Genomic DNA, 57,671 nt, shown 5'->3' with positions numbered 1-57,671 from the left:
CTGCAGGTGTAAGTCAGCGATTGAGTGAGCCAAATAGTAAGATTGCACAAAGAAAACCTAGCATACCTCCTTGGAGTTATAAGCCTAATAAAATATTTATATTTAATGTTTTAGCAGGGTATGCCACAAAAAATATGGGGGATGTTTTTGGAGAGCGTTTTGATGTTTATATGGCTTCAGTGAGTACTCTAAAATATTTTAATGACATTAGTGCTTTAGGTTTTTCATTTGATTTTAGTTATGACGGTAGTCATGAAGCCAAGCAAGAACAAGTAGGGATAATTAATCCTAGTTTCATCACCATTATGCGACCTGGAATTGCACCAACTTATGAATTTAGAATGTCAAGATTGATTATTGGAGTAGGTGTTGGATTTTATTGGGGCGGAAGAGAAAAATCGGAGGGTGATATTTATGAATCTATGACATTAAAAGTTTTGGCCTATAAAAATACTTTTGTAACTGTTAATTTAAGAGCTCATGGGGCTCGTGCTGCATTTGTTTCTTATGGTCTAGGTTACCGTTTACAATACGATTGGGGGAAGAGATAATGGAAAAGAGAAACGCATTAAGATTTCTGAAATGGATTAATATTTTTACCTTTTTTATATTATTGTTAGGGTTGAATTCTTGTAAGAAAGGAGACCCCACTGATTGTTTTAAAAGTACAGGTTCAGATATTACTCAGGAGCGTCCAGCTACCACTTTTGATAAAATTGTTTTAAGTGATAATGTGAATTTGGTTCTTACCCAAGGAAACGACTATTCTATCTCTGTACACGGCGGGAAAAATGTGCTAAAGAAAGTTAGGACAGATATAGATGATAGGGTGTTGAAAATTGAAAACAGAAACTCTTGCAATTGGATGAGGAATTTCGATAGAGAGATTACTGTTTATGCCAATTTTGAAACCATTAATGAAATAGAATATCGAGGAAGTGGAGATATTAGTTGTACCAATACTATTGTTCAAGATTCTTTAACTTTAAATATTTGGGAAGGTGCAGGAAAAGTGGAAATGGATGTTGAAATGTATAGGAACTTCATCTATTTTCATATAGGAACTGCAGATGTGTATTATAAAGGTAATACACATTTAAGTTATGTTACTGGCTCTAGTTTTGGACCTATCTATGCACAGAATCTAAGATCTACTTTTACCTATATTGCCAATCATGGTTCTAATAACTGTTATGTTCAAGCAAATCTACGTATTGAAGCTACTATTTCTAGTCTTGGGAATATTTATTATTGGGGAGATGCTGAAGAATTGGTTGATAAAACTGGTAGTGGCATTTTAATCAAGATGGATTAAAGAATTTTCTATTTTTACATATGGGTTTGGTCAAAAAACATAGCACTTCATTTCTATTATTCATCATCAGTATTATTCTGGTCTTTTCTGCCGCTAATGTAAAGTGGGGAGGCGAAAGATGGCATTCTATTATTCGCGACGATGGAAAGGGATATTATGCATATTTACCTGCTATATTCATCTATCAGGATTTATCTTTTGGATTCTACGATAAAATTGAAAACGAGAAGTATTTTATTCCGCAATTGGTCTTCGATTATAGAAATGAATACCAAGGTAGTATAGTAAATAAATATTATGTAGGTACTGCCATAGCCGAACTGCCCTTTTTTTTGATGGCTCATGCTCTAAGTGAACCCATGGGATATGATAGCGATGGATATTCAAAGATTTATTATGTATTTGTCAATATCGCAGGATTGTTTTATATGGTGCTTGGTTTGTATTTATTATGGAAGATCCTCCTTTTGTATCAGATTAAAAAATCAAATATCAATATTGTTCTGCTCTCTATTGGATTAGGAACACATCTGTTTTATTACGCCGCTTTCGAGCCTTGTATGTCGCATGTGTATTCCTTTGCTGCTGTAAATGCTTTTGTATTATGGAGCAAGAAATGTTTTATTGAAGCTAAGAGCAAATATCTCATTATAGCTGCTCTTATGTTCGGGATGATAGTTCTGATTCGGCCTGTAAATGGTTTGGTTATATTGGCTTTACCATTTGTTTCTGGCTCTTTCCCTGTTTTTAAACAAAGACTTCAAGAACTATTCACAAAAAAATATCTTGCAACTATTGGAGCTCTTTTGAGTGTTTTTGGAGTGTTGTTTATTCAAGGCATAATATATTATCTACAAACTGGCCACTTTATTATTTATTCATATGGAACTGACCATTTTGATTTTCTTGATTCTCATATGATAGATATTTTATTCAGTTATAAAAAAGGACTATTTCTTTATACTCCGATATGCCTTTTGGCTTGCTTTGGAAGCTATTATTTATTTCTAAAGAATAAGTTTCATTTTTTTAGTTTACTCGCATTTTTTCTAGTTTTGACATACGTGCTAGCCAGTTGGTGGAGTTGGTGGTATGGTGGAAGTTTCTCATCAAGAGTCTATGTGGAGTATCTTTTTGTCTTTGCCATCCTCTTGGCTTTTGCTTTGGAACATATTACCATTAAAAAGTGGCGCAACTTATTTATGGCGAGTTTGTTCTTTTTAATATTATTTAATCAGAAACAGACCTATCTTTATCGTATTGGTCATATTCATTTTGTAGATATGGATAAGGAATGGTATTGGAACTCTATTATTGATCCTCTAAAGCTTAAATAGTACTCCCCAAAGTGCATAAGGTTTTTTATATCTTCATCATCGCTTGTTAATTAACTCATAAATACCCTGCATATATATCATTTGCTAATAATAAGATCGATTTTACAGTACTTTTGTATAGTGCAATAAAACAGGGTCGTAGCTATAGAGTCGGCAGATTTGAATCAAATACTTTTTTAAATGGTAGACAACTTAGTTTTTGACATCCTTGTCTTTTGCAAGGAAATGAAATCGTTTACGTCAAATAAGAAGAATAATAAAAAACAAAATATGAAACACTTATCATCAATGATGTTGTTTATTTTGGCAATAGCTATATCAGGCTTTGCACAAGAAAAGCAATCAGTAAAAGCTACCGAATTTGGAATGCTACCAACGCCAACAGTAGTTCCAAGTATTGCAAAACAAATTGCAAATGGAACCATTCAATTAGCGGATCCTAATATGGACCCATTACCAGGGCATCCTAAGAGAAGAGGAGTAAATAATGTGGTACCAGGAAAAGGATTACCAGTTAATGGTGATGCATTAGTTGCTAATCAGGAAAGAGCGGTTAAGAAACAAGGTAGAGAAGCTTTATTGGTTTTCGATGCCAATACTTCTCCATATACTCCTTCGGATCCAACTGGAGCAGTAGGTCCAAACCACTTTGTTGGTGCTTGGAATACTGGATTTAGAGTTTTTGATAAGGAAGGAAATCCATTGACTTCTGCAATGAGTTTATCTACACTATTTCCAGGGAATAATGCCGGAGACCCTATTGTTTTATACGATGTAGAAGCTGATAGGTTTGTAATCACAGAATTTGATCACAGCCCTAATGGTTTAAATATTGCTATTTGTCAAGGACCAGATCCTGTAAATGACGACTGGCATGTTTATACTTCAGGATTAGGAACAGGAGCATTCCCAGATTACCCTAAGTTCTCTATTTGGTCTGATGGTTACTATATCACTGCCAATATCAATAGTTCCAATAGAATCTTCATTATGGAAAGAGATAAGATGCTAGTTGGTGATGATGCGCAGTTCGTATTACTTCCAATGCCAGGTCTTGCAAAAAATGGATTCTATAGTCCACAGTTTTTCAATACCACCGATGGCAATTTACCTCCAGTTGGAGAACCTGCTTATGTGGTATATATGCAAGATGATGCTTGGTCTGGAGTTTCTGAAGATCATTTAAAAATATGGAGTGTTACAGCCGATTGGGAAGATATTTCAAATAGTGAAATCTCTACCGCCGTTCAAATTCCAACAACTCCATTTGTATCTGTTTTTGATGGCGGGTCATTCTCAAATAGACCACAACCATCAGGGCCACAACAAGATGTATTGCAGGCAACAGTAATGAACCAAGCACAATACCGTAGATTCGCTGACCACAATTCAGCTATCTTTAATTTTGTTGTAGATGTCGAATCCTCAGGAGAAAAAGCTGGTATTCGTTGGTACGAGATGCGCCAAACTGCTGATGGAGAACCATGGGAGATTTATCAAGAAGGTACTTTCGTAAGTCCTAATAATAATAAAGATGCTTTCTCGGGGAGTATGGCTATGGATGGTCAAGGTAATATTGGAATGGGATATACAACAGTGAGTTCTACTGAAAAGATTGCCATTTATTTTACAGGACGTTATGCTTCTGATCCAGTTGGACAAATGACCATTGATGAAAGCTTAATTGCACAAAGTACAGCAAATAATCCTTCCAATAGATTAGCGGATTATGTACACTTAACTTTAGATCCTAGTGATGATAAGACTTTCTGGCATATTGCAGAGTATTTTAATGGTGGTAGAAAAGATGTGGTAGGAGCTTTCAAAATCGCCCCTGATTTTCAGAATGATATAGGAGTGGCTTCAGTCGATCAACCTGAGGATGGTTTGTTAACAGATTCTGAGTTGATTACCATAACTGTTTTTAATGCAGGAGAGGCAGAGCAAGCGAATTTTGAAGTGAATTATCAAATAGATGGTGGCGATATTATAACAGAAATATTTACTGCTACTATTGCGCCTCAGGGATACGAGAGTTTTACTTTTGCTCAAACAACAGATATGAGTACAATTGGTCAAACCTATGAAATCATGGCTTTTACAAGCCTAGCAGACGATGAGGATCCTAGTAATGATGCTGTAATTAAAGAGGTAACGCATTATGGTCCTACCGATTTAGGAGTTACAATGATAAATACACCAATGACTGGTGAGAACTTAAGCTCAGACGAACAAGTAAGTATCTCTATTAAAAACTTTGGTACTGAAGAACAAAGTGATTTTGATGTGTCTTATGATGCCGATGGTATGGTAGTATCGGAAGTGGTTAGTGGTCCTTTGGCTTTTGGTGAAACCCTAGATTATACTTTTACCTCCCCTGCTGATTTATCAGATTTAGGGATGCATTATATGAAAGCTTATACCTCATTAAGTGGTGATACAGATATGAATAATGATACTACACATAAATTAGTTGTGAATAGTAATTGTATTCCAATGGCCAATTGTGCCAATGATCATGAAATTGCTAGAATTCAATTGGGAACCATTGATAACGAAAGTGGTTGCTCTGAGAATGGATATGGTGACTTTGTAAATCAAATGACTGATTTGGTAAGAAACACAAGTCATGAACTCATTATGTCTGCCTCTTATGGAGATCAGTTCGTAAAAGTTTGGATAGATTTTAATGATGATTTTGTTTATGATGCTGATGAAGTAGTTGCTGCTTTTGAAATGGCAGATGGACAAGGTTCTGGTGACTATACACAAACTGAAGAATTAATTATTCCACAAAATGCTAACTTAGGTGAGCATTTAATGAGAGTTAAGTTAAGTTGGATTGTTCCCATTGGTGATGACCAAGCTTGTAATGATATTCCTGAAGGTGGTGAAACTGAAGATTATATGGTTAATGTTTTGTCTTATGTTGGAATTGAATCCATGCCTCTTCAAGAAGCGGAGATGATTGTGGCCAATATGGGTAATAATCAGTTTAGAGTTTCTATGAACTCTGCTGAAACTACTGAGCCGTTGAGAATCGATGTTCATAATACTATGGGTCAATGTTTATTGCATAATAGAGTCATTAAGACTAACGATCGCTATACTTACGATATTGATATGTCTTATGCAAAGCCTGGATTATATATCATTAGATTTGGAACTGATGAATATGGTAAGGTGAGAAAGATTTTGGTAAAATAAACCCAATACCATGAAACAAAAAAAGCGGAACCAATAGTTCCGCTTTTTTTGTTTTCAGAGCTTTTTATGCAAAAACAATATCTTTAATCACTTCTTTTCCAACGGCATAATTGAGGGCTTTCTTTAACTCGTCGCGGCGATAGCTTAGCTCGTGGCGTAACGCTGCAGAATCTAAATGAACGTAGAGAATCGACTGAGAAACTCGTTTACTTATAGTATGGTTGCAGATATGCTTTCCCATGATGTTTTCCCACTCTTGAAGGAGTCTGGTTTCGTCAACACCCTCCTCTAAATCATTTTCTTGGAGTACTTTTTTTAAAACATCTCCGATACTCATTTCTTTTCTTCCACTAAACATATCTTATGAATTTAAAGGGCTAATAACTTGATTTTCGATACTAAAGATTTTATGATCCATAGAATTATGTTCGAAAATATGCTCGATTCTTTCTTTCTGGGTATCAGTAATAAATACTTGCCCAAACTCTTCCTCATTAACTAATTTAATGATTTGCTCTACTCTTTGGCTGTCTAATTTATCGAAGATATCATCGAGTAAAAGAATGGGTTTTTGCTTTTTAATTTGGCGCATATATTCAAACTGAGCCAATTTGATGGCTATCACATATGACTTTTGTTGGCCTTGTGAACCATATTTTTTAATAGGGTAGGAGGAAATGGTAAATTCTAAATCATCTTTATGAATTCCAACAGATGTATATCGAATGGCTTGGTCTTTTCTCAAATTTTCTTTGAGTAAGAGGGAGAGTTCATTTTGATGAAGCTGTGAATTATATTTAATGCCCACCTCTTCCTTTCCATCGCTTATAAAACTAAAATATTTCTGAAATATAGGGCGAAAATCTTCAATAAATTGAGCTCTGACTTCAAAAATTTGACTCCCCAAATCGTTTAATTTATGATCCCACATTTCTAATAGATCGGCATCAAAACTTCTGTTCTCGGCAAAGCTTTTGAGCAATGCATTTCTTTGTTGTAAGGCCTTATTATAATTGAGGAGGTTGGTGAGGTAGAGTCCGTTAAATTGTGATATCACACCATCTAAATACTTTCTTCTCACATCGCTATGGTTGTTGATGAGGTCTCTATCGTAAGGTGAGATCATGACGAGTGGTAAGAGTCCGATATGGTCGGCCAAGCGATCATATTCTTTGTCATTGAGTTTGAACTGCTTTTTCTTATTGGGTTTAAGTACGCATTGTACCTTATCGTTAGAGCCATTTTGCTGTTCATAATATCCATGTATGGCAAAGAAATCCTGAGTATGACGTATGTTTTGAGAATCTATAGGATTAAAATAGCTCTTGCAAAATGATAAATAATAGATAGCATCCAAAATATTGGTTTTGCCCACGCCATTATTCCCAATAAAGCAATTTATCTTAGGAGAAAAGGAGATATCTCCCTCCGTATAGTTTTTGAAGTTTGTGAATTTCAGTTGTTTAAGGTGCATGGTTAGGTTTCTTCTTTACCATTCAAAGATATGGAAAAATAGCAGCCTCAAGCAATAAAAAAATGAAATCAGAATTAGCTGATAATCAATTTATGAGTTTCTTGAAGACCTTCACTATTGCTAATTTGAATAAAGTATAATCCAGCAGGGTAGAAGAGGAATCTATAAAAAGCTTTTTACCAAGCGCAATTGATGTGAATACTCCCCAATGTCCTTATTAAATATACCTTGATGATCAAGGGTATCTATTCTTACTTGTCCACTCGCATGAATAATCTCGTTTGGCGAAATAATAATACCCACATGAATAATATTACCCTCCTCATTATCGAAGAAAGCCAAATCTCCAATTTTAGCCTCCTCTAAAAAATTGAGTACTTCTCCTTGGGTGGCTTGTTGAGCGGCATCTCTAAAGAGTTTAATCCCCGCCATTTTGTAAACCATTTGTGTTAAACCTGAGCAATCAATTCCGAATGGCGTTTTTCCGCCCCATAAATATGGAGCATTCAAATAAGTCATGGCCAGCTTTAAGATTTCTTCAGAATTGGGTTTTGTAATCTCTACTATATCTTCGGGGGCTTCAAAAACCATTGTATTAAGCTTCATTTCTTTTCCAGAAAAGCTACAAGCTGGAGGAATAATCTGTTGGCCAAAGGGACTAGTGATGTTTGTAATCTCTTTGTTTACAAAATTGTTTTCTTGAGAAGCTAAAAAATCTTCGCTATTCATTTCTAATTGCTGTTTAGGATCTATATATCCTTCGTAATTATCGTATGAATTGCGAATAAGAATCCAATTTTTGGTCGTTTTTTCAAGGACTTCAAAAACATCGCCAAATAATAATTGGGAAATCATTTCACTGGTATCTGATGGATCTTTCCTCATGGGAACTATCGAAAGGTGGCAAAAACCAAAGCTCATAAGTTTGTATTTATTGGAATACAAAAATATACATTTTTCGACCTTCGGCATTCTTTTTTTAAGCATAAGTTTCCAAGTTTTATTGCCTAGCATCTGTTTAGTGAAATTATTATCTTTACTTTGCACAAATAAGTTATTTGAAAAGGAGAATGAAGAAATTAATATATTTTCTAAGATACAGATATACAATTATCTATAAAGTAATTTTGTTTTTGGCAGCCATGATAATCATGGTTTATTTCTTTCCAAAAACAGCCCGCTTTAGTTATGATTATAGTCAGGGATACCCTTGGACTTCTCAAAGCTTGATAGCTCCTTTTGATTTTGCGGTATTGAAAACGCCTCAAGAAGTTGAAAAAGAAAAGGAATTGCTACTGATGGAGGTAATCCCCTATTACAGATATGATGAAAAGATTGGAGACTCTCTAAAGCCAATAATACAAAAGGAATTTGAAATGAAATGGGCAGAGCATTATGGCGCTGCCGAAAAACTAGCCAAGAAGAAAAGAACCTGGGAATTTATCCATCAGAAATTTTCTTTGCTTGTACAAAAAGGGGTAAGAAGTTCGGTTATTAATAGGAACTCCAATGGTCATGTGAGTCTTTTAAAAGGAAATCAAGCTACAGTTATTCCTTTGAGTTCGATTTATACACTCTCCACTGCTCAGTATATGCTGGAGCAGGAATTAATAAATGGAGGGAATATAGATCAAACCATTGCCAAAGAAATTATTGCGGCTCATTTATTCCAAAATGTTTCCTATGATGAATTAATGACCACCAAAGAGGAAGAGGCCTTATTATCCAACTTATCATTATCCTATGGTTTGATACAAAAAGGAGAATTAATAATTGCAGAAGGGGAGTTGGTGACTACGGAAAAGTATCAGATTCTGGAGTCCCTAAGAGCCGAGTTTGTGAAACAAGTGGGAGGATCTAAAGAGTATATATGGACCACTATTGGTTTGGGGATTCTTATCATCATTGTGTTTTTATCATTGGCCATCTACTTAAACTTATTCAGACCTTCTATTTTACGTCATTCGAGCCAAATACTCTTGATTTTGGTGAGTATGATGCTTTTTGTGATTCCAGAAAGCCTTCTCATACAAAATTACCCCGATTATATACTTCTGTTGCCACTCCCACTATTGGCTATTATTATTAGAAGTTTTTTCGATGTGAGAACAGCTATGTTTGTATATCTGCTCACAGTAATCATTATTTCATCTTTCATCCCAGATGGATATAATTTTATTTTCCTTCAATTAATTACAGGTATTATCACCATAGTTTCTATTCATCGATTAAATAAACGGCGACAGTTTTATCTAACAAGCTTATGGATTTTCCTCTCCTATTCTTTTATATATGTGGCCTTGCTCTTGGTAAGAGATGGGAGTTTAAATCACATTGAAATTGATACTTTTTACCTTTTAGCCATTAGTGCAGCTTTGTCCTTATTTAGTTATCCCATTATCTATTTATTTGAAAAACTGTTTGGGCAAATTACGGCACTTACCTTATTGGAGTTATCTGACACTAATAATAAGTTGCTTCGAGATTTGGCTCATAAAGCACCAGGTACTTTTCAGCACAGTCTTCAGGTAGGAAACCTTTGTGAGGCTGCTTTAATAGAAGTAGGAGGGAATGCACTATTAGTAAGGGCTGGAGCTCTTTATCATGATATTGGGAAAATGTATAATCCCATGTATTTTATCGAAAACCAAACCACTCAAGTAAATCCTCACGACGAGTTGAGCTATGAGGAGTCTGCAGAAATTATTATTAGTCATGTGAAATATGGGGTTAAGCTGGCAAAAAAGCATCGCCTTCCTGAAATGATTATAGATTTTATAAGAACGCATCATGGAAATAGAAAGGCAGAGTATTTTTATAGAATGGCAGTGAAAGAGGAGGGAGTGGAAGAAGTAGACGAGAGTATTTATACTTATCCTGGCCCTATTCCATTCAGTAAAGAAACAGCAGTTTTGATGATGGCTGATAGTATAGAAGCGGCAAGTAGGAGTATTCCTAAGCCAGATGAGAATATCTTGAGTAATCTAGTTGATCAAATTATCACCGGACAAATGCAATCAGGCCAATTTGATAATGCTGACATCACCTTAAAAGAAATCAATCAAATCAAGAAAATTTTCAAGAAAATGTTACTTACCATCTATCATATTCGTATTGAATACCCAGATTAGATTCTTTTTTATCATCATTTCCTTATGTTTTATTTTGGTAAGTAAGTGATACTGTTAGCCAGAAACCTTCTTCTCGCTTCTGTTTTCTAAGGCCACCTTGTTTTTCTTTTTAACATATTGATGTCTATAGGTATAGAAGTAATAATTTCTTTGTTTTTCTACCTATGGTCTACCTTAAATCTACCTGTTTATTTTGGCCATTGAAGTAATTGAGAGTTTATTTGTGACCTGAAAACAAATAAAATGATTGTCATGAAAAAATGGATTCTATTATTATTGATTACCCAGATGCTTTTTGGTGTTATTTCCTGTAAGAAAGAAGAAGAACAAGTAAAACCTGAAGTGGAAATTCCACAGGGAGAATCTCCGTTTGTTGCACCAAATGTTATGGATGAAAACACACGTGCTATCATTTCTGAGATTGATACCAGCGATTTTACTTTTGTATTTAAAGGAGAATCTGAAATAACAAAAACACTGGAAGTGGGAAGTATTTTAGTAGATAGTGCTTCTGAGATGGCTCCATATGGTTATCTAAGAAAAGTAAAAAGCATCAATAGTAAAGATGGAGAGTTAACTATTCAAACTGAGCAAGCCGTATTAACTGATATTGCAGAAGAAGCCAGCATCAGGTTTAGTACAGGTCAATTGAATAGGAGTCATATTCAAAAAGTAGTCTTTGCTGAAGGTGTTAACTGGTCTGAGCATAAGGACCCAAATTTTTCAGTTTTTTCATTTGATTACAGAAAATCCATTAGTGGAAGCAATGGTGAATTTGTAATGGAAGGACATACTTCTTTAGATATGGAATTCTTCTTTAATTTCGATTGGGAATGGGTATGGGAATTGGACTGGTCACTGGGCCATCCAGTGGTTAAATTATTTGAAAGTGGAGTTATTATTGACCAAGCAGCCTCTATTCAAACTCAAGCCACAGGAATTATGGAAATTGATAAGAAAAGGTATTCCCTTGCTAGTTTTTATTTCACACCATGGACTTTTATGGTAGGTCCTGTTCCTGTTGTCTTTTATCCTCGCATTGAATTGTTTTTGGAATTAGATGGCAGTGTAACTGCTGAATTTACAGCAGGGGCTAGCGAAGATTTTCATGCTGAGTTAGGGGTGAGATATACTTTGGAAGATGATTGGAGAGAAATTTCGAATTATACCTATACAACTGACTTCTCAGCGCCTAATATGAGTATGGATGTTAATTATACTGCTGATATAGGTCCAGAGATATCATTATTGCTTTACGGTGTAGCTGGACCATTTGCTAATGTTACAGCTTTTGGGCAATTGTCCTCTCATCTTGAAGGAGTGCATGGGTATTGGGATTTGGATTTTATAGTTGGTTCCAGGGCTGAGGTTGGTGTATTAATAGATGTATTGGGGTTTAGGGAGGATAAAGCTTTTCTTATTGATCTTTTTAGAGATACCTTATTACATTATGATAATGAACCATTTGGGAATGCTATTTATTTAGATAATCCAATTAATGGTAGTAATTATGCTTTAGGAAATAATATCATGCTAACGGCAAGCTATACAGGTTCTGTGCCCGATCAAGTGGTGTTTAATATCAATGATGATGTGGTTTTTCAAGATGATGATGCCCCGTTTGAGTATTTATGGGAGACAGAAGGATTGGAAGCTGGGGCTTATGAAATAAAAGTAAAAGAAATGCTTGGAGGCGTGAAAATATCTGAGGATGATGCAATGATTAGTCTGCAGCAGGTATTTTGGAGCGAGATTGATTTAAATGATTTGGGAATTGGTGATAACACACGGTGTACTGATTTTGTTTTCTTTGGGTCAAATGATGCTTGGATGACTACATCAGAACCAGGTGCCGGTAAGCTTTTAAAGACTGTGGATGGCGGTGATACTTGGCAAGTAATTACAGCGAGTAATTTGGGCATCGAAAAAATGAATATGTTTAATAGCAGTGGTCAAGGATTTTATCTAACCTCTAACCAAAAAGTATATCATACTGCGGATAATGGTTTAGGTTTTGAAGAGTTGGAATATGGAAATGAATTCTATACCCAGCCTACCTTTCAATGGAAAGATATATTTGGAATTGGAACTAATTTGGATGGAGAAATAATAGCTGTTGGAAAAGACACTGGTATACCCTATCAATTTGAAATATATCGTGCCAACTCGGCAAGTCATGAGCCCATAAGTGATTATGGAATTCCACATCCTAATGAATATGGTTACCCTCCTCAAATTTATACCAGAGGAAATACAGCTATAGTTTACGGTATACAAGATGAAAATGTAGCAGATAAGAGTTATTATTTAACCTCTAATGATGGTGGACTAAGTTGGATCGATCATGAATTTGGAGGAGTGACTCTTCAGGATATTTTAGAGGATGCCGCTATATTAAATGAAGACCAATGGTGGATTGTGGGACAGAATGAAAATGGAGCAGCTTTAGTTCTAATTACAGAAAATGCTGGGCAATCTTGGGAAGTATTAGAATTTGATGATATCGATGGTTTCCATTCGGTACATTTTGTAGATGCAAATGAGGGTTATGCAACCATAAATAAGTTGACTAGCAATAAAATGCCTAAGCTTTATCAAACTCTTGATGGAGGTCATTCTTGGGATCCTGTTTTTGGAGTAGAAAGCATTTATGGAATGGAAAAGGTAAGCTTTATCGGAAATGAACTTGGAGTTGTAATTGGTCAAGGTCCTATTATTTATAAATTTGGAATTGGCGATTAAAATTCATAGATAACAGAAAGTAAAGGCATTCTTCTGATGGAGGGTGCCTTTTTAGTTTTTCAGAATCAGCATTCCAACTTTACAATCTAGACATTTCTTAAAATCGCAATAATGGGTTTTAAGCTGTATCATGGCTTGTGATTCCAATGCGTTCTTTGGCTTTTTTCCAAGCTCAGCAAATTTCTTTGTGATTTGGTTCTTTTCTGCAATAATTTCACTTAAAAACCCTATGGCTCTATCTTCATATTTGCTTTCGCCTTTGTTTCTTCCATAAACAAATAGAAATGGAATTACAGCATTTATCATTAGGCCCATCCTACTTGCAGCTCCCAGCTTTTTAATTCTTGAGGAGGATGGGACATCAAATCTATAGTGGGTATCCCAAAAGGCTGAAGCATGAGATTCAAATAATTGGTGGAGTTGCTTGAGTTCCGAAGTTTCCAATATTTTACTAAATAAAAAGTCACTTCGGCTCATTAAAAAGGCTAATTGTGCAATTCTAATATCTGGAAAGGCTGCTGGTCGCAACCTCATATATTTCCACAAGTGCTTTGGCATGGGGACCAACTTGTACTTCTTGCTTAAAAACGCGTATTCTTGTTTTAACTTTTGGTGATATTCACCTTCTTTGACCTCCTCCAATAATCCTGCTTGCCCAAACAATAGGGCTTCAATTTGAAATAGTTGATCTTTATGTTTTGCCAGAATATTTGGTTGAGTAGAACGTGCTAATATTTGAAAAGGAAGTTGATTTATCTTTTGTCCAAAATATCCCGAAATGCTAATGAAAAAGGCCATTTCCCAATCCATTAAGGCGCTTTCTAATAATTCTGAAACCGATGCTGATTTGTTTTCTAATCGTTCTATCGCCAAGCGTTCCAGCCAGTTGCTCCATTCAAAATCGTTAATACCTTCCAATTGTTGAGCGCATGGAATCCAGTTTTTATTATGAAGTAGGTATTCATACTTTTCTAATGAATATGAATCAAATTTACCTTTAAGTTCCAAACATTTTAATTGCTGTTCATCTTGGGTTTTTACTATCTTATCACACTCATAAACCACATGAAGGATGGTGTTGTTATATGCTGGGTCTTTTTGATGTTGGTGTCTGTTCCAATCGGAAGATCGGACATGAATTTCTACATTTCCAACCCAAGTAGTTTCTCCAATATGGATTTTTGCATTAAAAAAATCAGGGCCAGAGTCAGTATTTAGAATACCAGGTTTTATGATATTTATATCTTCTCCATCGGTTGTAAATAAAGGAGTATGGAATAGTTGATACCTCCATAAATAGTAAAAAAAGGCTTCGGTCATGACACGTTTAAGTTTAGGGATGACCAAGGTACGAAATATTTTTATTTGATTTTAAGAGTTGAAAACGAATATTAGAGGCTTTTTTTGATAAAATAATAAGAAAAGAGGTTGACCATATTCAGCATTAGAATTCTTAATCACCTAATATAACTCTTGAACCTTAAATGATAAACCAGTAGACCCTATCATAAATCTTAAATCAAAAAAACCTATCATAAATCATAAATCATAATTCAAGATTCGTTAATCTACAATCCTAAATCTATCAGTCTACCTTAATAAGCTCACCTTCGGCGCATTGGTATTTAGTGGAGTCATATTTACCAAATAGGGAGTAGTCATGTGTAGCCATAAGAACCGCTCTATCTTCCCTACTGATTTGGAAAAGTAAGTCCATAATTTCCTGAGAGGAGATAGGATCTAGGTTTCCAGTGGGCTCATCTGCAAGTATAAGTAGTGGATCATTAACTAAGGCACGAGCAATACTTAAGCGTTGTTGCTCTCCACCTGAAAGCTGATAGGGCATATTCTTTCCTTTGTTTTTCAAACCTGTTTTGCTCAAAAGCTCCGCTACCTTGTCTTTCATATGATCTTTGTCTTTCCAACCTGTGGCCTTCATGACAAAAATCAGGTTTTCCTCTACATTTCTGTCAAATAACAGCTGGAAGTCTTGGAATACAATCCCCAATTTTCTTCTTAAAAATGGAATTTCTTTGTCTTTTATTTGAGGAAGATCCACATCTGTAACACTAGCTTTCCCTTTTAGAATTGGAACATCTGCATAAAGCGCACGTAATAAACTACTTTTTCCACTCCCCGTTTCGCCAATTAAATAATTGAATTCTCCAGTTTTAAGTTCGTAGTTCACATTCTTCATTACCAAGCTGTCACCCTGATAAATATCTACTCCTTCTAATCGAATGACGGTTTTTTGCTTCATGCTATTATTTTGCCGCTAAAATAATGTATTTTCATGAGCCAAATAAAAAATGGGTTCACAAATTACAAAGTGGAGCCATTATTATATTCTTTTAGCATAAAGATAAGTTTGGATAACTTCAAGCTCCATGCTTCAAACTCTTAATCCAAATCTTAAATCTTTTGAATTTACTTGCTGTATTTTTATGGCTTTGAATGATGTCAGGTTTTTTGAAGACATTATCTGCATTTTCTTCACCAGAAATCTCTTCTGCAAATGGTTTTATACCCTTGTTTTTATTTTTAGAGTATTTAGATTCTTGATATTTTAAACTGCAAAACAAACTATTCGACATATTTTTCTCAATATTGTATGCACAAAAATAAACTTTCGGAATGTTCAAAATGGAGCATTTCATTATAGGACCTATTAATTCAGGGATTTACGTAAGGAGTGTTTAAGATAGACAGTACGATAATCATGACAGAAGCTTTGTTATTTAAATCTAAAGTTAAATGGCTAAATCAATTAAGAACCATTCCGAATAATTACTATATTTGATCAAATTTTTTTCTTAATGCAATTATTCCACATCTTAAAAAAAATACCAAGTCAGATATATCTGTTTTCGGGCATATTATTATTTGTTTTTGTATTCCCTTTAATTGATAGAGTCACTATTTTTGATTTTGTTGGTCCGCTTGCCTATAGTATTATGACCATATCTATTTTGTCGGTAATAGAAAGAAAAAAGCAGAAGAAATTAAAGTACTTATTTATTCTAGTAGCCATCAGTATCATTTTCATTTGGGTAATGTATTTTAGTCCTCGAAGTTATTTGAGTTTGGTTTCGTTTGTGTTAAGTCTTTCTGTCTTTTTTACTACCATTGTTTTGCTGATTCAGCAGATTGTACAAAGCAAAGAGGTAAATACTAAGGTTATTTTAGAAGCAATTAGCGCTTACCTTTTGTTGGGAGTTATGTTTACTTTAACAAATTCATTAATTTGGACATTTGATCATGATAGTATCGGAATTACAAGTCCAGATATTGCAGATTTTGTGTATTATAGCTTCATAACCCTTACTACTATTGGTTATGGGGATATTTCACCAGTTAGTGATTTGGCAAAAATGACAAGTATCTTATTTGGATTATCGGGTCAATTATATTTAACCATTATTATGGCATTCATTATCGGAAAATTTTTAAATAGATAATAAACAAAACTAATTAATATGAAAACCATCAATTTACTGCGAGCGCTAATTCTGCTTTTAGTGTCCGTTTTTATTTTTAGCTCCTGCACAGAGCAGAAAAAACAACTACCACCAACCCAGGTTACTGTGGTTCAAGTTTTACAAAAGGATGTTCCCATCACTCATGAGTTTATTGGACAAACCTATGGTTTATACGATATTCCTATTCGAGCTCGAGTTCAAGGGTTTCTAGAGGGCATTCATTTTAAAGAAGGAACAGTAGTGAAAAAAGGCGATCATCTTTATTCAATTGATGCTCAGTCTTATAAAGCTGATGTAGCAGGCCAATTGAGTGATGTAGCTGGAGCAAAAACCGGTTTGGTGAAAGCGGAAAATGATTTAAACAGATATAAACCTCTTGCTGCAGCAAATGCTGTTAGTCAGTCGGATCTTGATAATGCTGTTGCTCAGTATGATGCAAGTGTAGCGCAAGTTGCAGCAGCCCAAGCAAATTATGAAATTGCTCAAATTGAATTAGGCTATACCGAAATCTATTCACCAATTGATGGAATTATTGGTAAAACCAACGCCAAAGTTGGTGAGTTTGTTGGGCAAGATCCAAATCCTGTTATTTTAAATACTGTTTCCGATGTGAGTTCTGTTAATGTAGAATTCTTTTTGCCTGAGGCTCAGTATTTGATGTTGGCCCGTGCATTTAAAGGATATCTCGAGAAATCGAAAAGTCCAACAGCTGATGATGATAAATATTTAGAATTGGCATTGTCGGATGGTAGCATATTTGAGCATCATGGTGATGTGGTATTTATTGATAGAGAAGTAAATCCAAGCACAGGTTCCATATTGGTTCAGGCGCGTTTCCCAAATCCAGAGGGTCTCTTACGTCCAGGTCAGTATGCTAAAGTTAGAGCTCATTTAAATGATATAAAGGATGCTTTGCTAGTGCCTCAATCTTGTGTGATTGAATTACAAGGTCAGTATTCAGTTTTTATTGTTGATGATAGCAGTCATGTTCAGACTGTTCAAGTAGAAATGGGACCTAAGTATAAAGATTACTGGGTAGTATCAAAGGGCTTAAAGTCTACCGATAAAGTGGTTTTTGATGGTGTTCAAAAAGTAGGAAATGGAATGAAAGTTATTGCCAAAGAGGTCACTTATAAATCCAAGGCCCTTAAACAATAAAATTGAGAAAAGATGGCAGAAGATAAAGGAAATTTTTTTGTGCACCGGCCTATTGTTGCAATGGTAATTGCTATTGTGATTGTGATTGTGGGTGCCGTGATGCTTTTAGGATTGCCAATTGAGCAATACCCTAATCTAACTCCACCTATTGTTCAGGTGAGAGGAACATACACAGGAGCCAATGCGCTCAACGTTGAAGAATCAATGGCTACGCCACTAGAGCAGTCGATTAATGGTGTTGACAATATGATTTACATGAAATCTACAAATGCCAATGATGGTAGCATGTCGATAGATATTTCATTTGATGTGGGGACTGATCCTGATATGAACACCGTATTGGCTCAGAACCGTGTTTCTGCTGCTACGGCAAAATTACCCGAAGCAGTTAAGAAATACGGTGTAACCACTGAAAAATCACTTCCGAATATTTTAATGCTGGTAACCTTGACTTCTGATGGTAGATATGATCAGGATTTCCTTGGTAATTATGCTTTAATAAATATTAAAGATCAGTTGGCCAGAATCAAAGGAGTCGGGCGTGTTAATGTTCTTGGAGCCTCAGATTATTCCATGAGAATTTGGATTAAACCTGATAGATTGACCCAGATGGGCTTAACTGTTCCCGAGATTCTTAATGCCATAAACGAACAAAACGTGGTAGTTCCTGGTGGTAAGTTTGGCGCCGAACCTGCTCCTGCAGGAACAGAGTTTACCTACACTGTAAGACTGCCAGAGCGGTTTAATTCACCGGAAGCTTTTGGAGAAATTGTAGTTAGAACCCAATCCGATGGTTCTCAAGTGAAATTGAGAGATGTAGCCTCCATAGATTTAGGAGTGGAAACTTATAATGCTTTTACTAGATTAAATGGCGAAACCTGTTCTATCATTGCTTTGTATCAAGCTCCGGGTTCCAATGCAGTTGAGTTAGCACAAAATGTAATTGCAGAAATGGATCTTCTTAAGACGAACTTTCCAGAGTCTGTAAAATATGATGTGTCTTTAGATTCTACGGCACCAATTACGGCTGGTATTAAAGATATTATAGTTACACTAATCATTGCTTTAATTTTAGTAATTTTAGTGGTATTCATCTTTATACAGGACTGGCGAGCAACCTTAATTCCAACTCTTGCTATACCAGTTTCTTTGGTAGGCGCATTTATATTCTTCCCATTATTAGGTTTCACTATTAATGTACTTTCACTATTAGGACTGGTATTAGCCATTGGTATTGTAGTGGATGATGCTATTGTCGTAGTAGAGGCTGTTCAGGTTAATATTAGCAAAGGCATGAAAGCCAAAGAAGCCACTTTAGATGCCATGCGTAAAGTAACTGCTCCTGTTATTGCAACAACCTTAGTATTGGTCGCAGTTTTTATTCCGGTAGCAGGGATGGCAGGTATTACCGGTTTGCTTTATCAGCAGTTTGCTATTACTATTGTGGTTTCTGTTCTCGTTTCTTCTGTGAACGCACTTACACTTAGTCCGGCTTTATGTTCTCTATTGTTGAAAGAGCCCAAGCCTTATAAAGGTCCTTTGGGATGGTTCTTTGCTAAGTTTAATAACGGAATGAACAAGACAACAGATGCATATATGAGCTTTACTTCAGTTGTAACTCGTAAATTGAAGCGTTCGGCTATATTTATTTTATTAATTTCTGTGGCTGCTGGTTTCTTCGGAAAACTAGTTCCTGGTGGATTTATTCCTGAAGAAGACATGGGATATTTCTTCGTGAATATCCAATTACCAGATGCTTCTTCATTACAAAGAACCGATGTGGTAGCCAAGAAAATTGAGCAGATATTAATGAAGCACCCAGAGGTTGAGTATATATCTACAGCTACGGGATTCTCCCTGTTAAGTGGTGCGATGTCTTCTAATACTGGTTTCCTTTTTGCCAGTTTGAAAGATTGGAGTACCAGAGAGAAAACAGCCAAAGATTTAATTCGTGAAATAAATGGTGAATTACATGTAGGTATAAAAGAGGCTCAGGCTTTTGCTTTTGGTCCTCCAGCTATTCCTGGTTTAGGCAGTGGTTCTGGATTTAGTATCATGTTGCAAGATAAGGGAGGAAATACCCCTCAATACTTATCTGAGAATATGATGAAGTTTATCAAAGAAGCCAATGCTAGACCTGAAGTAGGAAGTGCTTTTTCTACCTTTCAGGCGACTGTTCCGCAGCGTTATATGGATGTTGACAAGGAAAAGGCATTGAAAATGGGAATCAGCTTAAGCGATTTATACCAAACGGTTGGTGCTTTTATGGGTGGTGCTTATGTAAATGACTTTACTCGTTTTGGTCGTTTATATAAAACCTATATTCAAGCAGAACCCCAGTATAGAAACAAAGAATCTGACATCAGTAATTTCTTTATCAGAAATAATATAGGAGAAATGGTGCCATTAGCTACGATTGTTACCATTAAACCTATTGCTGGACCTGAATATACCAATCGATTTAACTTATTTAGAGCTGTTGAGGTTACAGGATCTCCAGCTACAGGATTTACCTCTGCACAAACAATGTCAGCTCTTGAGGAAGTCGCAGCCGATGTATTACCAAGTGACATGAGTTACGCATGGAACGCGATGTCTTATCAAGAAAAGAAAGCTTCAGGTTCCTTAGGTATTATCTTAACCTTTTCTTTAATATTTGTATTCCTTATATTATCAGCTCAATACGAAAGTTGGTCATTGCCATTAAGTATTTTGCTAGGAACTCCATTTGCCATTTTTGGTGCCTTATTTGCACTTTGGGTGGCTCGTTTGGGGAGTGAAACTTTTGAGAATAATATTTTTGCGCAAGTGTCATTTGTGATGCTTATAGGTATGGCAGCTAAAAATGCCATTTTGATTGTGGAGTTTGCAAAGGACGAGTTTGATAAGGGTATTTCTCTAGTTGAAGCGGCTTTAAGTGCGGCTCGTTCTCGTTTCCGACCAATTTTGATGACTGCCTTTAGTTTTATTTTAGGTGTATTTCCATTGGTTGTAGCAACAGGTTCTGGTGCTGAATCTAGAAAAGTGATGGGAATGGCTCTGTTAGGAGGTATGGGATTAGCAACACTTCTAGGAGTGTTTATGTATCCAATGCTTTTTGTAGCTATTGGTAAGTTGTTTGGTTACGAAAAACAACGTGATAGAAAATTAGCATTAGAGCAAGAAGCAATAAAAGCTGAATAGTAGATTTAAAATAAGACAAATGAAAATATTAAAATATATCATAGTTTTTGGTGTCCTTACAGCTTTTTTAAGCTCTTGTATGATGGGACCAAAATTTCAAAAGATAGAGGTGGAATCACCACAAGCCTACTTGGGAGCAAATATCACCACTGATTCTATTAATTTAAAATGGTGGGAGATTTTCGACGATCCTGTTCTCGATACTCTTGTCGTACATTCCTTAATTTATAATAAGGATGTCTTAATGGCAGCAAAGAGAATTGAACAAGCAAGAGCATATTATGGCATGACAAAAGCCGATATGCTTCCTGTTTTCGATATTTCGGCAGGTGCTTCCAGAGGAAATTTCTTAGGAGCTGGCAATAAAATGTCAGCTGCCGATAATTCGTTTTATGTGACACCTTCGCTTTCTTGGGAACTCGATTTCTGGGGGAAGTATAGGCGGTTAAGCGAAGCTGCTCAGGCAGATCTGTTAGCCTCTGAATATGGAATGAGAAGTATGCAGATTTCTTTAATCTCTGATCTAAGTACTTTGTATTTTGAGCTATTGGATTATAGAAAACGCCTCGAAATTTCTAAGATTACCGTTGAACTCAGAAAGAATTCCTTAGATATAATTCAAATGAGGTTTGATGAGGGAATTGTTCCTGAAATCGATGTGAACCAAGCTGAAGCTCAATGGGCTGTGGCCTCTGCAGCGGTTCCTTCCTACGAAAGAGCAGTTATTCAAACTCAGTACGCATTAAGTGTTTTGGCTGGTGAAAATCCACGATTATTAGTTCAGTATACTAATTTAGAAGATCAGGCTTTACCTATTGAAATACCAACAGGGTTGCCTTCAGAACTGCTAAGAAGACGCCCTGATATTGCACAAGCTGAGGCTCAATTTAAATCACAAAATGCTCAAATTGGTGCAGCTATTGCTGCTCGCTTTCCAAGTATTAGCATTACTGGTTTATTTGGCGCAGCTAGTAACGACTTAGCATCTCTCACTACCGGAGGAATGGCCTGGTCAGCAGGAGCCAGCCTTTTGAGTCCTCTTTTTAATTTTGGAAAAAATAAAAGGAGAGTAGAGGTAGAGAGATATAAAGCTGAAGAAATGATACTCAACTACGAAAATGTAGTATTGTACGCTTTTAAAGAAGTAGAGGACGCATTAATTAATATTTCAAGCTATACTGATGAATTGGAAGCTAGGGAAATTCATTTTAAAGCTACTGCTAACGCTGCTAAATTGAGTGCACTTCGTTATGACAAAGGTGTGACGAGTTATTTGGAAGTTTTAGAGAATGAAAGATCTGCTTTTGAAGCAGAACTTAAATTAACTGAGATTAATCAAGAGCTTTTAAATTCTTATGTTGCGCTGTATAAATCACTTGGTGGAGGTTGGTTAAATAGTGAAGAAGAACAGGCTTATCAAGCTGAACAAGCAAAATAGTAATAAGACTTAGGTTAAAAAAAACCGACATTTTTATGTCGGTTTTTTTATGATTAAAATCTTTTTTCTTTTAGTTTTCTGTGTATGTACAGATGCAATCAGCACTGTTACCTTCAGATTCAAATCTATAAGAAGTCCAAGTGATGATTGAGCCTGTAAGTTTTCCATTTCCACTCACAGAATATCCGCCTCCAATATCTTGGCTTTCAACATAGATAGAGTTTCCAGCTATAACTGCTTCTGCTGAGTATCCTAAATTGGCGAAATTTGAAATGATGACTTGGGTAGAATTGAATTCGTCAAGTACAATATTCACTCCATAAGTTTGCTTGGAACATTGATCGTTTGCTGTCCAATCTCCAACATATTCTTCTCTCACATCTCCGTCGCCAAAAAGATCATTTTCTTTGGTGCATGATTGGAAAATCCAGATCGCAGATATTAAAAGGCTTAAAATGATAATCCCTTTTTTCATGTATTTAAATTTTTACAAGCTTTTCGGAAGCAATGATTTGGCTTTTATGCCTTATCTGAATGAAATATAAGCCTTCCGAATAGGCTTCAAGGTTTAATTTAATGATTTGTTGATGCGAATCAAGATATATGGGGAAGGAATTTAAAATTTGGCCACTAATATTGAGTAATTCTATTTTGAAAGACCCTGAGAATTCTACCTCTAAATATAGATTTGTATGCTGATTCACAGGATTTGGGCTTATTTCTATCCTGTTTCTTTGGTTGTTTAATTCTGATGTTCCAACACTGCAGTCATACAATTCAGCTCCTAAGCTAAGTAAAAGTGAATTGAGAGAATCGCGAGTTGGAAAAGCATTGGGACCGTAAAATTGACCTGCAATTTCTCCATCGGGCATAATCACTAAACAAGTAATATGAGAAGCTATCTCATAAAGCTCATTTACTTCATTCCCTGTCCCCTGAGTTCCACTTGCACAAGGGTATCCAACGGCATGAGCTGAAATAAAATCAGTGACACCAATATTATTTGCTCCCCAGTTGATTCCAAGGAAAAAAACATCGCCTTGATTACAACCGAAATCTTGGTGAGATAATACTATTTCAGGAGTATAAATATTGCATGAGCCGCAGGTGGTGGTGAAAAATGGAAGAACTACAATTTTCCCTTGTTCCAAATAGGAACTTAGAAAATGCATTTCTCCCGTTACATCTTTCACCGAAAAATCTTCAGCTTCACTTAAGCCAGATTGAGCATTTAGCTGAGAAAAGCTAAAAACCAAAAAGAGGATGATATAGTTTTGAAGATTCTTCATTTGTTATCTTACTTGATTAAATCAAATACTTTATTGGCTAAACGAGAAGCTCCGATTCTGAATAAATGATTGTTTAACCAGTCTTCTCCAAGTATTTCTTTCACTAATACGTAATAGTCGATAGCCACTTCTGGTTCTGAAATACCACCAGCAGGTTTTATCCCAATTTTCTTGCCAGTTTTTTCATAATACTCTTTTATAGTGTCGAGCATTACCAACATAGCTTCTAAAGTGGCAGCTACTGGTATTTTTCCTGTGGAGGTTTTAATGAAGTCACCACCACCTAAAATACTCAATTCGCTCGCTTTTCTAATATTCTCAACGGACTTTAACTCGCCTGTTTCGAGAATTACTTTTAAATGGGCAGCACCACAAGCTTCTTTAATAGACTTTACTTCTTTTTGGACCTCCTCCAGCTTTCCTTCTAAGAATTTACCTCTTGAAAGCACCATGTCAATATCGTCAGCACCTTCTGTAACGGCATATTTAACCTCGGCTACTTTTATTTCGATTGGAGACATGCCGGCGGGAAAAGCACCTGCCACACTTGCTACGCCAATATTTTTATCTGTAAGGTTCTCTTTTACCACTTTCACTAAAGTAGGATATACACAAACTGCAGCCACATTGGGAATGTTCATTTCCGCATTGGCATAATTGCATGCCTGTTTGGCTAAATTGGCCGCCTTTTCGTTGGTGTCGGCGCCTTCTAAGGTAGTTAGGTCGATAAATGATAATATCTGACGATAGGCTTTTTGTTGATCAAAATCTTGTTTTCCTTTATTCAAGATGTTCTGAATTCTTTCTTGAATTTCTTCTGAAGTATATGAATAGGTATTGAACATGTGTTTCTTTTTTTTGCAAAAATACAATATTTCCTTAATACCGTGTTTTATACACTTCAGACTGTTCTTATTCAAAATGAATCCGAATCTAGCTATTGACCTTTGAACACCGGTTTTCTTTTTTCTAAAAAAGCATTTCTTCCTTCAAGAAAATCTTCACTACTATAGGCTTGGTTTCTTAAATCGTTAATTTGTTCGAATACAACAGGATTCATAGGGCGAGATTTTCCCAAGGTATTCAATTGTTTTTTAATAATAGAGATAGCTAGAGGGGAGTTTAGTGATATTTCTTCGGCCATTTTAAATACAAAAGCTTCAAGGTCTTCCACATCAACTAGATGGTTGAGGATGCCTAAATTATAGGCTCTTTTTGCACTAATGGGTTTGGCAGTAAAAAACATTTCTTTGGCTACATTCATTTCCACCAGGTTTAAGAAATGGATAAGTCCGGCTGCATTATAGGGTACTCCAATTTTGGCAGGAGTAATAGCAAATGATGATTTTGGAGTCCCAATAAGAATATCAGAACTGAAAGCCAAATCACAGGCTCCTCCCCAAACTGAACCTTCTATCATGGCTATAACTGGACCAGAAAAGTCTTCAATTTTTCTCATGAGCATCTCTAAGGGATGATTAAAAGGAAGAGGATCTTTTCCGGGCTCAGGAAGCTCATTTATGGCTAGTCCAGCCGACCAAACTTTAGAGCCTTTATTGCTTCGTATGATAACCACTCTGAGTTGCTTTTCTTCAAATTCATCAAAGGCTTTGGTAAATTCTTCAAGTAATTCAACATTCAGTGAATTTCGCTTCGCATCATTATTAAATGTAATGATTCCTATTTGGTTTTGGATTGTTTTTAGAATATATGCCATCTTCAAGATTCTTTAGTGAATCTCAAATTTAGTGAAAACTCTGAATTAATACAATTGAAAAGGAAAATGTCTTTGTTGTCAATCTACCTATTCCACTCAAAGCTCTCAATAAGTCTCGCCATATCTTTTTCAATGAATTCGATAACAGGTTTTAATGAGTCGTTATTGGGGGAGAAGTTAAAGTATAGCGCTCCTCTAAGAAAATGGGAGGTGCTATCTGTTAAATAGAATTGATAGGGGGAGGCGGCTTCCGAACCTAATATTTGATAGGTGATTCCATAAACATCTAATTCCGGGTTCAAATACATTTGTTCATTAATGGCATTGGCTTTAGGAATATGTTTATTCATCATTTTATGAACATCATTTAAAAGAGTATCCAGATTATTAATGATGGGTTTGTAACTGATATGTAATTTTGCTTTGAACTTTGGGTAACTGATATTGATCCAATATTTTTCAGGATCAATTCTTGGCGGAATAATATTGGCATAGGTAGAAACATCGAAGCTATAGGGATAGTTAGTAGCCTGAAATCTTTGATATTTATTGGCAGGTAACTCTATTCTGAAATATCCCCTAGGTTTAGGCTGGTAGTCGTTTTGGCAATTCGAGAATACGAGTATAATAACCAATCCGATAATAATATTTCCAAATGCTTTCAATTTATTCCTCCTTATGCTCAATGAATACTTTAATCTTTTTTATTCTTTTGTAATCTAGTGTAATAACCTCAAAAGTATATTGATGGTGCATCACTTTCATTCCTTTCTTGGGAATGTTTCCATATAACTCCAAAACAAGCCCAGCTATTGTGTCGTAGTCACCTTCAACTTCATCAAAAATATCATCGTCAATCTTTAATACTTTACAAAAATCGTTGATAGAAGTTTTGGCTTCAAATACATAAGTGTAATCATCAATTTTTTCAAAGTCTACATCTGATTCTAAATCATCAAATTCATCATTGATTTCGCCCACTATTTCTTCTAGAATATCCTCTAAAGTTACTAAGCCTGAAGTTCCTCCATATTCGTCTACAACAATAGCAAGGTGGATCTTCTTTTGACGGAACTCTTGTAGCAATTCGTTTATTTTTTTGTTTTCAGGAACGAAGAATGCTGGTCTTATCAATTCTTGCCATTCAAAATTAGGTTTTTCATTTAAATATGGAAGTAGGTCTTTAATATAGAGGATGCCTTTAATCTGGTCTAGTGATTCTTTATAAACAGGAATTCTACTATATCCAGATTGTATCAGTAATTTCAATATGTCAGCATATTCATCTTCTAGATCTATGGCAGATATGTCAACTCTCGCTTTCATGATTTCAGAGGTTTCCATATCGGAGAATTTTACAATTCCCTTTAGCATGCTTTTTTCTTCTTCGTAGGTGATGTCACCACTTGTCAACTCAATAGCATCATCCAATTCGCTTTTGCTAATGTCATGACCTTTTTTTGAGATTCTTCGGTCAACTACAGAAGTGCTAAAAGCCAATATTCTGCTAAGTGGTTTTATGGCATTATGAATGATGTAGATAGGATTTGACACCTGAAGCGCAAATCGTATATTGTATTGATTGGCGTATACTTTTGGTGTGATTTCTCCCAATAGAAGTAAGAGAAAAGTAACAATGACCACTTCAATAATAAACCCAAGAATTGGAAAGCCAGAAAAATTAAATACCATACCAGTGATATAGGCAGATAAGATTACAATGGCCACATTTATAAAGTTATTGGCTATTAAGATGGTGGCTAGTAATTGTTTAGGTTTGTTTAGAAGTTTGATGATTCTTTGACTTTTGCTGTTGTCCATCACATATATTTCTTCTAATTGGCTACTGCTTAAAGAAAAGAATGCGGTTTCGCTACCCGAAATTAATGCGGAAATCATTAAAAGAAAAAACAGTCCCAGTAGGGCAAAATATAGGCTAAAGTCCGTGGGAGCGTGAAAAATAGAATTCAGTAGGATAAATAAACCCGGTAAAGGATCGTCAATTTGTTCCAATGTAATTGAGTGTTGATTATGAATGCAAAAATAAGTGTTTTTATATTAGATTTCTTAATGCAGGAAAAAAAATATGAATTCTTTTTTTTTAATGGGAGAAGTACCTATTTGCCTAGTACAAAGTAGGCTGTGGTAGTTAAGAAATCACGTAAATAGGGGATGCCAGATATTATAGCAGATTGTTTTCGAGCCTGTAGACCAAATTTATATTTATAATTGGGGTTGATCAGGTAAAACTGTTTTTTGAGTACTTTGAGTTGGGCTTTTTTTGAAATTCTATAAAATCTGTTGATGCTTATCTGGGTATCTTTCACTTCTAGTAATCCGTCAACAACTCCTTGTCTTTTATCACCCATCTTTAACATGGTTTTGTATATTGGCCGTGGTAAGATATGATAGTAAGGGAGTTTTGAAAGCCACTTGTTTTGTAACATCTGCTGGTGACCACCAAAAGGCATACACCAAGGTGGCATTCCTATAAAAATAATTCCATTTTCATTTAACAATGAAGCCAACTGCTTTAGCATTTTCTCCTGATCATGAACATGTTCTATCACATCTTTGAGAATAATTAAATCAAAACCTTGTCCCAATTCTTCTTTGGTGATATCATGAATGTCTTTATTGAAGAATCGTACTTTATTTTGAGAAATTTCCTCAGCCATAAACTCTTTGGCTAGTTTTACTCGTCCACTACTTAATTCTATACCTACGGCATGATGTCCAATTTCAGTAAAAGCCTTTAACACGCCAGCCTCCGCAGAACCTACTTCACAAATGCTTAATGGTTTCTTTTCTCCAAGAAACTCCTCCACAAAAGGAATGATATAATCTCTACTGTGCTCAAATTGCTGATTGAAATAAACTGCTTTCTTGGTATGGAAATCGAAGGCCATGATTCATTATTGTTTGCAGCAAAAGTAATCTTTATTTAGAATTTACAGTTAAGATAGACATGCCGAATTATTCAAAATCTTGTTAATTCTTATTAGAAAGAATAATAAATTCACTTTTTAGAAATTGAATCCGATTACAATAGGAGTAATTAATACCTCGAAAACAGTTTCTTCTATTGATTGTTGATGATTCCCATCGTTGTCGTATTCATTATGATAATCATAGTACATTACTCCATGAATTCTTAATCCAAACTGAAATCTTTTATAATGGTAAAATCCTGCTGCACTAAAGCCATAATTTAATCCAATAATATCATTGAAACCATCCATGGTTCCTAATGATATCTCAGGACCTATATCAATATGGAATTTTTCTGGAAATAAAAACCTGTATTGAATTTGTAATGTGATGAGGTCAATAATATCAAAATCAATATATGTGGAAATTGGAAATCGAAATCCTATACCCGTTTTTAATCGGGCACCTACTCCAAATTGTTCAGAAAATCTATAGGTGTAATCATATGAAACTGCTAATGGCTCTAATGAAAAACTATGTTGATTTTTTTGTGTGAAAAATGAATAATCTTTATCCTGTGAATAGAGGTTAATAGTAATGATACTAAACAGAATTAATAGTGTTTTTTTCATGTTATTCCTTTTCAATAATATCAAAAGTAGAGAAAAATGACGGGTTTGTTAAATCAGGGATGAATATTAATAAATTATTGGCTATTATCAGCTCAATGAAGTCATTTCTAGATTAGAAATTATTATTCGCGTTTTCAAGGCTTTTATATTAAATTTGCGCCCTTAAAATAGACTACAATCAGCTATTTAAATTTCTTAGTGCTTCTTTGTGCCTTAGTGCCTTAGTGGCAATAAAAGTAGATTAGCTAATAACAAAGATAATAACAGCATGGAGTATAACTTTAACGAAATAGAAAAAAAGTGGCAAGCCTATTGGGCAGAACACAAGACTTTTAAAGCAGAAATAAAAAAAGACAAGCCTAAGTTTTATGTCTTAGATATGTTTCCTTATCCTTCTGGTGCTGGACTACATGTGGGCCATCCTCTAGGATATATTGCCTCTGATATTTATTCTCGTTATAAAAGAAACAAAGGTTTCAATGTTTTGCATCCAATGGGATATGATGCTTATGGTCTTCCTGCTGAGCAATATGCCATTCAAACAGGAACACATCCTGCTGTTACTACAGAAAAGAATATTGCTCGTTATCGTCAGCAGTTAGACCAAATTGGTTTTTCTTTCGATTGGGATAGGGAAGTAAGAACATCCGACCCACAATATTACAAATGGACACAATGGACTTTCATTCAATTATTCCATTCCTATTTTAATAATGAGACCAATAAGGCTGATAAAATTGAAACTCTGGTTGCGAAATTTGAAGCTGAAGGAAATAACAATGTAAATGCAGCCACTTCTCAAGAAGAGATTTTTACTGCTGAAGATTGGAAAGCAAAATCAGAATTTGAGCAGCAAGAATTATTGATGAATTATCGTTTGGCTTATTTGGCCAATACAACTGTGAATTGGTGTCCAGCTTTAGGTACCGTACTTGCTAATGATGAAGTAAAAGAAGGATTATCAGAAAGAGGAGGTCATCCAGTTGAGAAACGAATGATGAAACAGTGGTTGCTACGAATTACTGCTTATTCTCAACGTTTGCTAGATGGTTTAAATACCATCGATTGGAGTGATTCTTTAAAAGAAACGCAACGCAACTGGATTGGTCGTTCCGAAGGAGCTTCTGTAGATTTTGAAGTAAAGGGAGTTGAGGAGAAGATAGAAGTATTTACTACTCGTCCTGATACTCTATTTGGAGCAACTTATATGGTTTTAGCTCCTGAACACGAATTGGTATCTCAAATCACCACTGATGAGCAAAAAGCAGAAGTAGAAGAATATGTGACCTGGGCTAAAAATCGTTCTGAAAGAGAGCGTATGTCAGAAGTAAAAACCGTAAGCGGGAAATTCACTGGTGGTTACGGAATCAATCCTCTAACAGGGCAAGAAATTCCAATTTGGGTAGCTGATTATGTATTGATGGGTTATGGAACGGGTGCTATTATGGCGGTTCCTGCACACGATACTCGCGATTTTGCTTTTGCTAAACATTTTGAATTACCTATTGTTCAAGTGGTGAGCCAAGAAGGAGAAGAACCAACTGACCCAGCAACTTGGGAAGATTCTTACGATTCTAAAGATGGAATTTCTATCAATTCTGGTTTCTTAACCGGAATGAAAACGAAAAAAGCCATTAAAGCTGCCATCCATAAAGTAAAAGAAATGGGAATTGGCGAAGGCACCATCAATTACAGATTGCGTGATGCTATTTTTAGTCGTCAAAGATATTGGGGAGAACCATTCCCAGTTTATTATAAAGATGGAATGCCTCAAACCTTAAATGAGGACCAACTTCCATTAGAATTACCAGAAGTAGATAAATATCTTCCTACAGAAAGCGGTGAGCCACCATTGGCCCGAGCTACCAATTGGAAAACTGAGGAGGGTTATCAGTTAGAGACCAATACTATGCCTGGTTTTGCTGGTTCTAGTGCCTACTATTATCGCTATATGGATCCTAATAATCAGAATGAGTATTTCTCAAAAGAAGCTATCGATTATTGGCAAAATGTAGATTTATATCTAGGTGGTGATGAGCATGCAACTGGACACTTATTATATTCTCGTTTCTGGGGAATGTTTCTTTTCGATTTAGGTTTAACTGTAAAAGCTGAGCCTTTCCAGAAATTGATTAATCAAGGGAAAATTCAAGGACGTTCAAGCTTTGTGTATAGAGTGAATGGTACCAATAAGTATGTCAGCTTTGGATTAAGAAAAGAATACCAAACTACTCGTTTACATGTAGATATCAGTTTTGTAAATAATGATGTGTTAGATACAGAGGCTTTCAAAGCATGGAGAGCAGAGTATGCCGATGCAGAATTTATTTTAGAGGATGGTAAATATGTTTGTGGTTGGGAAGTTGAGAAAATGTCCAAGTCCAAATATAATGTTCAGAATCCTGATGATTTAATTGAGAAGTATGGCGCTGATACTTTCCGTTTATATGAAATGTTCCTCGGGCCTCTAGAGAGTCATAAACCTTGGGATACCAATGGGATTGAAGGTGTCTTCCGCTTTATGCGTAAGTTCTGGAGATTATTCCACAATGAGCAAAACGAGTTTGAGGTGAGTGATGCTGAGCCAACCAAAGCTGAGTTGAAAATCCTTCACCAAACCATTAAGAAAGTAGCCGACGATATTGAGCGTTTCTCGTTTAATACCACAGTGAGTCAGTTTATGATTTGTACCAATGAGCTTACAGATTTAAAATGCAATAAGAAGGCTATTCTTGAACCACTTACCATTTTAATTGCAAGTTATGCGCCTCATATTGCTGAGGAATTATGGCAGAATTTTGGTCATCAAGAAAGTATTTCAGAAGCGGAATATCCAACATTTGTTGCAGAACATGTAGCTGAAAATAATTTCTCTTACCCTGTTTCCTTTAACGGAAAAATGAGATTTAAAATGGAATTAGCAGTGACCATGAACCCAAAACAAGTGGAGGAGGCTGTGTTAAATAGCCCAGAAGCTGAAAAGTGGTTACAAGGAAAAGCTCCTAAGAAAGTGATTGTGGTGCCTAAGCGTATTGTGAACATTGTGATTTAATTTGTTTTGCTCCCTGAGCTTGTCGAAGGGCGCAAAGCTATAAAGGCACAAAAAAAAAGAGATGTCATCGCAAAAGTCGATGGCATCTCTTTTTGCGTTTTATTACTTGAAACTGAGGGGTCAAAGTCTTGAGTAAAGCGAAAGGATTGAGGCCCTAGGATATGAAAGATAAAACCAAGGATGCTGCCCCTTCGTGTATTTCTACTAAGTTCAATGTAAACCTCAGGGCTATCACCCTTTACATCAAACTAAGGGATTAAAGCCTTGAATATGCGAAAGGAAGTTTTACCCTGAATTTAGGAATCTGAAAAGAAACAGTAGCTCGATATTTTGTTAGTATGTAATAAAAAACTTACTAATAAAAAACTTACTAATAAAAAACTTACTAATAAAAAACTTACATATATTACTTGATAATCCATGTTGAATGACCTATCTTTGTGATAAATATTTGATAGATGAAAATTCCTTTTGTATATGGTAAGTTAGCACTTTTTTCTGATTTCACTGACAGAGAAACGGAATTAGAAAGGCTTGTAAATAACTTTAAATCAGGCGTTAATACTATGCTTATTTCTCCTAGGCGATGGGGTAAGTCTTCTTTGGTGGTGAAGGCTGCAGATCGAGTTATTGCTAAAAACAAAAAAGTAAAGGTTTGTTTTATTGATGTGTTTGAGGTAAGAACTGAAGCTCAGTTTTATCAAGTTTTGGCAGAGGCCGTTATGAAGGTGACTACATCTAGAATTGATGAAATAGGGGGGTATTTGCAAAGATTCATGTCGAAACTGCTTCCTAAAATTAGTTTCAGTCCGGATAATATGCAAGAAATAAGCCTAGCATTCGATTGGAAAGATTTGCAAAAACATCCGTCAGAAGTTTTAGATCTAGCCGAAAAAATGGCCATTGAAAAGAAAATAGAAATAGTTTTGTGTTTTGATGAATTCCAAAATATAGCTGCTTTTGAACATCCTTTAGCATTTCAGAAGAAACTACGCTCTCATTGGCAAAAACATCAAAAAGTGAGTTATTGCTTATATGGTTCTAAGCGACATATGATGATGGATATATTTACTTCTCCCTCAATGCCATTTTATAAGTTTGGAGATGTCTTTTTTTTAGAAAAGATAAAAGAAGATAAATGGGTGCCTTTTATTCAAAGTAAATTTTTAGAAAGCAAAAAAAAGATACATGAAAAAGATGCTCGACTAATAGCACAATTAGTAGAGAACCATCCATACTATGTACAGCAATTGGCACAACTGACTTGGCTAAGAACCATAAACACCTGTAAATCTCCATCTATACACGATGCTCATGATACCTTGATGCTTCAATTATCGCTATTGTTTCAAAATATCACGGATTCATTGTCAATAATGCAGGTTCATTTTCTGAAGGCTTTGGTAAACGGAGAAACAAGATTAAGTTCAAAAAAAATTTTGGACACTTATGATTTAGGTTCCTCAGCAAATATCTCACAGCTTAAAAAAGCCTTAGCAAATCGTGAAATCATTGATATTGTTACAAACGAAGTGAATTTTACTGATCCCGTTTATAAAGCTTGGTTAAAGAAATATTATTTTAAAATAAAATAGGCAAGATTTAGTGATGGAATATATGGATTACTTGGAATTCCAAGGACACTATCTCTAGCTATAATCCAGTTGAACCAAAAGGGAATTGAGGCCTTAGTTTCCTATAACACTCATCAAAAATATCAAGGACGCTATCCCCTCATGCTTTAAGGTAACTTAAGGGATCAAAGTCCCAAAGGGGATTGAAGCCCTGGTATCAGGAAGACAAATCAAGGACACTATCCCATCGTACCTCAGGGCTATCATCCTTTAGTTAATACATATTAAAAAGAAAAAATCCACTCAACATAGGCTAAGTGGATTTTCTAGATTTAAAATGATGGTGTAATTAAAACAAACCGTCAATCAATTTCTCATCAGTAAAATTTGGTAGTGTAACCTTCAGGTCTGGATTTACATCCATGGCACGTTTAATAGCAAATACAGCTTCTTCGTTTCTGGCCCAGCTTCTTCTGCTGATTCCATTATTTACATCCCAGAAAAGCATGCTTTTTAATCTGCGCTCTGCATCGGAAGAACCATCTAATAGCATGCCAAAGCCACCGTTAATTACTTCTCCCCAGCCAACACCACCACCATTGTGGATGCTTACCCAAGTAGCTCCTCTGAAAGAATCGCCAATGACATTTTGAATCGCCATATCGGCAGTGAATGAAGAACCATCATAAATATTTGAAGTTTCGCGGAAAGGGCTATCCGTACCAGAAACATCATGGTGATCACGACCTAAAACTACAGGAGCTGTAATTCTACCTTCTTCAATTGCCTTGTTAAATGCAGCAGCAATTTTTATTCTTCCTTCTGCATCGGCATAAAGGATTCTAGCTTGAGAACCCACCACTAGTTTGTTTTCTTGTGCTCCTTTAATCCATTGAATATTATCAGCCATTTGGCCTTGGATTTCCTTAGGACTACTGGCCATGATTTCTGCTAGAACATCACTAGCAATCTGGTCAGTGATTTCTAAGTCTTTAGGGTCGTTTGAAGTACAAACCCAACGGAAAGGACCAAAACCATAATCAAAAAACATAGGTCCCATAATATCTTGAACGTAAGAAGGGTATTTGAAATCGATACCATTTTCTGCCATCACATCTGCTCCAGCGCGGCTAGCTTCTAGGAGGAAAGCATTACCGTAATCGAAGAAATAAGTTCCACGAGCGGTATGTTTGTTAACTGCAGCAGCATGACGGCGCAGCGTCTCTTGAATCTTTTCTTTGAAAAGCTCGGGCTGTTTGGCCATCATCTCGTTAGACTCTTCATAACTCATATCCACTGGATAATATCCTCCAGCCCATGGGTTGTGTAATGATGTTTGGTCTGAACCCAATTCAACAAAGACATCCTTCTCTGCAAATTTCTCCCAAACATCAACAATGTTTCCTTGGTAAGCAATGGAAACCACTTCTTTATTTTCTTTAGCCTTTTTTACTCGGCTTACTAATACATCTAAATCATCAATCAGCTCATCAACCCAACCTTGAGAATGACGAGTATGTGTTGCTTTAGGATTAACTTCTGCACAAACAGAAACCACTCCAGCAATATTTCCAGCTTTTGGTTGTGCACCAGACATACCACCTAAGCCAGCAGTTAAAAATAGTTTTCCTGCAAATGGATTTTCACCTTCTTTAGCTACTTTTCGAGCTCCATTCATTACGGTAATGGTAGTTCCGTGGACAATTCCTTGAGGACCAATATACATAAATGAACCTGCTGTCATTTGACCATATTGAGATACGCCTAAAGCATTGAATTTTTCCCAATCGTCTGGTTTGCTATAATTAGGAATCACCATTCCGTTCGTTACCACAACTCTTGGTGCATCTTTGTGGGATGGAAATAATCCCATGGGATGTCCGGAATACATGGTCAATGTTTGCTCATCAGTCATTGTGGCTAAATACTGCATAGTGAGCAGGTATTGAGCCCAGTTTTGGAAAACGGCACCGTTTCCACCATAAGTAATGAGCTCATGAGGATGTTGAGCAACTGCATAATCCAAATTGTTCATAATCATAAGCATGATAGAAGCTGCTTGTTTGCTTTGGTGCGGAAACTCATCGATATGACGGGCATGAATAGCATAATCAGGACGAAAACGGAACATATAAATACGACCATAATCTGTTAATTCTTCAGCAAATTCTGGAGCCAAAATAGCATGATGTTTTTCCGGGAAATAGCGTAATGCATTTTTTAATGCCAACTTCTTTTCTTCTGGACTTAGAATTTCTTTACGAATAGGAGCATGATTGATATCCTCGTCATACTTCTTTACAGAAGGTAATTGCTCAGGGATACCTTGTAATATTTGTTGCTTGAATGTTGCTATTTCCATGTCAATCTTGTTTTGAAAATTTTTGCAAAGGTAAGCAATCAACTTCTATTTGCCGATGTGAGAAATACCTAATTTGCTAATGGCGAAATAGTTGTTTTTAAAGAATATGTCTCAAATTTCATTTTTGAATATCTCAAATTTATTGTCTATATTTGAGTAAACCAAAATCCCCATGATATGAAAGGCATAGTATTTACAGAATTTATTGAATTTGTTGAAGATAAATTTGGTTTCGAAATTAGTAACGATATTATTATTGAGTCACAATTAAAATCAGGTGGCGTATATACTGCTGTAGGGACTTACGATTTCCAAGAAATGTTAAGCCTCTTGATGAGTCTTCACGCAAAAACTAAAATTCCAATTCCTGATTTATTAGAAGTTTTTGGTAAGCACTTGTTCTATCGGTTTGTAGATTTATATCCAGACTTTGTGCACAAATCATTAGGGTTGTTTGGCTTTATTGAGAAGATAGATGATTATATTCATGTGGAAGTAAAGAAGTTGTACCCTGATGCTGAGCTGCCCAAATTAACTGTGAAAGCAAAGACTAAAGATGCTATGGTGGTGTTATATAAATCGGAACGAAAGCTAGGGAATTTTGCTTTAGGTCTTTTGAAATCTGCAGCTGAGTTTTTTAATGAACCCTTGTCCATCAGTATGCAAACTTTAGAGGAGGATGGTTCTGTTGTTCAATTTACACTAAATAGATCCGATGGCTGAAGATCCTAAATATGATGCTATATTACAAACTCTGAAAAGAGAGCGATTGGCAAGGAAAGCTGCAGAAAGAGTCATTGAAGAGAAAAGCAGTGAGATTTTCCGAGTCAACCAGGAATTACTAGGCCTCAATCAGAACCTAGAAAGAAGAATAGAGGAGCGTACTAAAGACATTGAAAAGAGTAATAAAGAGCTCGGAATAGCCATGAAAATTGCTGAGGAAGCTACTGCTTCAAAGTCATTGTTTTTATCAAATATGAGTCACGAAATTAGAACTCCTCTTAATGGGATTATAGGAATTACTGAGTTGCTTCTTCAAGATAATCAGGATAGTAAGCTTCTAAAGATGCTAGATTCTATTAAATATTCAGCAGATAATTTAATTAAAATTATAAATGAGATTTTGGATTTTTCTAAAATTGAAGCAGGGAAAACAGATTTTGAGAGAATAGATTTTAACTTGAAAAGATTGTTGAACCAGCTGGTGAGTAATATGGAATTCGCTAGTAAAGGAAAACAGATTGATTTGAGATATGATATTGGCAAAGAAGTTCCCGATTTTGTAAATGGAGATCCTGTGAAACTGACTCAGGTTTTAACTAACTTAATTGGAAATGCCATAAAATTCACTGAAACTGGATATGTAAAACTCATAGTGAAAGCCCAGAGACCTTATGAATATGAGCATATTGAAGGAGTCTATTTTTCTGTTGTGGATACTGGAGTTGGGATACCTAGCAATAAACTCGATAGTATTTTCATTAGTTTCCAGCAAAGTGATTCAAGTACAACGCGGAAATTTGGAGGAACAGGATTAGGGCTGACCATCAGTAAAAACTTTGTAGAGTTGCAAGGAGGAAAAATGTATGTAGAGAGTGAGTTGGGTAAGGGATCTAATTTCCAGTTCATATATCCTTGTAAGCCATTGAAGAGGAAAGCCCAAGAGTATAATATGGCTGCTCAAGAATATAAATTCTCCAAACTCGATGTAAACATTCTTGTTGTAGAAGATAATAAACTAAATCAATTTGTAGCTTCTCAGTTTCTTAATAAATGGGGTGCTAGAGTTGATATTGCTAATAATGGATTGGAAGCGCTGCACTTATTGGCGAGGAAAAAATATCATATTGTATTAATGGATATTCAAATGCCAGAAATGAATGGCCTGGATGCCTCAAGAGAGATTCGAAAAGAAAACACTTCGGTTCTCCAAAGAGATATTCCAATTATCGCACTTACCGCAAACGCATTTCAGGATACCAAACGCGAGATATTTCTAGCAGGAATGAATGCTTTTGTGTCGAAACCCTTGATACCAAAAGACCTTCATTTAAATATTAAAAATTTGATTTAAAAGGAAGAATATGAAATTTGAAGAATTTGATCAAGAAGATATTTTGCATTTGTTCAATTGCATTTCACAAGAAGTGGATCAGTTATTCTTTTTGGTGGATCATGCATTTAGAGTTCAATACATCAATAAGGCTTTTAGTCAATATGTTAGAAAAAACATCTCCGAAATTATTGATAAGGAATTTGGGGATGCATTAGGATGCTCAAATATAGAAAAAGATGCTGCTAGATGTGCCTTCACCAGTTATTGTGGATTTTGTGAAATCAGATCCAATCTTCATCAAGTTTTTGACAAGAAATTAGAACGTGCAGAATTTGAATTGGTTAGAGAGTTTATGATTGTGGATGAAGTATTAGTGAGGCGTCTAAAGTTTAAAATTATTCCCATGCAATTGCATTCAAGCTCATTTGCTTTAATAATCATGGACGATATTGGCTCAAAAAAAGTGTAGTATTCATTTGATAGTTCAAAAAATAACTCAATTATATTTTAAGTAATTTCATTCCAAAGCATTTCTTATTTTTGTGGTCAAATATTCCAATAATGAAGTTTTTATATTTAGCCTTAGGAGGAAGTATTGGGGCAATACTTCGATATTTAGTCTCACTCTATTCCATTAAGTTTTTAGCTTGTGGTTTTCCCATTGGTACATTATTGGTGAATCTGATTGGGTCTTTTTTGATAGGTTTTGCCTTTGTGCTTTTAGGACGAGAGCAGATAGCGCCAAACTTAAAAATATTTCTTTTTATTGGTATCTTCGGAAGCTTTACCACTTTCAGTACTTATATGTTTGAGTCTTATGAGTTTTTTAAAATGGGCGATATAAAAATGGCCTTATCCTATATTGCCATTTCTAATATTTTAGGTTTGTTAATGGTGTATTTAGGTTTTGTATTGGCTGAGTATATTGAATAAATGAATGCTTAATGTTTTCTTTAGAACCTCACTATAATTGGCGGAAAGTATATACCGCAGAAGAAGACCCCAACTCTCCATTTTATGGTAGAGTTTATTCTGAGTTTGAATTTAGAAATGCCATTTATGATACTGTTATTCACCCTCAGTGGGATGAGTTTGGCTCTTTAACACTGTATACAAAGATTCTGTTTACAGATTATGATATGGGATTCGTTATTATGGAGTTTATTGGTGAATGGAACGATTTGCTCTATAATGATATTATGTATTTATATAGAAATGTGATTGAAGAATTGATAGAGCAAGGTATCAATAAGTATATTTTAATTGGTGAAAACGTTCATGCTTTTCATGCTGATGACGATGCCTATTATGAAGAGTGGTTTGATCAAATAGAAGATGGCTGGATGGTGGGGCTCAATTTCTTTGATCATAATATGTCAGAAATAGAACAAGCTCGTATTGACAATTATATTAGTTTTGAAGACGAGTCGGAATTTGAAAACTGGCGAACTTATCAGCCAAAGAAGCTATTTGAGAAAATAGATAAAATGATGACATATAGACTAGGTGAATAAATTTTTGATAAAATGAGAACACTACAGATTAAAGTATTAGGTCGAGTTCAAGGAGTTGGATTTAGATATTATACAAACAAACGAGCTAATGAGTTCAATCTAAAAGGTTATGTGAAAAATATGAGTGATGGTTCTGTTTACATTGAAGCCGAAGGAGAGAATTCTGTTATTAAGACATTTGTGTCCTGGTGTGAAAGAGGCCCAGCATGGTCTAGGGTTTCTGAATTAAAAATCTCTGAAATACCCTTTGTAGGGTACGAGAGCTTTGAGATTAAATAGTGTTCGTCTATAATGCCCAATTTCATCGTTATTGCTCAAAATTCAAATCCTCAAATACACTAGTATTCTGCGTTTTGAATTATTCACATGCCTAGAACCTGGACTTCATGGTTCAAACACTCTGCTTTGTTGATTTTAAATTGTTTGTCTTATTGCATTTAATATCTCCCTCTTCCCTGGAGGGCCTGGTTTTTTCTCAATCTTAAAGCCGCAAGATTTCAGAGCTCGTTTTACTATTCCCTTGGTACTATAGGTACTCAAAACACTTTCAGGTTTCATTGAACAATAGATTTTCTCAAACAATTCTGAGGTCCATAATTCAGGCTCCAAATCGGGATTGAAAGCATCAAAATATACCACATCATATTCTTCGTTAGGGAGATTAGAATCAATAATAGACTCCTCCATTTTTGTTAATGAGAAATTAGAATCTAATTCAAAAGTTTCATTCCATTTAGAATCATGAATTTTTGAAAATATTTCTTCTGATTCTGGCATGTTGACTTGGGCAGAATAATTGAGCTGATTCCAAATATCCTTTTCAACAGGATAGGCTTCAATAGCATGATAGTTTATTTTAAGTCCATTTTCTTTGGCATAAATCCAAGTGAGTAAAACGTTGAGCCCAGTTCCCATTCCAACTTCTAAAACAGATATGGTTTTGATGTTTTGTAATACTCGTTCCAAGCCGTTTTTGATATAAACATGATTAGATTCTTGAATGGCTCCATGGGTGGAATGATACTGCTCATTCTGGCCTATAAGTTCAATGGTATGTGAGCCATCTTCACTGGTAATGATTCTTTTCTGATACATTCGGCAAAATAACGAAATCATTTCTTTAAAAGGTACTCTGTTTTTCGATTCTTAACAGATTGTTTATTATAAATGAATTTGACAAGCTTGATTTGACTTGAGTTTTGCACTACATTTGCCAGATGATGTTAAAGAAAATTACAGCATTATTCTTTGTTTTGTTTTATTTGCTTATTTCGGTAGGTTTTACCGTGTCTCTGCATCATTGTATGGGTGAAACTACGGTGAATATTGGAGAAGCAAAGTCTTGTTGTTGTGATGGTGAGGAAGCTAATAACAAATGTTGTTCCGATGTGGAGAAACTAATTGTTTGGGATTCTGACCACCAACTATCATCTGCTTTTAATTTCGAAATGAATGTCTCATTTGAAATAAAGACCCCTTTCGTTTTTTCTTTTGAAGAGCCTATTTTGGATGAAGTGACTCATCTCTTTTTAGACCTACCACCTCCAAAACTCCAGAAAATATTTCTTTTAATTCAACGATTTACATTTTACGAATAATACTTTGTGCCATTTAATTTATGAATGGGTTTTTATCTATTTATAAGACTATGTGTGCAATAATAATTTTTAATAAATGTAAAAATGAAGAATATAATTTCAGTATTGGCTCTTACATTATTGGTATTAATGATGATTTCTCCTGCCGATATAAATGCTCAAAAACCTAGTTCCAAAACGATTATTACCGATAGCCTTTTTGTTAGAGGTGTTTGTAATAGTTGTAAAGAGCGCATAGAGAATGCCGCCTTAATTAAAGGAGTAAAGAAAGTTTCCTGGAATAAGAAAACTCAATATTTAACAGTTATCTATAAGCCTTCAAAAATAAGTCTCAATAAGATTGAAGATGAAGTGGTGTTGGCCGGGCATGATACAAAAGACAAAAAAGCATTAGACAAAAACTATAACAAATTACCTGCATGTTGCGCCTATAGGTCAGGTATTGCTCCTCATTAATGAGGATAATAGTATTTATTTGTTCGTTTTTCTTTGTGTTGGGATTATTTGCGCAACAAAATCCTGTACTAAAAGGAAAAGTTACCGAACAAAATAGTGAAGCCTTGGTTGGTGCTAATGTTTATTGGTTAGGGACTAATATTGGAGGAAGTTCTGATGTTAATGGTTTATTTGAAATTGAGGAGTCTGCAAAATCGAGGACTCTTATTATCAGTTTTACTGGTTTTGTTAATGATACCATCCTCATTCAAAATCAATCCTTTGTGGAGGTGGTTTTGCAGTCCTCTGTTGAGTTGAACGAGGTAGAAGTAGCTGCACGAGTGAAAACTACGAGTATCAATTTCATGGACCCCATAAAAGTAGAAACCATTGGAGAAGAAGAACTCTGCAAGGCTGCTTGTTGTAATTTGAGTGAGAGTTTTGAAACTAATCCTTCTGTTGATGCATCATTTACCGATGCTGTGACCGGAACAAGGCAAATTCAAATGCTGGGATTGGCTGGTCCATATACTCAAATCACTCGTGAAAACATCCCCGATATTAGAGGATTGTCGGCCATTTATGGCTTAGAATATACACCAGGCCCTTGGGTAGAAAGTATCAGTTTGATAAAAGGAACTGGAACGGTTGTAAATGGATATGAAAGTATTGCCGGTCAAATTGATGTTTCCTTGAGAAAGCCTCAAACCATGGATAGACTTTATGTGAATCTGTTTGCAAACCAAGATGGAAGACTAGAGGCTAATGTGAATTTAAAAACTGATTTGAACGATAAGTGGTCTACAGCCTTATTACTTCATGCCAAGAATAATTATAATCGACATGATAAAAATGAAGATGGCTTTTTAGATATGCCTTTAGGTCATAGTTTGATTGCTTTAAATAGATGGAACTATAATTATAATGGAGTAGTTTGGGATTTTGGAGTAAAAGCAACTATGATTGATCATATTGGAGGGCAGAATAATTTCTATAAAAGTGATATCGGCTCCAATGAAATTTGGGGAATGCATACCAATACAAAAAGGGTAGAAGCTTGGAGTAAATCAGGATTTGTATTTGCAAATCACCCCAATAAAAGTATGGGCTTGCAGTTGTCTGGAATTTATCATGACTTTACAAGCGATTTTGGCTTACGAGAATATGATGCCAAACAACAAAGCTTTTATGCCAATTATATATTCCAAAATACTTTGGAAAACGATGCTCACATGTATAAAATAGGAGCAAGCTTTGTTTATGATGATTATCAACAATCTTTGGCTCAAACTCCATTTAATCATACAGAAATAATTCCAGGTGCTTTTGCTGAATATACTTATAATTGGGAAGAAAGGTTGAATATTGTAGCGGGTTTGAGAGGAGACTATCATAATCATTATGGCTTTTTTATGACACCGCGTTTACACATGCGATACTTGTTGACAGATGATTTAGTCATACGAGCATCTGCCGGAAGAGGTCAAAGAACAGCACAAATAATTTCTGAGAACATTGGTGTTTTAGCTAGTAATAGAGCTGTTTTAGTAAGTGCTGTTGATAATGATAAGCCCTATGGATTAGATGCTGAAGTGGCCTGGAATTATGGTGTAAATCTGAGTTATGAATTTGAACTGGATTATAGAACTGCTGTAATTAGTTTTGACGTTTATAGAACACAATTTGAAAACCAAATCATTGTGGATTTAGACAGCGATGTTCGTCAAGTACAGTTTTATAATCTCTCCGGAAATTCCTTTTCCAATAGTTTACAAGCCCAATTTGATTATGAGTTAATAAACAGGTTCGATGTTCGTTTGGCCTATCGTTGGTACGATGTTAAGGCAACCTATGGAGGTGAACTTATGGATAAGCCATTTGTATCTACTCATCGTGCTTTTGCTAACCTAGCTTATGAAACTAGAAATAGCTGGAAGTTCGATGCGACCCTAAATTGGCAAGGGCAGAAGCGATTGCCTTCAACTATGGATAATCCTGTTGAGTATCAAAGAGCGAGTCAGTCTCCTGATTTCTACTTGCTCAATGCACAGATTACAAAGGTGTGGAACGATAAATTGGATATTTATCTTGGAATAGAGAATATTCTAGATTATAAACAAAATGATCCAATTGTAGCTGCTGACCAACCCTTTAGGGAGAATTTTGACGCTTCTATGGTTTGGGGACCAGTCTTTGGTAGAAATATATACATAGGTTTAAGATATAGAATTAAATAAAGTGGAGAAGTAAATTTGAAGGAGCTGAGCAATTTATTTTGTTCAGCTTTTTTAGTTTCTTAGGGCAACTATCTTCTTGAAAATTACGGTATCTCATACTAATAAAATTAGTAATTTAGCTGTGAAACACATTTATCTCGCAATAAATCAAATCTATATGAAAACTTACCCCCTAAAAACGATCATTGCACAAGCCAAAATGCTATCTCCATTTTATAGAGATTTATATAAAAATCTTAAAGACGATGGATTTTGGACATTGAAAGATTTACCTTTAACAAAGCAAAAGCCCTTTTGGCAAGCCAATCAAATAAAAGACAATCAACTCCTTACTGGTAAACTCCACGATGGAATCGTGTTTAAGAGTGGAGGAACCACTGGAGCCCCTAAGTTTTCAGCCTATACTAAAATGGAATGGGAAACCATGACCACTTCTTTTGGTCAGTATTTTGGTTCAAATGGTTTGAAAACAGGCGATAGAGTAGCAAACCTATTTTATGTAGGAGAGTTATACTCTAGTTTTATTTTCTTGAGCGATACTATAGAAAGGTGCCCTGTGGAGGTGACTATTTTTCCCATTTCTGGTGCAGCGCCAGCAGAATTCATTATCAATACCATGAAAGACTTTGATATTAATGTAATTCTTTGTGTTCCTACTACTATCATGGCCTTGGCCGATCATATTAAAGCCAATCATATAGAGGGTATAAAGCTGGACACCATATATTTTGGTGGAGAAACCATGTATGAGGATCAAAGATTTTATTTGAAGGAAGTTTTTCCAGGAGTAGAGATTCGTTCTGTTGGCTATGCTAGTGTAGATGCTGGCTTATTAGGTTTTGCTGATGATAGCTGTGCCTTTAATGAACACCGTCAATTTGATGATTATAATATTATCGAGATTATTGATGAGGACACTGGGCAGCCTATTGATGAAGTTGGGAAACATGGTAAAGTTTATAGTACTAATCTTAGTCGTTTGCTCATGCCTATTATCAGATATCCAGTTGGTGATAATGGCTTTTGGGTGGAAGAAAAGGGTAGTGTAAACAGAAAGTATAAAATTCTAGGACGTTCAGAAGAAGGAGCGAGAATAGGCCCTGTCACTTTTTATGTGGAGGATTTTCAGCATATCTTAAGTCAATTCGAAAGTGAGTTCTCTGTTTCTAATTCGCAAATGCTAATAGAACATTTCGATCACAAAGATTGCTTGACGCTAAAAATAGCCGTTCATGAAAAACCTAATGATATTCACCTGATGAATGAGGCTATCATACAAATGGTTTACAAGGAACGTCATATGTTTGAAGAGGAAATTGCTAAGAGAAAAATACAACCTATCAAGATAGAGTGGCTGGATTCAGATCAATTAGAAATCAATAAGCGAACTGGGAAGCTCATCCAGATTATTGACAAGCGATTCAAGTAGTATAAAGCATTAAAACCAAAACAGATGAGTGAAAATAATAAAGAATTAAAAGTGCCAGATCATTCTGCCTTATCAAAAGTGCAAGACTTATGCGATATTCCTCAACCTTATTTGCAGTCTGAGGAAATGGATACTCTGTTCCTAGATGCTATGAAACAAAGTGTAGAATGGCATAAAAGTAGAAATCCTTTCTATGACAAATTATTAAAATTAAATCAGATTCAATCTGAGGATTTAAAGAATCTTGAGGATTTACAAAAGCTTCCCTATATCCATGCTAATTTCTTTAAAACGCATGAAGTACCAACGGTTTCTAAAGAAGATGTTGCCATAACATTAACCTCCTCAGGGACCACTGGACAAAAAAGTCAGATGTTTTTCGATGATTGGTCCATCAATTCTGGACGGAGGATGGTAGATTTCGTTTATGATTATTATGGTTGGAATACTCCTGAAACTAAAACCAATTATATAGTTTCCAATTATGAGCCAGAACCAGATTCTACTCGTGGAACCACAAATACAAGTAAATTCTTAACCCATTATGCTCCTGCTAATGATATGTTTTATTTGCTTCGTTCCAATGGGCGAGGAGGTCATGAATTTGATGCCTTTGGAGCCATTGAAAAATTAAAGAAGTACGAGAAAGAAGGATTACCTGTTAGAGTGGTCGGATTTCCATCTTTCTTTTATTTTGTGATTAAGCAAATGATGGATTTAGGAATGCCTCCTCTAAAACTCAATCCAAAGTCATTGGTTTTTACCGCCGGTGGATGGAAAGGATATGCCGACCAGCAAATATCTAAAGCTGATTTTGCAGCATTAGTAGAACAGCAATTAGGAATTCCTGAGAGTCAATGCCGCGATGGATATGGTTCTGTTGAGCACTCAGTGCCTTATATCGAATGCCCAAAGCATCATCTGCATGTTCCAATATGGTCAAGAGCCTTTATTAGGGATACTAAAACGCATGAGGTTATCGGTTATAATAAACCTGGGTTTTTATGTTTCGTGACTCCTTATATCACATCTGTGCCTGCCATTAGTGTAATGATGGGTGATTTAGCTATGTTGCATCCAAGTGATGAATGTAGCTGTGGTATTGAAACTCCTTTTATTGAAATACTCGGTAGAGCAGGTGTTTCAAAGAATAAAAGTTGTGCAGTATCAGCATCAGAGTTATTAAAAAAGGAAAGTGTTTAATTCAAGAGGAAAAACAATGAAAAAAGAACATTTATATAGAGGAGAATGGATTTCTGAATCAGAATTAGCCACTTCATTGAATAGATTAGAGGAGGTCATATCTCAAGATTTATCTATTAAATTTAATCCACTAGTATTATTAAAAGCAGCAGAAAAAGTAAAATCAGATATTGAAAAGGAAGTGCCTCAAGAATGGATGGCTTCCTTAATGCTGTCTGGTCAGACTGAACAAGCTGCTCAGCAAACCATATCCGTGATTGCAAATTTCTTTAATCAAGACGATTTAAAGAAGAAATATATCAGAGAATTAGGAAGTTTAGAACCGTTTATTCCAAAGCGTTTTGATTTTAAGACCAACGTGTTCGAAGCTTGGGCTCCTCTGGGTGCTCTTGTTCATATTGTTCCAGGAAATGCTGCCACCGTTGCACCACTTAGTGTATTGGAAGGCCTAATGTCCGGAAATATAAATCTCTTGAAAAACTCCAGCAAAAATGGGAATTTCCCTCAATTGGTTTTAAAAGCATTAGTGGATGCTGATGGAACAGGACATCTTAAATCATTTGTTTATGCTTTTCAAATCTCATCAAAAGAGGAGGTGCTTTTAGGGAAATTATATCAAGTTGCCAACGGAATTGCAGCTTGGGGAGGAGAAGAGTCTGTTGCTGCTGTTAAGAAAATGGCTGCTCCATCTGTTAGAATTATTGATTGGGGGCATAAGATTAGTTTTAGTTATGTGGCGAAAAGTAAAAAAGATGATAGACCAAGTTTAGAGGCCATTGCTTATGATATCTGTGTGATTGAACAGCAAGCCTGCTCCAGTCCACAGTGTTTGTATTTAGATACTGATGATCAAACAGAACTGGATGAATTTGCCAATCATTTTTCTGAGATTTTAGAACAGGTTTCCAATACTTTTCCGCAAAAGAATCCAAGCATACAAGAGAGTGCTGAAATTTCTGGAATTACTCAAGTCGCTCGTACTTCTGAAGCTCTAGGTGAATCAAAAGTGATAGAATCAAATGATCATATTTGGAGAATTATTGTTGATTATAAATCCTCATTACGTCCCTCTCCTTTATACCGTACTATTTGGGTGAAACCTTTGTCCTCGAATAAAATAGTTTCTGTTCTAGAACCATTTAGAACCTATTTGCAATCGGCTGGATTGGCATGTCAGAGAGAAGAATTGTATGACTTGTCTACCAAATTGTTTCAAGCTGGAGTAACAAGAGTCATGCCTCCAGGTAAGATGCTCAATGGATATGCAGGGCAGCCACATGATGGAGTGTATGCCTTACAAAGATATTCCCGAAGAATAAGCTTAATGGCAGAGGAATTAACAAAGGATATTAGTGACTTTTCTGAATTAAAAACTCAAGATGTATTGCCTTTTTCAACAAATACAGCTGTGACTACCAAAGAGGATTATTTAGCCCATCATATTTCAGAAGAAAATGCTCAATTATTTTTCAAAAGTGGTGGTACTACAGGTAAGCCTAAAAAGGCAGTTTACACCTATGATGATTATCATGTGCAAATGAAAGCAGGTGCTGAAGCCTTGTTTTCGGCGGGCTTAAATCCTGAAACGGATAGATGTGCCAATCTGTTTTATTCAGGGCATATGTACGGTGGATTCATTAGCTTTTGGAGTATTTTGGAATTTCTCCAAGCCAAGCAATTTCCTATCACCGCTATCCCCGATTTTGATCAATTAACCGAAAGTATAATAGATAATAAAATTGATACCCTTTTGGGAATGCCGTTTTACTTATCGCAGCTGTTTGAGCATTCTTTTGAAGAACTGAAAGCTTATGGAGGTTTGGAAAAAATATTCTATGGAGGCGAACATTGGCCCGAAGAGCAATGTATAAAGTATCAGAAAGCTTTCGGAATAGAAATGTTTAAATCCGCTGTCTATGGTAGTAATGATGCTGGACCTTTGGGCTATGCTTGTTCTCATACGCAAGGAAGTGTGCATCACTTGCTCACCCAGACTCAATATTTAGAAATACTCGAATTAGATAGTTTAAAACCTGTTGAAAAAGGGGAGGTAGGAAGATTGATTTTTACTTCCAAATACAGAAAAGGACAGAACCTTAATAGATACGAAATTGGCGATTTGGGTAGGTGGATTGAAGGAGATTGTCCTTGTGGAAGAAAAGCACCTCGCTTTGAATTATTAGGTCGTTTTGGCGATATTTTCAAGATGGGACCACTATTTAATTATAATGAATTTGTGGCGGTTTTGGAGAAGGAGTTTCATTATGCTGGACAATTGCAACTTGTTCTTGATGTTGCAGATGATGGCCCTCAATCCATATTGATGAGGATAGAACAGAAATATAAATTGAAAGAAACTGATGTTCTAAATGCTATTAGAAGGGCATTTCCAACCATTGATGTAGTGAATGAGAATCAAGTTCTGATAGATTTAAAAGTTGATTTTATTGACGAAGAGCAATTTGAGCAAGTGTCCACCACTGGAAAATTAAAAAGGATTATTGATAAAAGAACTTTGTAATCATGTTGAGGGAAGTGAAAATACATATTCCAAATGCTGTAGAGAGTATTTCTATTAGTTCTGCCTCCATAAAAGAGTATGCGCACCTTGTTGGTTTTAGGAGGAGGGATGCTAATAAAATTACCCAAATCACGGAGGAGGTTTTGAAACAAATCATAAAGTGTTTTTATTTGGAAGAACAAGTGGACGAGATCATTGTGCACTTGGAGCACATTACAGAAGGTTTGAGAATTACAATCAACGATCATGGTATTCCAATGGATGTCGAGAAGATTCAATCTTGTGATGATCATGATCAACAAGGTTTTGGTATGGTCAGGAAAATGCTTCATCAATATATGAATGTGGTGAGTTTTGAGGCGAAAGGGTTTGCTGGGAATGAAACCATCTTTGAAAAGCATTTGAAACCAAAGAAGCAAATTTCAGAAACCGATGAACATTCTATTCTCCAAGAAGAATTAGAACATGAAACCCATAAGGATATTTCTGTTCGTTTATTAGACAAGGAAGAATCCAATGCCATCTCAAAGCTCGCATACATTGCCTACCATTACAGCTATCCATATGAATTAATCTACATTCCTAAGAAGGTACAGAAGGAAATAGAACGTAAACACATGTTTTCAGCAGTTGGTATCCTTGGAGATGATAATAAAATCATTTCACATACAGCTTTGGTCTTGTCTGACTCTAGTTCTAAAACTGCTGAAATAGGTATTGCTTTCACCGACCCTATGTATCGCGGTTATGGTTGTATGCAAAAGCTATGGACTTATTTAATTGATGATGTTGCAGCTAGCATGAAATTGTTTGGTGTTTTTGCTATGGCGGTTTGTTCTCATCCTTATTCACAAAAGGCTTGTCATAAGATGCAATTATTAGATACTGCTTTATTGGTTTCAAGGGCTCCAGTTTTAGGTTTTGAAAGCATAGAGGTGGAGGAAAAGCAAAGAGAAAGTTTAATGATTGCGTTTCGAGTTCTGAACCAACCTGAAAAGGTGACTTTCTATGTTCCAAAGCATCATAAGAAAATGGTTCTGGCTATTTCGAAGCAATTGGGATTGAATGCTGTTATTGCTAAACATCCTCTTTTTTCTTTTGATAGCAATCATACCTATTCTAACTTGGAGGTTTCTAATGATGATGTATTTAAAGTTTCAAATATTGTGCTTAATCATATAGGTAGAGATATAAAGCAGGTATTTGAAGAGAACCTACAAAAATTAAAAAACGCTCGATATGAATCTATTTATCTATTCTTAGATTTGGCAGATTATCATACTGAAAAATATACCTCTTATTTTGAAAGTAAAGGATTTTTCTTCGCAGGAATCATGCATAAAGAAAATAGGATGAATTTGGTTTTACAATATTTAAATAATCAGGATTATCATTTTGCTAGTTTACAAATTGCTTCTGATTTTGGTCAGGTGTTGGCAAATTATGTAGAGGCTGAATATGAAAAGAATAGAATTTAGAAATTTTTTAGTCTTAGTTAATAAAATAGAAAGCTGAATATGAAAAATTACCGCTAAATATTAAAATCTATTTAAAGAATTAGCGTGAATAATTATGATATGAAAATGTCATAAGCTGCTTTTGCTTGATGAAATAACCATTTTTCTCCTGAGATAAGTGTAAATTCTTTTTCTTTTTGGAAAGGGATAAATTGAGAATTTGGATAAATAGCATCCAAGATGATATGATGGTTTTGTAGATGTGAAGTTTGAATTAAGCTGAAAGGACTCGGAACAGTATTTATTATGAGATGAAACTCTTCAATATTGATGTTTTCTTTGGAATTCATTGAAAAATCTTCAGCAAGACTTTTGGCTTTAGAGTAGGTGCGATTAAGGATAGTAGTATTTACATCAATAGAATTCATGGCAAAGGCTGCTGCTCTAGCTGCACCACCTGCACCAATGATTAAACAATTTTGAATTTCTGAGACAGCGATTACTTCCTTAATGGAATTCAAAATCCCAAGATAATCAGTATTGTCTCCATACCATTGCATCTCTTTTTTGAACACGGTATTTACGGCTCCTATGCTTTTTGCCGAATCCGATAATTCATTAAGAAATGGAATGATGTTTAGTTTAAACGGAGCAGTTACATTAAAGCCATCATAAAGATGCTGTAGCTCCTTTAATTCTTCAATTTGCTCTAGCTCAATTTTCTCGTAAACTCCATTTATCCCATTCTCCTCAAAGAATTCTTTAAACAAAACAGGACTTTTTGAATGAGCGATTGGATTTCCTAAAACGGCTAATTTTATTGATTTCCCTCCTCTATAATTCATATAGGCCTTTTGAAAACCATCATAATCTAATTGACCTTTAGCAGTTGATTTACTTAAATCATAAGCTGTAAAAGTAAAGGCTCCTCCATTTAGAATACTTTTTATTCTACTTTCAGTTGCTAATTCACCCATGCCAAGACAAATGATATTTTGATGAGAATTCTGAGTCTTAATTAGTGTATCAATATCATCTGGACTATGAAGCAGTGTGGCAATCTTTATTAAATCGGCTTTAGAGGATGCCATTTTAGAAATCCTCTCATCTAGTATTTTTGGAGATGGAGTCTCATTATAATTATGGTAAGAGAGAATGAGTTGACAAGATGATTGAGAAAGAGGAGCATAAAGAGAAGGGAGCAATGTTCCATCATGTTCAAGATCGATGTCAATATAACTATAGTTTGATTCTATGGCCTTTAAATAGGCTTCTAATTGAATATCATCAGAAAAATTTCCGCCACGACACGTGAAAATTAGTGCATTATCTGTACTGCTTTTAATGGGTTCGATATCATCAATTCTTAGTTGACTCAAGTCGAATCGTAATTCTCCCAAACTTTTGATTTTCTCAACAACATCTATAGCTGCACTCAAATCATCTGTAAAAAAGCTTTCACAAACTCTTCCATCTAAACTTCTGTTCCTCATGCTGCAAATCTAGATACTTTTTGCTTTCCATTCCTCATTTTCTCGTATCCATAATTCCTTTATTCCTAAACGTCGAATCAGTTCTAAGGTATTTTGATATCCAAGGTCAATATCTGACAACTTGTGAACATCTGCATTCATCTGGAATTTTATATTTTTATTCTTGAGGATGTTCAAAAAGGAGAGGTGTGGGTAAGTAGTAGGTTGTTGTGATAATTTCAGTCCTTTAGTATTGATTTCAACAATCACATCTGATTGCTCCAATGTATTTGCAAAATCTTCCAATAGGTCTCCATACCATTTTTTGGATAAAATTGTGGGGTCATTTTTTAAGGCGTGGCTGATTATTTTATCTGGATGACCAATTACATCAGGAGCATCGTTTAGAATCATTTTTGTACTCAATTCAAAATAATGTTCCATAGCAGCTCTCAAATTATTATCGTAATGTTTGGCTAAACCATCAAGAAATTTTGAGTATGGGCCATCCATTTCAAATAATTCAGATATTGGGCCTTTGCCTATAAAGTGAATACTTCCCACTGTATAATCTAATAAATGTGCATAGGAGGAAGGACCTTGAACCTCATCAATAAAATCCACTTCAAGGCTTTTAAAGATTTCAATTCGACTGTTGTATTTTTCTTTAAGGCGATCTACTTCTTTCAAATATCCTTCGAGCATTTCAGCCTTCATATTCCAAACGCTTCCCCCAGGAATAGGAGCATGGGAGCTGAATCCATAAGATTGGTATCCTTTATCAATACAGGCGATAATATAATCTTCTAATTGATGAGCGCCATCACAATACTTGGAGTGGCTATGGTAATTATATGGAAAAGGAGAAGTCATATTTATCATATTTTAGAAGTAAAAAGGATTTGCTTAACTTTGACCGAAAATACGAAAAATGGAAGAACAGATTATAAAAAATGGAAAGTTACAGTGGGAGCCTGGAACTATGGTTTATCCCATTCCTGCTGTAATGCTGAGTTGTGGTGATCACAAGGATAATTATAATATCATTACCATCGCTTGGACCGGGACTTTGAATACCAACCCTCCCATGTTATATGCTTCCATTAGGAAGAATAGACATTCACATGAAATAGTTTCTAGAACTAAAGAATTTGTAATCAACTTAACCAATAAAGATTTGGCTTTTCAAACAGATTGGTGTGGTGTTAAAAGTGGAAAAGACTATGATAAATTTAAATCCATGAAGCTGACCCCTAGAAAAGGAGAAAAAGTAAATGCACCTATTATAGTGGAGTCTCCTGTAAATATTGAATGTAAGGTCACTGAAATAAGAGAACTGGGTACCCATGATATGTTTGTAGCTGAAGTAGTCAATATACAGGCAGATGAGAAATATTTAGATAAAAGAAGTGGCAGTTTTGAGCTATTCAGAGCAAATCCACTCGTCTACTCTCATGGCCATTATTATGAACTAGGCGATCATCTTGGTAAATTTGGTTTCTCGGTGATGAGCGAAAAGGCTAAAAAGAAACAGCCTCAGGTGAACTATAATAGGCGAAAATAATTATTAGCACAAATAATTGGTAGAATAGGTAGTATTGTGCAAAAGGCTTCAAGGTCGAAGTTTTTGCAGGTTTTAAATTCGGGAGTTTACAATAGTAAATGACTGGATTTGAAAGCAAAAAAGACGAAGAGATTGGCGCTTTTTGCAAATACTAAGAAAGCCTCCTCTAAAACGAATTAGAGGAGGCTTTTATATATTTAGAAATAAGTATTATTTCTTCTTCATTTGTTTAGGATCTAAACCTCTTTGTTTGGCCATATCTTCCATCTTTTGTTGGAATTTAGACTTCTTAACAGGCTTTTTCTTATTGGCTTGTAATTGTGCATGTATTTTATCCTCATTAATGGTCATTCTAATTAAGTACATTTGGAGGAAGGTGAACATATTAGCTAAGAAATAGTAATAACTCAAACCAGATGCATAGCTGTTAAACATTCCTAAGAACATAATAGGCATCATATACATCATGGTTTTCATACCTGGCATTTGATTAGAGCCAGTCCCCATCATATCATTATTTACTTTGGTGTAAATCAAAGTAGATATAGTCATTAATAATGTAAATAGACTTACGTGATCACCATAGAATGGGATTTCGAAGGGGAGATCTAAAATACTATCATAAGAAGATAAATCGTGAGCCCAAAGGAAAGATTTCTGTCTTAACTCAATAGAGGAAGGGAAGAAACGGAAAATTGCAAATAAGATAGGCATTTGCAATAGCATAGGAACACAACCCGCTAGAGGATTTACCCCCGCTTTTTTGTAAAGATCCATGGTGGCCTGTTGTTTCTTGACCGCATCTTTGTCTTTAAACTTCTCGTTTATCTCATCTATCTCTGGTTTTAAGACTCTCATCTTTGCAGAGGAGGTATAGGTTTTGTATGCGATTGGGAATAGTACCAGTTTCAATAAAAGCGTAAGAACTAAAATGACGATTCCATAATTCCATCCCCAGTGACCTAACCAGTCGAATACATTAATTACAATGTATTCATTAATCCATGCCAATAAGAAGAAACTCCATCCAATTGGGATTTGCTTTTCAAGTTCAAGGTCAAATGACTTTAATCTCTTAAACTCATTGGGACCCATATAAATCTGCATACCAAAATCCATATCCCTAGTATTACTCACCGGAATACCAAGAACAGTAGACATGGTCATTTCATATTTAGGATCGTTTGATGGCATATAATACTGATTGATCTCGCCATTCATGAAAGCCTTGTCAGCAATAATACTAAGACTAAAGAATCGTTGTTTAAAACTGACCCACTTTACCTTACTGGCTAATTTTTCTGCTTCTTCTTCATTGTCAGAAAGCCAATCTACATCATCCTGAAAGTATTTATAATAAATAGCAGAACCATTAAAGCGGTCTACAATTTTTTCTTGATTTCTAACATTGGCACTCCAGTTGAAGTCTATATATCCACTTCTACTATCCACCAAAGTTTCCATGTTCTTCATTCTTACATTGAAGGAATACATGTATTTGTTTCCATAGATGGTATAAGCATACTCAATATATTGGTGTTGATTATATCCTTGATTGGCATCGGGAAATAAGCGCATACTTATAGTTACACTATCGTCACCAGAAACTTCAACTTTTTGTCCTTGGTAAGGTCTGCCATCAATAAATGCTTGAAAATTATGATCTTGAGTGTGTATTAGACGATTGGCAGCAGAAAACACAAATCCAAATGTGGCAGTATCGCCTTTGAATAGAACTAAAGGAAGGCTGTCGTTGGTTTGATAATTTATTAACTCAGCTTGTCTCACTCTACCTCCCAATGACTGGAAGTCGAGTTTCATCACTTCATTTTCTACATTGATGATTTGATTCTCCCCAACTGAGGAATTAGCAAAAGCCCCAAATTTCTGTTGTAATTGCTCTTGAACTACACCATTATCAATTACTTGAGTATCCTCAAGTTGAGTAGGATTAATTTGGTTTTCCTGATTATACTGTACTCGATTTATAGAGTCCTGATAGCGAAGTTCAGTTTTAACTAAAGCTATAGAATCCATTCTGTTTTGATAGGCTAGTTTTTCTTCTTCTGATGGAGCGTTCCACCAAGAAAAGCCAAAAAAGATGGCAAATATTAATACTAAACCTATGATTGAATTTCTATCCATGTTGCATTTTCATTTTAGGGTGCAAATGTACGTTTTTCTATTTGATTGACATAACGTAAAAATGTTAGGGATTTAAGCAAAAAAATAGCCGAAAGAATTATGATTACTTCCGGCTATATTGATGATATGTGTTAAGACAATTACTTACGAGTCGTATTCTCTAATGATTGTGCATGACGAGTTCTGATATTTTTTTGTGTTTGAGATTTTATGTTTAATGTTTCTGGAGTTTCATGTTTTTTCTTGAAATCTCTGTTTGAAATAATACCTGATTTTTTTAAATCACTTTCTACCAATATTCCTTGGTTCAAAGTCCATGGGAAATTAAACTCTTTTCCTTGTTCCCAATAGGCATCCGTATTAGTGCCTACTATACTTGCATACACATTGGAATTATTTAGGGCGTCGTAATATCCAAAGTAGTATTCATATCCATCGTTTGGAATATTTACATCTTCGTCGAATTGGTATTCAGTGTCATAATTAATACTCCAATTGTTTAAATCATGTGCTCCATAATTCTGTGCACTTAAGAAGAAGAAGTCTTCACTGATATTTAAATAAAAGACTGGGGAGTCTTCATTGCTGAGATTTATTGTTTCTTGCCAAGTTAAAGTAAGACCCAATTGTTGGAAGTTTACTGTTTCACCTTTAGTTTCGGCTTGATAGGTTATTGCTCCCGGATTTGATGGGAATATATAATTAATTCTATCTAAAACTGGAATTTGAAGCCATTCGAAACCTGGAACTTTTATATCAATAATAGTATAAGTTGGATTAAAGAAGCTTACTGAATATACCCCAACTTCCATATCTACCTCAACACTGGCATCTCCACCGTTTGAGGTAATGTTCACCACACCAGAATATAAATCATTCGACAATCCAGATCTGTCAGCAATCACCCAAACTCTATCTTCTTGTCCTGGGGAAAGGTTTCCAGAGTTTTGAGAAAAGCTCATCCAGCTTGATGAGGTAGTCAAATTATATTCTAACATACCTTCGCCATCATTGCTAATGGTAATGTAATCTCTATCAGAATTAGCTGCTATTTTTATATAGTCTATATCCCACCAAAGAGCTGGTGGATCTGGATAGGGATTTAATATGGTTACTTCTACAAAACTACTTCCACCATTACTTTGTATGTTTATGGAACCAGTATGCAAACCATAATCTAACCCTGAAGTTTCTGCATTTACTTGTATTTTTGCCAATTGATTAAATCCAATGCTGCCAGATGATGGGCTAACGCTCAAGAAATCGTCGTTTGTTGATACTTGGTAATCCATGGTAGCATTTCCCATATTTGTGATTCCAAAGAATTGAATAGTTTCATTCTTTTTAAAAATGATTTCTTGACTATCTGTATATAATTGAGCTGGTCTGTCATCTTTTCTACATGAAGCAAAAAGAAGAACAAATACGCTGCTTAAAATGATAAAAGATATGATTCGAGTTTTCATGAGCTTTTTTTTCTGATGATTATGTTAATAGACTAACCAATATCGTACCAAAGTTTTAAAAACAGAAGGATATTATTTCTAATGACTTGAAATTATTCTTCTAGTTGCTTTGTTTGCATTATAAAAGAGGCATAAAAAAACCGTCCCTAAAATAGAGACGGTTTATTATTTAGATAAAAACTCTAAGAATTATTTCTTCTTCAAATTTTTAATTTCATCTTCGAATTTGCTGATGATTTTTTTAGCTTCTGATTTTAAGTTTTTCAACTCTTTTTCAGCTTCTTTACGAGCTTTCTTTGCCACTTTCTTCGCTTCTTTTTCAACAACATCAAACTCAGCACTAACAGCATTACCAATATTTTTGGCACTACCTTTTAGAGCTTCTTTTGTAGCGTCAGCATCCCAAGCACCTTGCTTAATGTTAGCATGAGCAGCAGCTAAACGAGCGATTGGTACACGGAAAGGAGAACAAGAAACATAACCGAATCCTAAAGTATTACAGAACTCAACAGAACTTGGCTCTCCACCATGCTCTCCACAAATACCAATCTTG

The 57,671-nt window shown here is 35.4% G+C and carries 47 protein-coding genes (2 of these 47 cut by a window edge); 26 read left to right on the top strand and 21 right to left on the bottom strand.

Translation table 11 applies throughout. The features are described 5' to 3' along the window. The 4 genes from HNS40_RS04190 to HNS40_RS04175 all read left to right on the top strand — a co-directional run. A protein-coding gene (locus HNS40_RS04190) for an acyloxyacyl hydrolase (protein ID WP_172277995.1) crosses the window boundary here: on the top strand, window positions 1-551 show its end. 625 nt of this gene lie to the left of the window's left edge; only the last 551 of its 1,176 coding nucleotides appear in the window; its start codon lies off the left edge, out of view; its stop codon occupies window positions 549-551. Further along, the gene (locus tag HNS40_RS04185) at window positions 551-1,315 is read left to right on the top strand and encodes a GIN domain-containing protein (RefSeq protein WP_172277993.1); all 765 of its coding nucleotides are present in this window, start codon (window positions 551-553) and stop codon (window positions 1,313-1,315) included. Before HNS40_RS04190 ends, HNS40_RS04185 begins: the two co-directional genes overlap by 1 nt. Before the next feature lie 26 nt (window positions 1,316-1,341). Then, window positions 1,342-2,652, top strand: coding sequence for a hypothetical protein (locus HNS40_RS04180; protein ID WP_172277991.1), 1,311 nt, complete (start codon window positions 1,342-1,344; stop codon window positions 2,650-2,652). A gap of 270 nt (window positions 2,653-2,922) precedes the next feature. Beyond that, on the top strand, window positions 2,923-5,859 hold the full coding sequence (locus HNS40_RS04175) for a GEVED domain-containing protein (protein ID WP_172277989.1): 2,937 nt from the start codon (window positions 2,923-2,925) through the stop codon (window positions 5,857-5,859). Between the two features lie 64 nt (window positions 5,860-5,923). Here the strand turns inward: HNS40_RS04175 and HNS40_RS04170 are convergent, their stop codons facing one another. From HNS40_RS04170 to HNS40_RS04160, 3 genes are all read right to left on the bottom strand, one after another. Beyond that, window positions 5,924-6,217, bottom strand: coding sequence for a DUF721 domain-containing protein (locus HNS40_RS04170; protein ID WP_172277987.1), 294 nt, complete (start codon window positions 6,215-6,217; stop codon window positions 5,924-5,926). A 3-nt stretch (window positions 6,218-6,220) separates the two neighbouring features. Continuing rightward, window positions 6,221-7,333: a DNA replication/repair protein RecF gene (locus HNS40_RS04165; RefSeq protein WP_172277985.1), complete on the bottom strand. Its 1,113-nt coding sequence runs from the start codon at window positions 7,331-7,333 to the stop codon at window positions 6,221-6,223. A 162-nt stretch (window positions 7,334-7,495) separates the two neighbouring features. Then, window positions 7,496-8,254, bottom strand: coding sequence for a C40 family peptidase (locus HNS40_RS04160; protein WP_172277983.1), 759 nt, complete (start codon window positions 8,252-8,254; stop codon window positions 7,496-7,498). A gap of 149 nt (window positions 8,255-8,403) precedes the next feature. Here HNS40_RS04160 and HNS40_RS04155 point away from each other — a divergent pair, with 149 nt between their 5' ends. Then, entirely contained in the window at window positions 8,404-10,464 is a 2,061-nt protein-coding gene (locus HNS40_RS04155) for an HD family phosphohydrolase (RefSeq protein ID WP_172277981.1), read from the top strand. Between the two features lie 252 nt (window positions 10,465-10,716). Beyond that, entirely contained in the window at window positions 10,717-13,206 is a 2,490-nt protein-coding gene (locus HNS40_RS04150; RefSeq protein WP_172277979.1) for an Ig-like domain-containing protein, read from the top strand. A 51-nt stretch (window positions 13,207-13,257) separates the two neighbouring features. Here HNS40_RS04150 and HNS40_RS04145 read toward each other — a convergent pair whose 3' ends face one another. The 3 genes from HNS40_RS04145 to HNS40_RS04135 form a co-directional block, all read right to left on the bottom strand. Next, a complete protein-coding gene (locus tag HNS40_RS04145; protein ID WP_172277977.1) occupies window positions 13,258-14,526 on the bottom strand; it encodes a DUF2851 family protein in 1,269 nt (422 codons plus the stop codon). 265 nt (window positions 14,527-14,791) lie between these two features. Then, window positions 14,792-15,466 carry a cell division ATP-binding protein FtsE gene (locus tag HNS40_RS04140; RefSeq protein ID WP_172277975.1) on the bottom strand — a complete coding sequence of 225 codons (675 nt, stop codon included), beginning with the start codon at window positions 15,464-15,466 and terminating at the stop codon, window positions 14,792-14,794. Window positions 15,467-15,584: 118 nt separating this feature from the next. Continuing rightward, window positions 15,585-15,800 (bottom strand): hypothetical protein, encoded by a 216-nt coding sequence (locus HNS40_RS04135; protein ID WP_172277973.1) that lies wholly within the window; start codon window positions 15,798-15,800, stop codon window positions 15,585-15,587. A 222-nt stretch (window positions 15,801-16,022) separates the two neighbouring features. Here HNS40_RS04135 and HNS40_RS04130 point away from each other — a divergent pair, with 222 nt between their 5' ends. The 4 genes from HNS40_RS04130 to HNS40_RS04115 are packed head-to-tail and all read left to right on the top strand — an operon-like array spanning window position 16,023 to window position 22,464. Beyond that, window positions 16,023-16,664, top strand: coding sequence for a potassium channel family protein (locus HNS40_RS04130; protein WP_172277971.1), 642 nt, complete (start codon window positions 16,023-16,025; stop codon window positions 16,662-16,664). A gap of 18 nt (window positions 16,665-16,682) precedes the next feature. Continuing rightward, window positions 16,683-17,843: an efflux RND transporter periplasmic adaptor subunit gene (locus HNS40_RS04125; protein ID WP_172277969.1), complete on the top strand. Its 1,161-nt coding sequence runs from the start codon at window positions 16,683-16,685 to the stop codon at window positions 17,841-17,843. Between the two features lie 12 nt (window positions 17,844-17,855). Continuing rightward, window positions 17,856-21,026 carry an efflux RND transporter permease subunit gene (locus HNS40_RS04120; protein ID WP_172277967.1) on the top strand — a complete coding sequence of 1,057 codons (3,171 nt, stop codon included), beginning with the start codon at window positions 17,856-17,858 and terminating at the stop codon, window positions 21,024-21,026. 19 nt (window positions 21,027-21,045) lie between these two features. Continuing rightward, window positions 21,046-22,464 carry an efflux transporter outer membrane subunit gene (locus tag HNS40_RS04115; protein ID WP_172277965.1) on the top strand — a complete coding sequence of 473 codons (1,419 nt, stop codon included), beginning with the start codon at window positions 21,046-21,048 and terminating at the stop codon, window positions 22,462-22,464. A 70-nt stretch (window positions 22,465-22,534) separates the two neighbouring features. Here HNS40_RS04115 and HNS40_RS04110 read toward each other — a convergent pair whose 3' ends face one another. The 8 genes from HNS40_RS04110 to HNS40_RS04075 form a co-directional block, all read right to left on the bottom strand. Beyond that, complete coding sequence (locus HNS40_RS04110) at window positions 22,535-22,939, bottom strand: hypothetical protein (protein ID WP_172277963.1); 405 nt, start codon at window positions 22,937-22,939, stop codon at window positions 22,535-22,537. 4 nt (window positions 22,940-22,943) lie between these two features. Continuing rightward, the gene (locus HNS40_RS04105; RefSeq protein ID WP_172277961.1) at window positions 22,944-23,753 is read right to left on the bottom strand and encodes a T9SS type A sorting domain-containing protein; all 810 of its coding nucleotides are present in this window, start codon (window positions 23,751-23,753) and stop codon (window positions 22,944-22,946) included. Window positions 23,754-23,761: 8 nt separating this feature from the next. Beyond that, on the bottom strand, window positions 23,762-24,598 hold the full coding sequence (gene deoC / locus HNS40_RS04100; RefSeq protein WP_172277959.1) for a deoxyribose-phosphate aldolase: 837 nt from the start codon (window positions 24,596-24,598) through the stop codon (window positions 23,762-23,764). A gap of 92 nt (window positions 24,599-24,690) precedes the next feature. Further along, complete coding sequence (scpB, locus tag HNS40_RS04095; protein WP_172277957.1) at window positions 24,691-25,470, bottom strand: methylmalonyl-CoA decarboxylase; 780 nt, start codon at window positions 25,468-25,470, stop codon at window positions 24,691-24,693. 83 nt (window positions 25,471-25,553) lie between these two features. After that, window positions 25,554-26,135: a gliding motility lipoprotein GldD gene (gene gldD / locus HNS40_RS04090; protein ID WP_172277955.1), complete on the bottom strand. Its 582-nt coding sequence runs from the start codon at window positions 26,133-26,135 to the stop codon at window positions 25,554-25,556. Between the two features lies 1 nt (window position 26,136). Next, window positions 26,137-27,483 (bottom strand): gliding motility-associated protein GldE, encoded by a 1,347-nt coding sequence (gene gldE / locus HNS40_RS04085; protein ID WP_216663610.1) that lies wholly within the window; start codon window positions 27,481-27,483, stop codon window positions 26,137-26,139. Between the two features lie 104 nt (window positions 27,484-27,587). Next, window positions 27,588-28,379 (bottom strand): bifunctional 2-polyprenyl-6-hydroxyphenol methylase/3-demethylubiquinol 3-O-methyltransferase UbiG, encoded by a 792-nt coding sequence (locus HNS40_RS04080; protein WP_172277953.1) that lies wholly within the window; start codon window positions 28,377-28,379, stop codon window positions 27,588-27,590. Between the two features lie 117 nt (window positions 28,380-28,496). Beyond that, the gene (locus tag HNS40_RS04075; protein ID WP_172277951.1) at window positions 28,497-29,033 is read right to left on the bottom strand and encodes a hypothetical protein; all 537 of its coding nucleotides are present in this window, start codon (window positions 29,031-29,033) and stop codon (window positions 28,497-28,499) included. A 268-nt stretch (window positions 29,034-29,301) separates the two neighbouring features. Here HNS40_RS04075 and leuS point away from each other — a divergent pair, with 268 nt between their 5' ends. Then, window positions 29,302-32,085: a leucine--tRNA ligase gene (gene leuS, locus HNS40_RS04070; RefSeq protein ID WP_172277949.1), complete on the top strand. Its 2,784-nt coding sequence runs from the start codon at window positions 29,302-29,304 to the stop codon at window positions 32,083-32,085. Window positions 32,086-32,543: 458 nt separating this feature from the next. Next, a complete protein-coding gene (locus tag HNS40_RS04065; protein ID WP_172277947.1) occupies window positions 32,544-33,680 on the top strand; it encodes an ATP-binding protein in 1,137 nt (378 codons plus the stop codon). 328 nt (window positions 33,681-34,008) lie between these two features. Here the strand turns inward: HNS40_RS04065 and HNS40_RS04060 are convergent, their stop codons facing one another. Beyond that, entirely contained in the window at window positions 34,009-36,021 is a 2,013-nt protein-coding gene (locus HNS40_RS04060) for a urocanate hydratase (RefSeq protein ID WP_172277945.1), read from the bottom strand. Between the two features lie 177 nt (window positions 36,022-36,198). Between HNS40_RS04060 and HNS40_RS04055 the strand changes: the two genes are divergently transcribed. The 6 genes from HNS40_RS04055 to HNS40_RS04030 all read left to right on the top strand — a co-directional run bounded on the left by HNS40_RS04055 (window position 36,199) and on the right by HNS40_RS04030 (window position 39,870). Continuing rightward, window positions 36,199-36,744 carry a heme NO-binding domain-containing protein gene (locus tag HNS40_RS04055; protein WP_172277943.1) on the top strand — a complete coding sequence of 182 codons (546 nt, stop codon included), beginning with the start codon at window positions 36,199-36,201 and terminating at the stop codon, window positions 36,742-36,744. Next, the gene (locus HNS40_RS04050) at window positions 36,737-38,095 is read left to right on the top strand and encodes a response regulator (RefSeq protein WP_172277941.1); all 1,359 of its coding nucleotides are present in this window, start codon (window positions 36,737-36,739) and stop codon (window positions 38,093-38,095) included. Before HNS40_RS04055 ends, HNS40_RS04050 begins: the two co-directional genes overlap by 8 nt. Window positions 38,096-38,105: 10 nt before the next feature. Next, complete coding sequence (locus HNS40_RS04045) at window positions 38,106-38,546, top strand: hypothetical protein (RefSeq protein WP_172277938.1); 441 nt, start codon at window positions 38,106-38,108, stop codon at window positions 38,544-38,546. A 92-nt stretch (window positions 38,547-38,638) separates the two neighbouring features. Next, the gene (gene crcB / locus HNS40_RS04040; RefSeq protein WP_172277936.1) at window positions 38,639-39,010 is read left to right on the top strand and encodes a fluoride efflux transporter CrcB; all 372 of its coding nucleotides are present in this window, start codon (window positions 38,639-38,641) and stop codon (window positions 39,008-39,010) included. An 11-nt stretch (window positions 39,011-39,021) separates the two neighbouring features. Beyond that, window positions 39,022-39,591 carry a hypothetical protein gene (locus tag HNS40_RS04035; protein ID WP_172277934.1) on the top strand — a complete coding sequence of 190 codons (570 nt, stop codon included), beginning with the start codon at window positions 39,022-39,024 and terminating at the stop codon, window positions 39,589-39,591. Between the two features lie 12 nt (window positions 39,592-39,603). After that, the gene (locus HNS40_RS04030; protein WP_172277932.1) at window positions 39,604-39,870 is read left to right on the top strand and encodes an acylphosphatase; all 267 of its coding nucleotides are present in this window, start codon (window positions 39,604-39,606) and stop codon (window positions 39,868-39,870) included. Between the two features lie 135 nt (window positions 39,871-40,005). On the opposite strand, the gene mnmD is transcribed toward HNS40_RS04030, so the two are convergent. Next, complete coding sequence (mnmD, locus tag HNS40_RS04025) at window positions 40,006-40,707, bottom strand: tRNA (5-methylaminomethyl-2-thiouridine)(34)-methyltransferase MnmD (RefSeq protein WP_172277930.1); 702 nt, start codon at window positions 40,705-40,707, stop codon at window positions 40,006-40,008. A 101-nt stretch (window positions 40,708-40,808) separates the two neighbouring features. Here mnmD and HNS40_RS04020 point away from each other — a divergent pair, with 101 nt between their 5' ends. From HNS40_RS04020 to HNS40_RS03990, 7 genes are all read left to right on the top strand, one after another. Beyond that, window positions 40,809-41,189: a hypothetical protein gene (locus tag HNS40_RS04020; RefSeq protein WP_172277928.1), complete on the top strand. Its 381-nt coding sequence runs from the start codon at window positions 40,809-40,811 to the stop codon at window positions 41,187-41,189. A gap of 84 nt (window positions 41,190-41,273) precedes the next feature. Further along, window positions 41,274-41,645, top strand: a complete 372-nt coding sequence (locus HNS40_RS04015) for a heavy-metal-associated domain-containing protein (RefSeq protein WP_172277926.1) — start codon at window positions 41,274-41,276, stop codon at window positions 41,643-41,645. After that, complete coding sequence (locus HNS40_RS04010) at window positions 41,645-43,861, top strand: TonB-dependent receptor (RefSeq protein WP_172277924.1); 2,217 nt, start codon at window positions 41,645-41,647, stop codon at window positions 43,859-43,861. The genes HNS40_RS04015 and HNS40_RS04010 overlap by 1 nt, the downstream gene beginning before the upstream one ends. A 157-nt stretch (window positions 43,862-44,018) precedes the next feature. Continuing rightward, on the top strand, window positions 44,019-45,290 hold the full coding sequence (locus tag HNS40_RS04005; protein WP_172277922.1) for a phenylacetate--CoA ligase family protein: 1,272 nt from the start codon (window positions 44,019-44,021) through the stop codon (window positions 45,288-45,290). A gap of 24 nt (window positions 45,291-45,314) precedes the next feature. Continuing rightward, window positions 45,315-46,493: an acyl-protein synthase gene (locus HNS40_RS04000; RefSeq protein WP_172277920.1), complete on the top strand. Its 1,179-nt coding sequence runs from the start codon at window positions 45,315-45,317 to the stop codon at window positions 46,491-46,493. Window positions 46,494-46,509: 16 nt separating this feature from the next. Next, complete coding sequence (locus HNS40_RS03995; protein ID WP_172277918.1) at window positions 46,510-49,014, top strand: acyl-CoA reductase; 2,505 nt, start codon at window positions 46,510-46,512, stop codon at window positions 49,012-49,014. Between the two features lie 2 nt (window positions 49,015-49,016). Then, on the top strand, window positions 49,017-50,492 hold the full coding sequence (locus tag HNS40_RS03990; RefSeq protein ID WP_172277916.1) for an ATP-binding protein: 1,476 nt from the start codon (window positions 49,017-49,019) through the stop codon (window positions 50,490-50,492). Window positions 50,493-50,584: 92 nt separating this feature from the next. On the opposite strand, the gene HNS40_RS03985 is transcribed toward HNS40_RS03990, so the two are convergent. Together HNS40_RS03985 and HNS40_RS03980 are read right to left on the bottom strand one after the other, a co-directional pair. Then, window positions 50,585-51,964 carry a bifunctional type I 3-dehydroquinate dehydratase/shikimate dehydrogenase gene (locus tag HNS40_RS03985; protein ID WP_172277914.1) on the bottom strand — a complete coding sequence of 460 codons (1,380 nt, stop codon included), beginning with the start codon at window positions 51,962-51,964 and terminating at the stop codon, window positions 50,585-50,587. Window positions 51,965-51,973: 9 nt separating this feature from the next. Continuing rightward, entirely contained in the window at window positions 51,974-52,816 is an 843-nt protein-coding gene (locus HNS40_RS03980) for a histidinol-phosphatase (protein WP_172277912.1), read from the bottom strand. A 58-nt stretch (window positions 52,817-52,874) separates the two neighbouring features. On the opposite strand from HNS40_RS03980, the gene HNS40_RS03975 reads away from it, so the two are divergent. Continuing rightward, entirely contained in the window at window positions 52,875-53,507 is a 633-nt protein-coding gene (locus HNS40_RS03975; protein ID WP_172277910.1) for a flavin reductase family protein, read from the top strand. A 210-nt stretch (window positions 53,508-53,717) separates the two neighbouring features. Here HNS40_RS03975 and yidC read toward each other — a convergent pair whose 3' ends face one another. The 3 genes from yidC to ppdK all read right to left on the bottom strand — a co-directional run. Next, window positions 53,718-55,652: a membrane protein insertase YidC gene (gene yidC / locus HNS40_RS03970; protein ID WP_172277908.1), complete on the bottom strand. Its 1,935-nt coding sequence runs from the start codon at window positions 55,650-55,652 to the stop codon at window positions 53,718-53,720. Window positions 55,653-55,792: 140 nt separating this feature from the next. After that, window positions 55,793-57,118, bottom strand: a complete 1,326-nt coding sequence (locus HNS40_RS03965) for a hypothetical protein (RefSeq protein ID WP_172277906.1) — start codon at window positions 57,116-57,118, stop codon at window positions 55,793-55,795. Window positions 57,119-57,307: 189 nt separating this feature from the next. Next, window positions 57,308-57,671 carry the end of a pyruvate, phosphate dikinase gene (gene ppdK, locus HNS40_RS03960; protein ID WP_172277904.1) on the bottom strand. It continues 2,576 nt past the right edge of the window, so only the last 364 of its 2,940 coding nucleotides appear in the window; its start codon lies off the right edge, out of view; its stop codon occupies window positions 57,308-57,310.

The sequence above is a fragment of the Lentimicrobium sp. S6 genome (genome assembly GCF_013166635.1).
In the GTDB taxonomy this organism is placed as follows: domain Bacteria; phylum Bacteroidota; class Bacteroidia; order Bacteroidales; family UBA12170; genus UBA12170.
Note: the sequence above shows the minus strand (reverse complement) of the source record. Positions and strands in the feature narration are given on the sequence as shown.

Excerpts from the sequence above, each read along its gene's own strand:
- HNS40_RS04185 (WP_172277993.1), top strand. The coding sequence starts at position 551 with ATGGAAAAGAGAAACGCATTAAGATTTCTGAAATGGATTAATATTTTT.
- HNS40_RS04175 (WP_172277989.1), top strand. The coding sequence starts at position 2,923 with ATGAAACACTTATCATCAATGATGTTGTTTATTTTGGCAATAGCTATA.
- HNS40_RS04170 (WP_172277987.1), bottom strand. The coding sequence starts at position 6,217 with ATGTTTAGTGGAAGAAAAGAAATGAGTATCGGAGATGTTTTAAAAAAA.
- HNS40_RS04165 (WP_172277985.1), bottom strand. The coding sequence starts at position 7,333 with ATGCACCTTAAACAACTGAAATTCACAAACTTCAAAAACTATACGGAG.
- HNS40_RS04160 (WP_172277983.1), bottom strand. The coding sequence starts at position 8,254 with ATGAGCTTTGGTTTTTGCCACCTTTCGATAGTTCCCATGAGGAAAGAT.
- HNS40_RS04155 (WP_172277981.1), top strand. The coding sequence starts at position 8,404 with ATGAAGAAATTAATATATTTTCTAAGATACAGATATACAATTATCTAT.
- HNS40_RS04150 (WP_172277979.1), top strand. The coding sequence starts at position 10,717 with ATGAAAAAATGGATTCTATTATTATTGATTACCCAGATGCTTTTTGGT.
- HNS40_RS04145 (WP_172277977.1), bottom strand. The coding sequence starts at position 14,526 with ATGACCGAAGCCTTTTTTTACTATTTATGGAGGTATCAACTATTCCAT.
- HNS40_RS04140 (WP_172277975.1), bottom strand. The coding sequence starts at position 15,466 with ATGAAGCAAAAAACCGTCATTCGATTAGAAGGAGTAGATATTTATCAG.
- HNS40_RS04135 (WP_172277973.1), bottom strand. The coding sequence starts at position 15,800 with ATGTCGAATAGTTTGTTTTGCAGTTTAAAATATCAAGAATCTAAATAC.
- HNS40_RS04130 (WP_172277971.1), top strand. The coding sequence starts at position 16,023 with ATGCAATTATTCCACATCTTAAAAAAAATACCAAGTCAGATATATCTG.
- HNS40_RS04125 (WP_172277969.1), top strand. The coding sequence starts at position 16,683 with ATGAAAACCATCAATTTACTGCGAGCGCTAATTCTGCTTTTAGTGTCC.
- HNS40_RS04120 (WP_172277967.1), top strand. The coding sequence starts at position 17,856 with ATGGCAGAAGATAAAGGAAATTTTTTTGTGCACCGGCCTATTGTTGCA.
- HNS40_RS04115 (WP_172277965.1), top strand. The coding sequence starts at position 21,046 with ATGAAAATATTAAAATATATCATAGTTTTTGGTGTCCTTACAGCTTTT.
- HNS40_RS04110 (WP_172277963.1), bottom strand. The coding sequence starts at position 22,939 with ATGAAAAAAGGGATTATCATTTTAAGCCTTTTAATATCTGCGATCTGG.
- HNS40_RS04105 (WP_172277961.1), bottom strand. The coding sequence starts at position 23,753 with ATGAAGAATCTTCAAAACTATATCATCCTCTTTTTGGTTTTTAGCTTT.
- deoC (WP_172277959.1), bottom strand. The coding sequence starts at position 24,598 with ATGTTCAATACCTATTCATATACTTCAGAAGAAATTCAAGAAAGAATT.
- scpB (WP_172277957.1), bottom strand. The coding sequence starts at position 25,470 with ATGGCATATATTCTAAAAACAATCCAAAACCAAATAGGAATCATTACA.
- HNS40_RS04080 (WP_172277953.1), bottom strand. The coding sequence starts at position 28,379 with ATGGCCTTCGATTTCCATACCAAGAAAGCAGTTTATTTCAATCAGCAA.
- HNS40_RS04075 (WP_172277951.1), bottom strand. The coding sequence starts at position 29,033 with ATGAAAAAAACACTATTAATTCTGTTTAGTATCATTACTATTAACCTC.
- leuS (WP_172277949.1), top strand. The coding sequence starts at position 29,302 with ATGGAGTATAACTTTAACGAAATAGAAAAAAAGTGGCAAGCCTATTGG.
- HNS40_RS04065 (WP_172277947.1), top strand. The coding sequence starts at position 32,544 with ATGAAAATTCCTTTTGTATATGGTAAGTTAGCACTTTTTTCTGATTTC.
- HNS40_RS04060 (WP_172277945.1), bottom strand. The coding sequence starts at position 36,021 with ATGGAAATAGCAACATTCAAGCAACAAATATTACAAGGTATCCCTGAG.
- HNS40_RS04055 (WP_172277943.1), top strand. The coding sequence starts at position 36,199 with ATGAAAGGCATAGTATTTACAGAATTTATTGAATTTGTTGAAGATAAA.
- HNS40_RS04050 (WP_172277941.1), top strand. The coding sequence starts at position 36,737 with ATGGCTGAAGATCCTAAATATGATGCTATATTACAAACTCTGAAAAGA.
- HNS40_RS04045 (WP_172277938.1), top strand. The coding sequence starts at position 38,106 with ATGAAATTTGAAGAATTTGATCAAGAAGATATTTTGCATTTGTTCAAT.
- crcB (WP_172277936.1), top strand. The coding sequence starts at position 38,639 with ATGAAGTTTTTATATTTAGCCTTAGGAGGAAGTATTGGGGCAATACTT.
- HNS40_RS04035 (WP_172277934.1), top strand. The coding sequence starts at position 39,022 with ATGTTTTCTTTAGAACCTCACTATAATTGGCGGAAAGTATATACCGCA.
- HNS40_RS04030 (WP_172277932.1), top strand. The coding sequence starts at position 39,604 with ATGAGAACACTACAGATTAAAGTATTAGGTCGAGTTCAAGGAGTTGGA.
- mnmD (WP_172277930.1), bottom strand. The coding sequence starts at position 40,707 with ATGATTTCGTTATTTTGCCGAATGTATCAGAAAAGAATCATTACCAGT.
- HNS40_RS04020 (WP_172277928.1), top strand. The coding sequence starts at position 40,809 with ATGATGTTAAAGAAAATTACAGCATTATTCTTTGTTTTGTTTTATTTG.
- HNS40_RS04015 (WP_172277926.1), top strand. The coding sequence starts at position 41,274 with ATGAAGAATATAATTTCAGTATTGGCTCTTACATTATTGGTATTAATG.
- HNS40_RS04010 (WP_172277924.1), top strand. The coding sequence starts at position 41,645 with ATGAGGATAATAGTATTTATTTGTTCGTTTTTCTTTGTGTTGGGATTA.
- HNS40_RS04005 (WP_172277922.1), top strand. The coding sequence starts at position 44,019 with ATGAAAACTTACCCCCTAAAAACGATCATTGCACAAGCCAAAATGCTA.
- HNS40_RS04000 (WP_172277920.1), top strand. The coding sequence starts at position 45,315 with ATGAGTGAAAATAATAAAGAATTAAAAGTGCCAGATCATTCTGCCTTA.
- HNS40_RS03995 (WP_172277918.1), top strand. The coding sequence starts at position 46,510 with ATGAAAAAAGAACATTTATATAGAGGAGAATGGATTTCTGAATCAGAA.
- HNS40_RS03990 (WP_172277916.1), top strand. The coding sequence starts at position 49,017 with ATGTTGAGGGAAGTGAAAATACATATTCCAAATGCTGTAGAGAGTATT.
- HNS40_RS03985 (WP_172277914.1), bottom strand. The coding sequence starts at position 51,964 with ATGAGGAACAGAAGTTTAGATGGAAGAGTTTGTGAAAGCTTTTTTACA.
- HNS40_RS03980 (WP_172277912.1), bottom strand. The coding sequence starts at position 52,816 with ATGACTTCTCCTTTTCCATATAATTACCATAGCCACTCCAAGTATTGT.
- HNS40_RS03975 (WP_172277910.1), top strand. The coding sequence starts at position 52,875 with ATGGAAGAACAGATTATAAAAAATGGAAAGTTACAGTGGGAGCCTGGA.
- yidC (WP_172277908.1), bottom strand. The coding sequence starts at position 55,652 with ATGGATAGAAATTCAATCATAGGTTTAGTATTAATATTTGCCATCTTT.
- HNS40_RS03965 (WP_172277906.1), bottom strand. The coding sequence starts at position 57,118 with ATGAAAACTCGAATCATATCTTTTATCATTTTAAGCAGCGTATTTGTT.